Origin of the sequence: Prevotella sp. oral taxon 306 str. F0472 (genome assembly GCF_000257925.1) — a bacterium.
In the GTDB taxonomy this organism is placed as follows: Bacteria; Bacteroidota; Bacteroidia; order Bacteroidales; family Bacteroidaceae; genus Prevotella; species Prevotella vespertina.
In genome coordinates this window covers 57,672-115,342 of sequence record NZ_AJIN01000011.1, presented here as the reverse complement: position 1 = coordinate 115,342, position 57,671 = coordinate 57,672, and the positions used below count along the sequence as shown (strand labels likewise).

Annotated in this window: 46 protein-coding genes, 1 tRNA gene and 1 pseudogene (1 of these 48 only partly in view); 11 read left to right on the top strand and 37 right to left on the bottom strand. The window is 39.1% G+C overall.

Going from position 1 to position 57,671, the window contains the following annotated elements:
- Positions 1-352 carry the beginning of a Gfo/Idh/MocA family protein gene (locus HMPREF9969_RS01540; RefSeq protein ID WP_009434137.1) on the bottom strand. The gene continues 632 nt to the left of window position 1, outside the view, so 352 of the gene's 984 nt are visible here — the first part of the coding sequence; the start codon lies at positions 350-352; its stop codon lies beyond the left edge, outside the window.
- Positions 353-462: 110 nt separating this feature from the next.
- Here HMPREF9969_RS01540 and yihA point away from each other — a divergent pair, with 110 nt between their 5' ends.
- Positions 463-1,062, top strand: coding sequence for a ribosome biogenesis GTP-binding protein YihA/YsxC (yihA, locus tag HMPREF9969_RS01535; protein WP_009434207.1), 600 nt, complete (start codon positions 463-465; stop codon positions 1,060-1,062).
- 11 nt (positions 1,063-1,073) lie between these two features.
- On the top strand, positions 1,074-2,864 hold the full coding sequence (gene abc-f / locus HMPREF9969_RS01530) for a ribosomal protection-like ABC-F family protein (protein WP_036894598.1): 1,791 nt from the start codon (positions 1,074-1,076) through the stop codon (positions 2,862-2,864).
- Between the two features lie 342 nt (positions 2,865-3,206).
- Here abc-f and tsaA read toward each other — a convergent pair whose 3' ends face one another.
- Entirely contained in the window at positions 3,207-3,872 is a 666-nt protein-coding gene (tsaA, locus tag HMPREF9969_RS01525) for a tRNA (N6-threonylcarbamoyladenosine(37)-N6)-methyltransferase TrmO (RefSeq protein WP_036894651.1), read from the bottom strand.
- An 85-nt stretch (positions 3,873-3,957) separates the two neighbouring features.
- On the opposite strand from tsaA, the gene HMPREF9969_RS01520 reads away from it, so the two are divergent.
- A complete protein-coding gene (locus tag HMPREF9969_RS01520; protein ID WP_009434183.1) occupies positions 3,958-5,943 on the top strand; it encodes an OPT family oligopeptide transporter in 1,986 nt (661 codons plus the stop codon).
- A gap of 115 nt (positions 5,944-6,058) precedes the next feature.
- On the opposite strand, the gene HMPREF9969_RS01515 is transcribed toward HMPREF9969_RS01520, so the two are convergent.
- From HMPREF9969_RS01515 to gcvT, 10 genes are all read right to left on the bottom strand, one after another.
- A complete protein-coding gene (locus HMPREF9969_RS01515) occupies positions 6,059-6,793 on the bottom strand; it encodes a YebC/PmpR family DNA-binding transcriptional regulator (protein ID WP_009434046.1) in 735 nt (244 codons plus the stop codon).
- A gap of 12 nt (positions 6,794-6,805) precedes the next feature.
- Positions 6,806-9,274: a phenylalanine--tRNA ligase subunit beta gene (pheT, locus tag HMPREF9969_RS01510; protein ID WP_009434159.1), complete on the bottom strand. Its 2,469-nt coding sequence runs from the start codon at positions 9,272-9,274 to the stop codon at positions 6,806-6,808.
- A gap of 850 nt (positions 9,275-10,124) precedes the next feature.
- A complete protein-coding gene (locus HMPREF9969_RS01505; protein WP_009434182.1) occupies positions 10,125-10,835 on the bottom strand; it encodes a LytR/AlgR family response regulator transcription factor in 711 nt (236 codons plus the stop codon).
- Positions 10,810-11,889, bottom strand: coding sequence for a sensor histidine kinase (locus HMPREF9969_RS01500; protein ID WP_009434100.1), 1,080 nt, complete (start codon positions 11,887-11,889; stop codon positions 10,810-10,812). The genes HMPREF9969_RS01505 and HMPREF9969_RS01500 overlap by 26 nt, the downstream gene beginning before the upstream one ends.
- A 255-nt stretch (positions 11,890-12,144) precedes the next feature.
- Positions 12,145-12,747: a riboflavin synthase gene (locus tag HMPREF9969_RS01495; RefSeq protein ID WP_009434156.1), complete on the bottom strand. Its 603-nt coding sequence runs from the start codon at positions 12,745-12,747 to the stop codon at positions 12,145-12,147.
- 493 nt (positions 12,748-13,240) lie between these two features.
- Complete coding sequence (lpdA, locus tag HMPREF9969_RS01490; protein ID WP_009434066.1) at positions 13,241-14,608, bottom strand: dihydrolipoyl dehydrogenase; 1,368 nt, start codon at positions 14,606-14,608, stop codon at positions 13,241-13,243.
- Between the two features lie 57 nt (positions 14,609-14,665).
- The gene (gene gcvPB / locus HMPREF9969_RS01485) at positions 14,666-16,156 is read right to left on the bottom strand and encodes an aminomethyl-transferring glycine dehydrogenase subunit GcvPB (RefSeq protein ID WP_009434082.1); all 1,491 of its coding nucleotides are present in this window, start codon (positions 16,154-16,156) and stop codon (positions 14,666-14,668) included.
- Positions 16,157-16,184: 28 nt separating this feature from the next.
- Positions 16,185-17,495 carry an aminomethyl-transferring glycine dehydrogenase subunit GcvPA gene (gcvPA, locus tag HMPREF9969_RS01480; RefSeq protein WP_009434189.1) on the bottom strand — a complete coding sequence of 437 codons (1,311 nt, stop codon included), beginning with the start codon at positions 17,493-17,495 and terminating at the stop codon, positions 16,185-16,187.
- A gap of 97 nt (positions 17,496-17,592) precedes the next feature.
- Positions 17,593-17,976 carry a glycine cleavage system protein GcvH gene (gene gcvH / locus HMPREF9969_RS01475; RefSeq protein WP_009434089.1) on the bottom strand — a complete coding sequence of 128 codons (384 nt, stop codon included), beginning with the start codon at positions 17,974-17,976 and terminating at the stop codon, positions 17,593-17,595.
- A gap of 49 nt (positions 17,977-18,025) precedes the next feature.
- Positions 18,026-19,111 (bottom strand): glycine cleavage system aminomethyltransferase GcvT, encoded by a 1,086-nt coding sequence (gcvT, locus tag HMPREF9969_RS01470; RefSeq protein WP_009434135.1) that lies wholly within the window; start codon positions 19,109-19,111, stop codon positions 18,026-18,028.
- Positions 19,112-19,346: 235 nt separating this feature from the next.
- On the opposite strand from gcvT, the gene HMPREF9969_RS01465 reads away from it, so the two are divergent.
- On the top strand, positions 19,347-20,435 hold the full coding sequence (locus HMPREF9969_RS01465; protein ID WP_009434047.1) for a 4Fe-4S binding protein: 1,089 nt from the start codon (positions 19,347-19,349) through the stop codon (positions 20,433-20,435).
- Between the two features lie 631 nt (positions 20,436-21,066).
- Here HMPREF9969_RS01465 and thrA read toward each other — a convergent pair.
- Entirely contained in the window at positions 21,067-23,502 is a 2,436-nt protein-coding gene (gene thrA, locus HMPREF9969_RS01460; RefSeq protein ID WP_009434168.1) for a bifunctional aspartate kinase/homoserine dehydrogenase I, read from the bottom strand.
- A gap of 146 nt (positions 23,503-23,648) precedes the next feature.
- Between thrA and HMPREF9969_RS01455 the strand changes: the two genes are divergently transcribed.
- A complete protein-coding gene (locus HMPREF9969_RS01455; protein ID WP_009434203.1) occupies positions 23,649-25,223 on the top strand; it encodes an NAD(P)/FAD-dependent oxidoreductase in 1,575 nt (524 codons plus the stop codon).
- Between the two features lie 70 nt (positions 25,224-25,293).
- Here the strand turns inward: HMPREF9969_RS01455 and HMPREF9969_RS01450 are convergent.
- From HMPREF9969_RS01450 to dnaN, 7 genes are all read right to left on the bottom strand, one after another.
- Positions 25,294-25,368, bottom strand: a tRNA-Arg gene (locus HMPREF9969_RS01450).
- A gap of 58 nt (positions 25,369-25,426) precedes the next feature.
- Entirely contained in the window at positions 25,427-27,109 is a 1,683-nt protein-coding gene (locus HMPREF9969_RS01445) for a tetratricopeptide repeat protein (protein WP_009434058.1), read from the bottom strand.
- 26 nt (positions 27,110-27,135) lie between these two features.
- On the bottom strand, positions 27,136-28,803 hold the full coding sequence (gene recN / locus HMPREF9969_RS01440; protein ID WP_009434076.1) for a DNA repair protein RecN: 1,668 nt from the start codon (positions 28,801-28,803) through the stop codon (positions 27,136-27,138).
- 64 nt (positions 28,804-28,867) lie between these two features.
- Positions 28,868-29,794 carry a DUF4835 family protein gene (locus tag HMPREF9969_RS01435; RefSeq protein WP_232212630.1) on the bottom strand — a complete coding sequence of 309 codons (927 nt, stop codon included), beginning with the start codon at positions 29,792-29,794 and terminating at the stop codon, positions 28,868-28,870.
- Complete coding sequence (coaBC, locus tag HMPREF9969_RS01430; protein WP_009434191.1) at positions 29,730-30,950, bottom strand: bifunctional phosphopantothenoylcysteine decarboxylase/phosphopantothenate--cysteine ligase CoaBC; 1,221 nt, start codon at positions 30,948-30,950, stop codon at positions 29,730-29,732. The genes HMPREF9969_RS01435 and coaBC overlap by 65 nt, the downstream gene beginning before the upstream one ends.
- A 4-nt stretch (positions 30,951-30,954) precedes the next feature.
- Positions 30,955-31,806, bottom strand: a complete 852-nt coding sequence (locus HMPREF9969_RS01425; protein ID WP_009434166.1) for a 3'-5' exonuclease — start codon at positions 31,804-31,806, stop codon at positions 30,955-30,957.
- A gap of 98 nt (positions 31,807-31,904) precedes the next feature.
- A complete protein-coding gene (dnaN, locus tag HMPREF9969_RS01420; RefSeq protein WP_009434055.1) occupies positions 31,905-33,029 on the bottom strand; it encodes a DNA polymerase III subunit beta in 1,125 nt (374 codons plus the stop codon).
- 212 nt (positions 33,030-33,241) lie between these two features.
- Here dnaN and HMPREF9969_RS01415 point away from each other — a divergent pair, with 212 nt between their 5' ends.
- Positions 33,242-33,646, top strand: a complete 405-nt coding sequence (locus HMPREF9969_RS01415) for a DUF3127 domain-containing protein (protein ID WP_009434170.1) — start codon at positions 33,242-33,244, stop codon at positions 33,644-33,646.
- A gap of 94 nt (positions 33,647-33,740) precedes the next feature.
- Here the strand turns inward: HMPREF9969_RS01415 and HMPREF9969_RS01410 are convergent, their stop codons facing one another.
- From HMPREF9969_RS01410 to HMPREF9969_RS01345, 14 genes and pseudogenes are all read right to left on the bottom strand, one after another.
- Positions 33,741-34,214 (bottom strand): DNA-binding protein, encoded by a 474-nt coding sequence (locus tag HMPREF9969_RS01410; RefSeq protein ID WP_009434032.1) that lies wholly within the window; start codon positions 34,212-34,214, stop codon positions 33,741-33,743.
- A 233-nt stretch (positions 34,215-34,447) separates the two neighbouring features.
- Positions 34,448-36,024, bottom strand: a pseudogene (locus HMPREF9969_RS01405) (hypothetical protein).
- Positions 36,025-36,055: 31 nt separating this feature from the next.
- Positions 36,056-36,268, bottom strand: coding sequence for a hypothetical protein (locus HMPREF9969_RS01400; protein ID WP_036894641.1), 213 nt, complete (start codon positions 36,266-36,268; stop codon positions 36,056-36,058).
- Between the two features lie 454 nt (positions 36,269-36,722).
- Positions 36,723-38,162: an NADH-quinone oxidoreductase subunit N gene (locus tag HMPREF9969_RS01395; protein ID WP_009434080.1), complete on the bottom strand. Its 1,440-nt coding sequence runs from the start codon at positions 38,160-38,162 to the stop codon at positions 36,723-36,725.
- 12 nt (positions 38,163-38,174) lie between these two features.
- The gene (locus HMPREF9969_RS01390) at positions 38,175-39,686 is read right to left on the bottom strand and encodes a NuoM family protein (protein WP_036894595.1); all 1,512 of its coding nucleotides are present in this window, start codon (positions 39,684-39,686) and stop codon (positions 38,175-38,177) included.
- Positions 39,687-39,690: 4 nt separating this feature from the next.
- Complete coding sequence (locus HMPREF9969_RS01385; RefSeq protein ID WP_009434134.1) at positions 39,691-41,745, bottom strand: NADH-quinone oxidoreductase subunit L; 2,055 nt, start codon at positions 41,743-41,745, stop codon at positions 39,691-39,693.
- Between the two features lie 12 nt (positions 41,746-41,757).
- A complete protein-coding gene (gene nuoK, locus HMPREF9969_RS01380; RefSeq protein ID WP_004360908.1) occupies positions 41,758-42,066 on the bottom strand; it encodes an NADH-quinone oxidoreductase subunit NuoK in 309 nt (102 codons plus the stop codon).
- Positions 42,063-42,602 (bottom strand): NADH-quinone oxidoreductase subunit J, encoded by a 540-nt coding sequence (locus tag HMPREF9969_RS01375; protein WP_009434127.1) that lies wholly within the window; start codon positions 42,600-42,602, stop codon positions 42,063-42,065. The genes nuoK and HMPREF9969_RS01375 overlap by 4 nt, the downstream gene beginning before the upstream one ends.
- 12 nt (positions 42,603-42,614) lie before the next feature.
- Positions 42,615-43,151: a NuoI/complex I 23 kDa subunit family protein gene (locus HMPREF9969_RS01370; protein ID WP_009434224.1), complete on the bottom strand. Its 537-nt coding sequence runs from the start codon at positions 43,149-43,151 to the stop codon at positions 42,615-42,617.
- A 5-nt stretch (positions 43,152-43,156) separates the two neighbouring features.
- Entirely contained in the window at positions 43,157-44,254 is a 1,098-nt protein-coding gene (nuoH, locus tag HMPREF9969_RS01365) for an NADH-quinone oxidoreductase subunit NuoH (RefSeq protein WP_009434167.1), read from the bottom strand.
- Between the two features lie 45 nt (positions 44,255-44,299).
- Positions 44,300-45,874, bottom strand: a complete 1,575-nt coding sequence (locus HMPREF9969_RS01360; RefSeq protein WP_009434062.1) for an NADH-quinone oxidoreductase subunit C — start codon at positions 45,872-45,874, stop codon at positions 44,300-44,302.
- An 18-nt stretch (positions 45,875-45,892) separates the two neighbouring features.
- On the bottom strand, positions 45,893-46,780 hold the full coding sequence (locus HMPREF9969_RS01355) for an NADH-quinone oxidoreductase subunit B (protein WP_009434199.1): 888 nt from the start codon (positions 46,778-46,780) through the stop codon (positions 45,893-45,895).
- The gene (locus tag HMPREF9969_RS01350; protein WP_008822630.1) at positions 46,771-47,121 is read right to left on the bottom strand and encodes an NADH-quinone oxidoreductase subunit A; all 351 of its coding nucleotides are present in this window, start codon (positions 47,119-47,121) and stop codon (positions 46,771-46,773) included. Before HMPREF9969_RS01350 ends, HMPREF9969_RS01355 begins: the two co-directional genes overlap by 10 nt.
- A 233-nt stretch (positions 47,122-47,354) precedes the next feature.
- Complete coding sequence (locus HMPREF9969_RS01345) at positions 47,355-48,242, bottom strand: ATPase (protein ID WP_009434154.1); 888 nt, start codon at positions 48,240-48,242, stop codon at positions 47,355-47,357.
- Positions 48,243-48,427: 185 nt separating this feature from the next.
- Here HMPREF9969_RS01345 and HMPREF9969_RS01340 point away from each other — a divergent pair, with 185 nt between their 5' ends.
- Together HMPREF9969_RS01340 and HMPREF9969_RS12965 are read left to right on the top strand one after the other, a co-directional pair.
- Complete coding sequence (locus HMPREF9969_RS01340) at positions 48,428-50,782, top strand: mechanosensitive ion channel family protein (protein ID WP_009434035.1); 2,355 nt, start codon at positions 48,428-48,430, stop codon at positions 50,780-50,782.
- Positions 50,779-50,937: a hypothetical protein gene (locus HMPREF9969_RS12965; protein WP_009434098.1), complete on the top strand. Its 159-nt coding sequence runs from the start codon at positions 50,779-50,781 to the stop codon at positions 50,935-50,937. Before HMPREF9969_RS01340 ends, HMPREF9969_RS12965 begins: the two co-directional genes overlap by 4 nt.
- 584 nt (positions 50,938-51,521) lie before the next feature.
- Here the strand turns inward: HMPREF9969_RS12965 and HMPREF9969_RS01335 are convergent.
- Positions 51,522-52,055, bottom strand: a complete 534-nt coding sequence (locus HMPREF9969_RS01335) for an outer membrane beta-barrel protein (protein ID WP_036894587.1) — start codon at positions 52,053-52,055, stop codon at positions 51,522-51,524.
- A gap of 264 nt (positions 52,056-52,319) precedes the next feature.
- Between HMPREF9969_RS01335 and kdsA the strand changes: the two genes are divergently transcribed.
- The 3 genes from kdsA to HMPREF9969_RS01320 are packed head-to-tail and all read left to right on the top strand — an operon-like array spanning position 52,320 to position 55,446.
- Positions 52,320-53,078, top strand: a complete 759-nt coding sequence (gene kdsA, locus HMPREF9969_RS01330; RefSeq protein WP_009434084.1) for a 3-deoxy-8-phosphooctulonate synthase — start codon at positions 52,320-52,322, stop codon at positions 53,076-53,078.
- Complete coding sequence (locus HMPREF9969_RS01325) at positions 53,075-54,046, top strand: SIS domain-containing protein (protein ID WP_009434097.1); 972 nt, start codon at positions 53,075-53,077, stop codon at positions 54,044-54,046. The genes kdsA and HMPREF9969_RS01325 overlap by 4 nt, the downstream gene beginning before the upstream one ends.
- Complete coding sequence (locus tag HMPREF9969_RS01320) at positions 54,034-55,446, top strand: phospholipase D-like domain-containing protein (protein ID WP_036894586.1); 1,413 nt, start codon at positions 54,034-54,036, stop codon at positions 55,444-55,446. The genes HMPREF9969_RS01325 and HMPREF9969_RS01320 overlap by 13 nt, the downstream gene beginning before the upstream one ends.
- 92 nt (positions 55,447-55,538) lie before the next feature.
- Here HMPREF9969_RS01320 and HMPREF9969_RS01315 read toward each other — a convergent pair whose 3' ends face one another.
- Together HMPREF9969_RS01315 and HMPREF9969_RS01310 are read right to left on the bottom strand one after the other, a co-directional pair.
- On the bottom strand, positions 55,539-56,153 hold the full coding sequence (locus HMPREF9969_RS01315) for a response regulator transcription factor (RefSeq protein WP_009434138.1): 615 nt from the start codon (positions 56,151-56,153) through the stop codon (positions 55,539-55,541).
- A gap of 76 nt (positions 56,154-56,229) precedes the next feature.
- Positions 56,230-57,186 carry a LuxR C-terminal-related transcriptional regulator gene (locus HMPREF9969_RS01310; protein ID WP_009434169.1) on the bottom strand — a complete coding sequence of 319 codons (957 nt, stop codon included), beginning with the start codon at positions 57,184-57,186 and terminating at the stop codon, positions 56,230-56,232.
- Between the last annotated feature and the right edge of the window lie 485 nt (positions 57,187-57,671).

Here is a 57,671-nt window from a genome sequence, read left to right as displayed (position 1 = left end):
CATTCGTCTGTTCTGATATGCGATTGATACGAACACAATCCTCGTAAGATGCAGCCAATGGCTTCTCTATGTAACAAGGCTTACCAGCACGCATTGCCATGATAGCGAATGTGGCATGGGCAGCAGGTGGCGTCGCAATATATACGGCATTCACATCAGGATCATCAACTAACTCCTGCGCATCTGTGTACCATTTTCTAATATTATGGCGTTCGGCATAAGAGCGTGCCTTCAGTTCGCTACGACTAAAAACAGCTACTACATGTGAGCCCATAACCTCATTAAACGCAGGTCCTGACTTCTTCTCTGTGACCTCCCCACAGCCTATAAAACCCCAATTAATTTGCTTCATTGCTCTTTGCTTTTCTGCAAAATTACTAAAAAACTATCAACTAACCAGACCTAGCTCTTAAGTTTTTAGTATCTTTGCAACATAGGGTACACAATTATACATAAATCGGAATGATAATTAAGAAATCAGAATTTACTATATCATCGCCTAGTTTATCAAAATGTCCTGATGATACTAAAGCAGAATATGCATTTATCGGACGCTCTAATGTTGGTAAATCAAGTCTTATTAATATGTTATGCAACCATAAAGGATTGGCTAAGACATCGGCTAAGCCCGGTAAGACTTTACTCATCAACCACTTCATTATTAATAATGAATGGTATTTGGTTGACCTCCCTGGTTATGGCTATGCTAAGAACTCTAAGACGGTACGTAACAAGCTGGAGCAGATGATAGCGCAATACATTCTACAGCGCAAACAACTGGTCAATGTGTTTGTTCTCATTGATATTCGACATGAGCAACAGAAGATAGATCGTGAGTTTGTCGATTGGTTGGGAGAGAGCAATGTTCCCTTCTCTATCATCTTCACTAAGGCTGACAAGCTATCTCCTGCAAAGGCTAAGTCTAACGCATTACTATGGATGAAGAAGTTACAAGACAGATGGGAAGTATTGCCTCCTTACTTCATCACCTCATCAGAAGACAAGACTGGGCGAGACGAAGTACTTGATTATATTGACCAGATAAACGCAACACTGGAATAACCCCTAAATACATAGCACAGATACCTTACCTTGATGTCCAAAACTTAACTAAGAGCTTTGGAGCACAGGTTCTTTTCAAAGATATTTCATTTTCGATAGCTGAAGGGCAACACATAGGATTAGTAGCACAGAATGGTACGGGTAAGTCTACCCTATTATCTATTCTAATTGGAAAAGAAAGCTATGATACTGGTTCTATTATCTATCGCAATGACTTACGTGTAGGACTTCTAGAACAGAGCCCGAAGTTTGATCCCGAAGAGAGTGTGCTAGACGCCTGCTTTAATCATGAGGGAAATCCAGAAAGATTATTGAAGGCAAAGCAAATTCTAACAATGCTAAAGCTCACTAATCTTGACCAACCAATGGGACAATTAAGTGGCGGACAGCAGAAGCGTGTAGCACTAGCGAATGTTCTTATCCTCGAGCCAGACTTTCTCATTCTTGACGAGCCGACGAACCATTTAGATTTAGAGATGATTGAATGGCTTGAAGGTTATCTATCACGTGGCAATAAAACAATTTTTATGGTTACACACGACCGCTATTTCCTTGACAATGTGTGTAACACGATACTTGAATTAGACAATAACACGATCTACACCTATCGAGGTAATTATTCTTATTACTTAGAGAAGAGACAAGAACGTATTGATAATACACGTGCCGAGATAGCACGTGCCAATAACCTTTATCGCACAGAGTTAGAATGGATGCGTCGTATGCCACAAGCACGTGGGCATAAAGCACGCTATCGAGAAGAGGCATTCTATGAGTTAGAAGCAAAAGCCAAACAACGCATAGAAGAACGACAAGTAAGACTAAAGTCCTCTAACGTTTATATAGGTAGTAAGATCTTCGAATGCCAATACGTATCGAAGAAGTTTGATGATAAGGTTATCCTCAACGACTTCTATTATAACTTTGCACGATTTGAGAAGATGGGTATCGTGGGAAATAATGGTACAGGCAAGTCAACTTTCATTAAGATGCTTCTTGGAAAGGTAGCTCCCGATAGCGGACGATTCGATATTGGAGAGACCGTGCGCTTTGGTTATTTCTCACAGGAAGGATTAAAGTTCCGTGACGATCAAAAAGTTATTGATATCATCACGGATATAGCCGATTACATCGATATGGGAGGCGGTAAACACATGACTGCTTCTCAATTCTTAAATTACTTCCTCTTCTCTCCTGAAGAGCAACATAATTATGTTTACAAACTATCTGGCGGAGAGAAACGTAAGCTATATCTCTGTACAGTACTCATGAAGAATCCTAACTTCCTCGTACTGGACGAGCCAACTAATGACTTAGATATTCAAACCTTACAGATTCTAGAAGAGTATTTGCAAGACTTCCCCGGCTGTGTTATAGTTGTTTCGCACGACCGCTATTTTATGGATAAAGTCGTTGATCATTTGCTCGTATTCAAAGGTGAAGGAGAAATACAAGACTTCCCTGGTAACTACACGCAATACAGAGATTATCAGAAGATGAAATCCAAAGAAGATAATCAAACAAAGCCAGTAAAGAATACGAAACAGGTTAATACAGAAGCTAAGAACAATTCTTCGATAAATGGGAAGCGCAAGATGACCTTCAAAGAGAAACGAGAATACGAACAAATATCAGAGAAGATCAATCAACTAGAAACAGAACAGAAACAACTAGAAGAAGAACTTTGCTCTGGTAATCTCTCGGTAGAAGAATTAACCGAAAAGAGTAAACGATTGCCAATATTAAAAGATGAACTCGATGAGTTAGAACTTAGATGGCTAGAACTTTCGGAGTTAATTTAACCCGTTTGAGGACAAGTAAAGTCCTTTTATCACACAGGTTATCATTAAATTATTGAAAGCTTTTTCTTACGAAAGAGCTTTCTTTTTTATATATCAGATAATCAGGTAGTTACATATTCACAATAGCTTCCTCCAAAAAGGTACTATCGTTTTCGAGAAAAAGTACTATCATTTTCATTGAGAAGTAGTATCGTTTTTAGGAAAAGATACTATCGCTTTATTCAAAACATATATACATTTCGATTGTACTTATTCTATTAGTATCTTCTTTCCTATATTTGAAGTCAGAATAATGTACTATCGGGACATCATTTTCACTACAATTTATGTACCCCTTTACCATTAAGAACGCACACGAATAACATTAAGTAAGCCTTCTGACACACGGAAAAATACTTCCTTTCCTCCAAAAGGCATTATATAAACACGCTCTGGATTGTGTTGATATTGTGGACGAGGATCTTGCGCAAGGACTTCCTTTAAGGCAGAAAGTTCCTCGACTCCAAACTTAGCTGCTATCTCATCAGGAATATAAACTGAAAGTTTCTGCCACTCCTTCTTGTCCGTAAAGCCACCTTTAGCCTCTGGATGACTATCGACATACGGAATATAAGGCTTTATGTCATATATGGGGGTACCATCCATAAGGTCGGCACCTATAACTTCAATTTCACTTTCGGTGATTTGCTTAATAAGAACAGAAGATAAACCAAGTCCGTTAGGGCGGAAAGGTGACCTAGTAGCAAAGACTCCCAAACGCTTATTCCCTCCTAATCGTGGTGGGCGAACAGTAAACTTGATTTCATTAGACGAAGGATTAGCCGAAAATCCCCATATCAACCACAAGTAATCGAAATCTTCTAAACCACGTAAGGCTTCTTCTCTTTGATATTTCTTTTCAAAGACAATACGCCCCACAAGATTATGGGCTAATCCGCTCTGTCTAGGTATCCCAAACTTTGAAGTTAAAGGAGAACGGAAGAAGGCTATAGGTTCTATTTCTTTCACAGTTGCAAAGTTAATATTTTGCTTTTTATTAGGCATTAAATAAACGATTTTATTTATCTTTGCAAACAAATAATACTATTAAACAATGGAAAATAAAACAGAACAAAGTATTGAAATTCCTGAGAATGCTTTCAGAGAATTGAAGGAAGGTGAGGAGTATCACCCTATCATGTCTCCTCAACAAACTTACAGAGAAGTAAGCCCATGGTCTATCACTTGGGGTATCCTAATGACAGTATTATTCTCCGCAGCCGCAGCTTACTTAGGTTTGAAAGTTGGACAAGTATTTGAGGCAGCTATACCAATCGCTATTATTGCTATTGGATTGTCCTCTGCCACTAAACGTAAGAATGCACTTGGCGAGAATGTTATCATCCAAAGTATTGGTGCTTGTTCAGGAGCCGTTGTTGCGGGTGGAATCTTTGTCATGCCAGCTATCTATATGTTAGACTTGCAAGCTGACTTCCTAAAGATTTTCATTGCAGCGGCACTGGGCGGTGTATTAGGAATCTTATTCTTAATTCCCTTTCGCAAGTACTTTGTTAAAGATCAACATGGCAAGTATCCTTTCCCTGAAGCAACAGCTACAACACAAGTCCTTGTCAGTGGTGAGAAAGGTGGAAGCCAGGCAAAACCATTACTTCTTGCAGGACTCGTTGGTGGTTTATACGATTTCATTGTAGCAACATTCGGTTTCTGGAACGAAAACGTAACAAGCAGAATGATTGGTTTTGGTGAAACAATCGCAGAGAAAGCAAAACTAGTATTCAAAGTAAATACAGGAGCTGCAGTACTCGGACTTGGTTATATCATCGGACTAAAGTATGCTTTCATCATTTGTTTAGGTTCCCTGGCTGTATGGTGGCTTATTGTTCCTGGTATGGCTCTCCTATTCCATGACACTGTATTGAATCAGTGGGATCCAACCATTACAACAGCTGTTGGTCAGATGGCACCTGAAGTTATCTTCAAGTCTTACGCACGTTCTATTGGTATTGGTGGTATTGCTATGTCAGGTATCATTGGTATAGTGAAATCATGGGGAATTATCAAGAGTGCTGTTGGATTAGCAGCCAAAGAGATGAAAGGTAAAGGAGGCAATCAGTCAGAGGTTCTTCGCACACAAAGAGACATATCCTTCAAGATTATAGCCTTCGGAAGTATTGCAACGCTGATTATCACTTTCTTGTTCTTTTACTTCGGAGTAATGAACTTTAACCTGCTCCATGCTGTTGTTGGTATTATTCTTGTGACCATCATAGCTTTCCTCTTCACCACTGTTGCCGCTAATGCCATTGCTATTGTAGGAAGCAATCCTGTTTCTGGTATGACATTAATGACACTTATCTTAGCCTCAGTAGTCATGGTTGCTGTAGGTTTGAAAGGCAACGCTGGTATGTTAGCAGCACTTCTCATGGGTGGCGTTGTTTGTACAGCCTTATCAATGGCGGGATCTTTTATAACAGACTTAAAGATTGGTTATTGGCTAGGAACAACTCCAAAGAAACAAGAAACATGGAAGTTCCTCGGCACTATAATTTCTGCAGCAACCGTTGCTGGTGTGATGATTGTCTTAGATAAAACTTATGGTTTCAATTCGGGTAAGTTAGCTGCTCCACAAGCGAATGCTATGGCAGCCGTTATCAAACCATTGATGAGTGGTCAAGGTGCACCTTGGATTCTCTATGCTATTGGAGCTGTGATAGCTTTAGTCTTAGACCGCTGCAAGGTTCCTGCTCTAGCTTTTGCCTTGGGTATGTTCATTCCTCTTGAGCTGAACATTCCTTTGTTAGTTGGTGGTGCTATCAATTGGTATGTGACAACTCGCTCTAAGAGTGAAACCATCAACAAGGCTAGAGGTGAGAAGGGAACATTGATTGCTTCAGGATTCATTGCTGGTGGAGCATTGATGGGAGTCGTCTCTGCCTTACTGAAGTTTGGTGGTATTGAGTTCCAATACGGTACATGGTGGGAGAATCATCTATCAGAGCTCCTTTCACTCATCGCTTACATTGCACTCATTCTCTACTTTATCGCTGCAACGAAACTAAGTAAGAAGGAGTTAGAATAAATCCTAAGTCATACTGATTGTACATAAAGCCAATTACAATCAGTATGAAAACAAAAGAGGATATGTCTGAATGACATATCCTCTTTTATTATATACATATTATATAAGGTGAATCTTACTCCTCTTCTGCAGGCTTCATATTAGTGTACACATTCTGTACATCGTCAAACTCTTCAAGTCGTTCCACCATCTTATCTATAGTTTCACGCTGTTCAGGAGTAACATCTTTCAAGTCGTTTGGTATACGTGTAAACTCTGCAGAAGTTATCTCGAAACCATTATCCTCTAAATGTTTCTGAATGTCACCAAAGCTAGTTGGCTCACCATAGATGGTAATCTCATTCTCTTCTTCATCTTCATCAAACTCATCATCAACTCCATAGTCAATCAAGTCGAGAATCAATTCCTCCATATCTAAGCCGTCCTTCTTTTTGAATGAGAAGACTGCTTTGTGATCGAAGAGGAAGCTCAAAGAACCTTGAGTACCCAAGTTACCATTGAACTTATTGAATACGGAACGAACATCGGCAACGGTACGTGTGGTATTGTCTGTCAATGTGTCAACAAATACTGCAATACCATGAGGACCATAACCCTCATAAGGAACCTCCTTATAATCGCTTTGATCCTTACCCATTGCGTTCTTGATAGCTCGCTGGATATTATCCTTTGGCATATTCTCACGCTTACATGTAGCGATAATTGCACGAAGACGAGGATTGTTTTCAGGCTCTGGTCCACCTGCCTTTACAGCAATAGCGATTTCCTTACCTAACTTTGTAAATGTGCGAGCCATGTGGCCCCATCTCTTGAGCTTAGTAGCTTTGCGATATTCAAATGCTCTACCCATTGGATTTTCTTATTAACGGAGTTCTGCTCCTAGTTTATTTGTTAAATTCTTAATTAATTTCTGCATGATAGCATCGATAGCCTTATCGTTGAGCGTCTTTGTCTCATCCTGAAGAATGAAGTTAACGGCATAGCTCTTCTTTCCTTCTGGTAAGTTCTTACCCTGATAAACATCGAAGAGTTCCACACGCTTCAACTGTTTCTTATCTGTCTGACGTGCTATCTCTTCTATCTGAGCAAACTCTACATTATTATCAACCAATAATGCAAGGTCGCGACTTACTGCAGGGTACTTAGAAATCTCGTGGAACTGCAACTTATTCTTGCGAGTTGCTTTCATCAAGCCAGTCCAATCAAGCTCTGCATAATAAACCTTCTGCTCTATATCAAAACTCTTCAGAACCTTATGATTAACGATTCCCATTTCTACCAACGCCTTGCCTGCACGTGTCTTCAAGACAAGTGCCTTATCGAAAGCATTATTGTCCGAATTAGTACAAACCAACAAACCTTGTGGTACACCTATACGGCGAAGGATATTTTCAACGTATGCCTTCAACTCATAGAAAGAACTATCCTCGTCTGGGTGTGCCCATGATCCTTGAATATGTTTACCTGTTACCCATAAGGCAATGTGATGATCTTGTACATAAGCCTTTACTGGGCTTTCTTCTGACCATTTCTCCTTATCGTACTTATAGACATTGCCCACCTCAAAGAAGCGGAGGTTCTGTGCTTTACGATTAACGTTACGAACAATGCTCTCCAAACCACCAAAGAGTAAGGTCTGACGCATTACCCCCAAGTCAACTGATAGTGGATTCATCACCTTTACTGTTTCTTCCCAAGGATAAGCATTAAAACCAGTCTCCTCATAGTAAGAAGCCTTAGTTAAAGAGTTGTTCATAATCTCTAAGATGCCTTCACCTACAAGCTGCTCACCAATGATATTCTCCTTATGGTACTCTTTATCAGCATCCTCTGCTATCGTCAATGAAGACTTCAACGTTGTTGGAATCTCTACATTATTATATCCATAGATACGAAGTATATCCTCTACAACATCACAAGGACGCTGAACATCCACACGATAGGCTGGGACTAATAAATCTAAACCTTCAGCATCTTCCTTCACTACCTTCATCTCAAGGCTTTCGGCAATTCGCTTAATAACATCATTGCCAAGTTTCTTACCAATGAGGCGATCACAATACTCGTAATTTAAACGAACTGGGAAGTCGGACATCTTTGTAGGATACTCATCACGAATCTCCATACTGATCTTGCCTCCTGCCAATTCTTTACAAAGAATAGCTGCTTGCTTGAGTGCATAGATAACGCCATTTGGATCAATGCCACGCTCAAAACGGAAGCTAGCATCAGTAGATAACCCATGACGACGAGCACTCTTACGTATCCATGTTGGATGGAAGTAAGCACTCTCTAGAACCACGTTACGAGTGGTCTCATAAGTACCACTACCCTTTCCACCAAAGACACCAGCAATACACATCGGTTCGTCCTCATTACAAATGGCAAGGTCATGCTCACCTAGAATGTGCTCCTCACCATCGAGTGTAACGAACTTCTTTCCCTCGTTATTGTCTTTTACAATGATATGGTGACCCTTCACCATGTCTGCATCAAAGCTGTGCATTGGCTGACCATACGCCATCATGATATAATTAGTAATGTCTACGATGTTATTGATGGGGCGCAAACCAATGACATTCAACTTATCTTTCAACCATTGTGGGCTTTCTTTAACCTCGCAATCGGTAATACTCAAACAAGCATAGCGACGGCATGCCTCGGGATTATCGATAGTTACCTCGATTGGAAGATCATGATTATCAACTACAAAGGCATCACAATTAGGACGATGAAGCGATGTCTTATAGCCGTTCTGTGTGAGCCAAGCGTAAAGATCACGAGCCACTCCATAATGACTAAGAGCATCGGCACGGTTAGCAGTGATATCTATATCAATTAGCCAGTCGCTATCCAAATGATAATACTCTGCAGCAGGCTGACCTACTGGTGCATCTTCTGGTAAAACTATTATTCCATCGTGAGCTGTACCGACACCTATTTCGTCCTCCGCACAGATCATGCCAAGACTTTCAACGCCACGCAGTTTACTCTTCTTAATTGCAAATTCCTTGTCGCCATCATAGAGCACACAACCAAGATCAGCTACAATAACCTTCTGCCCTGCAGCTACATTGGGAGCACCACAAACAATTTGCTGTGGTTCCCCTTTGCCTAAGTCTACGGTTGTAACGTGAAGATGATCTGAATTAGGGTGCGCCTCACAAGTCAATACTTTACCAACAAAGAGACCCTTGAGTCCGCCACGTATCGTTTCAACCTCTTCCAATGCGTCAACTTCCAAACCAGTAGATGTCAACGCGTCCGCCGTCTCCTGTGGAGTAAGGTCAAAGTCAACGTATTCCTTTAGCCATTTGTATGAAATCTTCATTATCTAGATATATTGTTTATTCCAAAAATACATGCAAAATTACTAAAAAATTAAGATATGGCAAAGGGATGACTGAAAAAAGCCACCAAAGTAAGAGGATTCTACCTGTAAGCAACATCCATACCTAATAAGCAGAAGCATCCACACTATTCTATGAAGTGGGTAAGAACATAGTCTACTCTAAATGATTTTTTATTACAGCTAAAGATAATAAAAGTAACTTTCTTAACTATCAAAAGGATTACGAAAGTGCAACAGAATACATGATTAGGAGACAAAAGAACTTCAAAATAAAATACGTTCATATAGTAACATATTGTCCCCTATTTAATTATAACAGATACTTGAGAGAATCAATTATGATTTTATTCAATAATCAAATAAAGTTTAGTTGACTTCTAACTTTGAGTACTATTAACGTTTAACTTAAAGTACGAGGGACGTTTAACTTAAAGTATAATCAAGGTTTAACTTAAAGTACAAACGACCTCTAACTTAAAGTACAAACCAGTATGAGATATAACTTCAAAAGATATTAGATATAAATAGAACAAGAAAATTAATTTATCCTATCAATCAAGTATTTATAACCTATTTGTTTTACTTTTACTATAATAAAGAAATGATATTCATTTAGCACCTATTACTCCTCAACTTTACCCCTCGAAATGACACAACTTAGCCTGGAATATTAGTGATAGTTATAGAGTATCGTGTAATAAATAATGAACAGTTATCCCCTTAACTTGGAAGCGAATCATCCCCTAAATAAAGAGTTTATATAACGCTAATAACATAAAAAAAGGTAGTTAGGAAAAACCTAACTACCTTCTATATATTGGATGACAAATTACAAAGTATGTCCATCTAAGAAATCCTGTAACTTACTTTTATAACTATCAGATATTGGAAGAACAGCATTACCAATAACGACACGAAGACGATCGACTCCGTCAATATTCTTCATGTGAACAATGTAAGATCTATGAATACGCATGAATTCTGGTCGAGGCAGAGACTCCTCTATCTTCTTCATATTCATAAGGCTCATGATAGGCTCATGATTACCTGTGAGATATATCCTTACATAATCTTTCAAGCCTTCTATGTAAAGAATATCGTCAAACATGATCTTAACTAACTTATAATCACTCTTTACAAAGATGAAACGATCACCGAAAGCGTTCTCTGACTGATGAAGACTATTGAACCAATCTAACGCACGATTAGCTCCAGCCAAGAAATCATCATAGCTAATAGGCTTCATTAAATAGTCAACAGCATTAGCTTTGTAACCCTCTATGGCATATTGACTGAATGCTGTTGTAAATATTATTTTGGTTTCTTTTGGTAGAATCCGAGCAAACTCTAACCCACTTAGTTCGGGCATTTGAATGTCTAAGAAAATAAGGTCTACCTTATTTTCACGAATACATTTTATCCCTTCTACAGCACTATTAAATACTCCAACCAGATTTAAAAATAGAGTCTTCTTCGCATAGCTAGCTAATAAACCTGCTGCTAATGGCTCATCATCAATGATTATACAGTTTAGTGTCATAGATAATTATTTTAGACGAATATATGTTCATTTTACTATCGTATTTCTTTTTCCATTGATACTTACCTGGGTAAGCTAGCTCTAAACGACGTTCAACTTGCTTAAGCCCTATACCATGTCCACTTCTTTCTTCTTTAGTCTTCGGATGATGACTGTTCTCTATAGCAAAAACTATACGTTCGTCATTCGCATCCAATAAAATGTGAATAAAGTTCTTATGACTAGGACTGATCCCATGCTTAAACGCATTCTCAAGAAGTGATATAAATATCATTGGAGCAACTTGTATATTACAAGGCTCTGGAAGGTTGCACTCTCGTTTGATATCAACATTATCAGGTAAACGAATCATCATTAACTCAATATAGTTGTTCAAAAATTCTACCTCCTCCTTCAAACTTACGTAGGGTTGCTGATAATCATAAAGTATATGGCGCAACATCTTTGAAAGATCAATGATTGCTTTCTGCGCTTTCTCCGTATCAAAAGCTGTAAGCGCATAGATGTTATTCATTGTGTTAAGTAAGAAGTGTGGGTTCACCTGCTGTCGAAGATTAATTAGTTCAGCTTTTGTCATTGCAGTTTCAGCTTCTCTCTTCTCTTCTTCAGCCTTTGACCAGCGTTGCGCCATCAATACAGATGTTGCCGCACCTGCACATATACTAAGATTAAAGATATTGCGAGTAATAAAGAAAAGATGTGGGTTTATGTTTTCTTCCTCATTCTGTAATAACAATTGATAGGAGAATGATATAATATATCGTTCCGTACCTGTATAGTACAACCACTCATGTTGTGCTACGGACAAAAATAAGATGAGAATAACATTATAAATCCAGAATTCTCTCTCATCTCCTTTTAACAACTTTGGAGCAAAAACGAAATAATTGACATAAGCCACTATCATCATTGACAATGGGACTATATATTGATATAAGCTCTCTTGCCATGAAAATAAACCAAAAGGTGAGTATATGATAGGCACGAGGAACAATGGAAGCCAAAGTACTATCTGACTCCAAAACACCTTTGATGTATAAATTTGTTTCCTCATTATTACTACTTATTGATCGTATCTATCACAAATTCGCAAACAAAGATAATAAAACTTTCTGTAAAAAAAATGTATTATCTGAATATGTGAGTTTATTTTACATTAATCATCTTGAATGTCTATACTAAAAGCCTGTAATTAACTAATTTTTATATTATAAGATCTCATTCATACAAAAAACGCATGTCAAAAGACATGCGTTTTTAGACTAAATAACTTGTTTGTTATTTTGATAAATGATATTGTATGCGACTATCATTCATAGTGCTGAAGTCTTGCAATATATTTACCGATTATATCAAACTCAATATTAACGATTGAGCCAAGTTTTATATCCGCAAAGTTCGTATTTTCCTTTGTGTATGGTATAATCGCTACTTTAAAACTATTATCAGTAGGATTACAAACGGTGAGAGACACTCCATTTACTGTTATTGAACCTTTATCTACAGAGAAATAGCCTTTTTGAGCCATTTCACGATTAAGGGGATACTCAAAAGTATAGTATGTACTCCCATCAGCATCCTCCATGTTGATACATTTAGCAGTTTGATCTACATGACCTTGCACGATGTGACCATCTAAACGTCCATTCATCATCATTGAACGCTCAATATTAATCCTATCTCCTACTTTAAGTAAGCCCAGATTTGAACGCTCAAGTGTTTCTTTCATCGCTGTAACAGTATATGTTTCGTTTTCAAAACGAACTACTGTGAGACATACTCCATTATGAGCTATACTTTGGTCTATCTTTAATTCATTTGTAAATGAACAACGAAAAGTAAAATGGATATTTTCCTGTTCGTGTTCTATATGAACCAATTGAGCCATCTCTTCTACAATTCCTGAGAACATATAATTAATTCCTTTCTTTTCTCCTTTAGAGGATAGTAGTTAGTGCTTATGTCATCTGCCATATAATATAAGGACAACTATCTTTCACATGGAGCTTTTAAGATTTAGTTAATAAATTAGACACATATAAAAAGGTGAGACTCCTATGTAGGAATCTCACCTCAATTCCCTCATCTTATATAGTTGGGAAATGGAAGAGTCGTATCGATGATGTGATGAAAAGTCCGAGTATCAATGATAAGAGAGCTCCTCGTCTTTGTAATCCACTGACCTTGCGGCTTAGTCGCATAATGCGATTTATGTGGCCCGCCATTAACAAAAGAAGTCATCTCGGGTTTTCTAATTTATTTGATGACTATCCCAATCGAATCGATACGACTAAATCTGTATCCTTTCGGTGTGCAAAGTTAGTATAAAGTTCCTGATCATCCAAACAATTTGTAATTAAATTGTTTATATCTTTATAGGACTTACACTTAATAAACCTCTTATTTCAACCAATTAATGTATCTTGTAATATTTCACTAAGGGTTGGATGAATATGAATAATATCACATATTTCGTCTAATGTAGTATCACGATTCATTAGAGCAGAGAGCTCTTGTATGAGATCTGCAGAATGACTTCCATAAGCATGTCCACCAAGGATTAGACCATCTTCTCCTATCAGGATTTTAATCATACCTTCCGTTTCATTCATACTTAGCGCTTTACCATTTGATCGATAGAAACCTTTTCGTATTGTGTACTTAACCCCAGTTTCTTTACATTGCTCTTCCGTCTTACCCACACACGCAGCCTCTGGATAAGTGAAGATTGCAGAAGGCATAATCTCAAGACGAATATTATCCTGCTTACTTAAAATATGATTAACAGCACGGAATCCTTGGAAAGTAGCTGCATGCGCTAACATCTGACGAGCATTTACATCTCCAATAGCATAAACGCCCTTAATGTTGGTTTCCATGTTCTTATCAACAGGGATTCCTTTGAGAGAATATTCTATATTTGTTGAATCTAGCCCAATATCCATCACGTTAGGTTGTCTACCAGTAGCTACAAGGACTAGGTCTGCCTCTAATTTTATCTCTTTTTCTTTTTTATTAAAGACAACAATGGTATCCACATTATCCTCCTCTGTTGGAGGAATAACTTTTTCAACAGCACTTTGCATATAGAATGTTACTCCTCGCTTCTCTAGCATTTTCCTTAGACGTTTTGCAATATCACTATCTATCATAGGAAGACACTCCTTCATGTATTCTACAACAACCACCTGACATCCGAAAGCAGCAAATGCTGAAGCGAACTCCATACCAATAACTCCTGCACCTATAATAATAAGTCGTTTGGGGAGTTCGTCAATAGAAAGAAGTTCTGTAGAAGTGACAACCGAACGCTTAAGCGTAGGACTATTTAAATAATCTTCTCTATTAATAAAAGGTGGCAGCTTTGCTTGAGATCCAGTTGCTATAATAATATTCTTTGCTTCTATTTTCCTGTCACCAACTTCAACAATATAGTCAGAAACGAAATGTGCTTCCCCTTTTATTAAATTGATATTTGGCTGATTAAGTAATGTATTAATCCCCTCCCTTAACTGGCTAAGTACCCCATTCTTTCTTTCCATCACTTTCACAAAATCAAGTGAAGGAAAAGTGTCTAAAGAAGAAAGAGCTGCTATACGGACCTCTGCATCATGTGCAAGACATTTAGTAGGAATACATCCTGCGTTAAGACATGTTCCTCCTAGTTGATCTTTTTCGATAATAGTTACATGTAAACCATTCTTAGCTGCGTAAGAAGCGGTTCGGTAACCGCCAGGTCCCGAACCGATAATCAATAAATCTGTTTTATCCATATAGATCCTTATTAAATAGATTTATTATATTCAATATAGACTTTTCACAAACACAAATTAAGATTCTTCACCCTTATCATTAACTAGCTGTTGAAAGGTCAAGATAGGATGTTTTGCTGCAAGGACATCATCCACTCTTCCAATAGGAGTATTGTGCGGAGCCTCTTTCAAAAGTTCTGGACTCTCTATTGCTTCCTTAGCTATGATATGCATTGTCTTAATGAATCCATCTATGGTTTCTTTACTTTCATTCTCTGTTGGTTCAATCATCATGGCCTCATGGAATAAGAGAGGGAAGTAAATTGTAGGAGCATGATAACCATAATCCAAAAGACGTTTAGCAACATCCATCGTCGTTATTCCCGTACTCTTATCTTTTAATCCATCAAACACAAATTCATGTTTACAGAGCATATCTATAGGAAGCTCATAATCATCTTTCAGGCTTTCTTTTATGTAATTAGCATTTAATGTCGCCAATAAGCCTACTTCCTTTATATGATTCTTTCCTAAAGTAAGTATATATGTATAGGCACGAAGAATAACAAGGAAATTACCTAAATAACCTCCAATATGGATATTACCAAGAGATTCCTCTTCGTCCAACTTTGATTCTGCTATATAAAAACCCTCATCGCTTTTACATACGTGAGGCTTAGGAAGGAATGGTATTAACTTCTCACAAATACCGACAGGACCAGAGCCAGGACCACCACCACCATGAGGAGTCGAGAATGTTTTGTGAAGGTTAAGATGGATAACATCAAATCCCATATCGCCTGGACGCGCTATTCCTAACAATGGATTAAGGTTAGCACCATCATAATATAGTAATCCACCGCAATCATGAACTAAACGTGCTATTTCAGGAATATCCTTTTCAAATAAACCAAGAGTATTGGGATTCGTCATCATCATACCAGCAATATCATCCCCCAATAGTTTCTTAAGATCATCAAGATCGACGAGTCCATTCTCTGTACTTTTCACTTCAACGACTTCAAGACCACATACAGCTGCAGAAGCAGGGTTTGTTCCATGAGCAGAATCCGGTACTATAACTTTTTTGCGCTTAGTATCTCCACGCTGAAGATGATAGGAAGAAATGATCATCAATCCTGTTAATTCACCATGAGCACCTGCATAAGGGTTGAGCGTGACATCAGCCATACCTGTTATTGAAGCCAATGCACGCTGAATATTATATTCAATTTCCAAAGCACCTTGCACCGTTTCAATAGGTTGACGAGGATGAAGTCCTGTAAAGGAAGGCATTGCGGCAATTTCTTCATTAATCGTTGGATTATACTTCATTGTACAAGAACCAAGAGGATAGAACCCGTTATCCACTCCGAAGTTATTTCCACTATGATTTGTATAATGCCTAACTACTGTGAGTTCGTCACATTCTGGAAGTTCCGCATCCTTTTCTCGTTTACATGATGATGGCAAATTATAACTTCCAAAATTATTTTCAGGTAAACTATAAGCACGTCTACCGGGATGAGACAACTCAAATATTAGATTGCCATATAACTTATTATTCATTGCAACTTATGATTTAGACATTATATAACTAGAATAATTCAATAAAGGAATCGACCTCATCCTTTGTACGCTTCTCTGTTACAGCAATAAGGAGCTTATCTTTCCCAACTTTTATACCTGGGAGAAAACCTTTTTCTATTGCCTTATCAAAGAAAGCATCCCTATCTTGCATTTCAACGAGGAACTCATTAAAGAATTCTTTATTGTAAACTAACTTAGCTTTACCCGTACTAATAAGTTTTTCACAAAGATAATGAGCACCATCATAACTTAACTGAGCCGCCTCTTTCATACCTTCTTTCCCCATAAGACTCATATAAATTGTTGCATATAGAGCCATCAAACTTTGGTTCGAGCAGATATTTGATGTTGCTTTCTGGCGACGAATATGTTGTTCACGTGCTTGAAGTGTAAGAACAAACACACGTTGTCCACGATTATCACGCGTCTCACCAACAATACGTCCTGGGAGTTTACGCATTAACTTCTGAGTAGAACACATATAACCAGCATAAGGTCCACCAAAGCTCATTGGTAATCCAAGACTTTGAATATCACCAACAGCAAGATCTGCTCCCCATTCTCCAGGAGTCTTAAGCAATGCTAGATCAGAAGCAACACTATTGATGATAAACATAGCTTTATTCTCGTGACAAACATCAGAGAAACCAGTAAAATCTTCTATTATACCATAGCGATTAGGCTGTTGAACTATAACACCCGCAATACCTCCTACTGCCATTTGCTTTTTCAATTCATCAAGCGAGGTAGTACCTTCTGTCGTCTCAATAGCCTTGAGTTTAACTCCATGAAAGAACGCATAAGTCTTTAATACCGCTATAATATTCTCATTCAAAGCAGCAGAATAAAGGATAGTATCAGCTTTTTTACTATTATCGAAAGCCACCATCATGGCTTCAGCTGTAGCGGTAGTTCCTTCATACATTGAGGCGTTGGCAATATCCATACCTGTTAACTCCGCCATCATACTCTGAAATTCAAAGATATAATGAAGTGTTCCTTGAGAAATTTCGGCTTGATAAGGCGTATAAGAAGTGAGGAATTCTGAGCGACTCACAAGATTTGGAACAGCACTTGGGGTATAATGGTCATATACTCCCCCACCAGCAAAGCAAGTAAGCATATTGTTCTTTTTACCGAGTTTATCAAAAAAAGAACGTATCTCAAGTTCGCTCATAGCATTCGGAATATCGTATTCTCCCGTAAAGCGAATCTCTTCTGGTATTTCCGAATAGAGCATTTCAAGATCATTGAAGCCGATTCGCTCTAGCATTTGCCGAACCTCTTCATTTGTATGAGGAAAAAACTTATGGTTCATTTCGTATAGAGTTGTTTAGGTGTATGATATAGATAAAACCATTTATCTGATATTCTTCTTAATAAGAACGTAATTAGAAAATAATCCTTATCTATCTTTAATCTTCAGAACAGAACTCTTCGTAAGCTTTGGAATCCATAAGATCTTTCAATTCTGATGTATCAGAAAGTTCCACCTTTATAATCCAATTATCAAAAGCATCTTTGTTTAGCAAACCTGGTTCATCCTCTAAAGCCTCATTGATTTCTAAAACTTTACCAGAAACGGGAGCTTTAAGGTCGGATGCTGCTTTCACACTCTCTATTGCGCCGAAATCTTCATCAACTTCAATCTCATCATCTACTTCTGGCATATCGACATAAACAATATTACCTAACGCATGCTGTGCATAATCAGTGATACCGATATAACCAACATTACCTGCAACTTTAACGAACTCGTGTGACTCTGAATAATAGAGTCCTTCAACTACTTTAGTCATAATAATTTATTTTTTAGGTTTTTAATTCAAATCATATCTTATAAAAGCATTACTTCTTATAATGCTTATCGTAGAATTTCTTTTTAGCAACCACTCCAGAGAATGATTTCTTTCGGATTTGTATCTCTAGCTTGTCGCCCAACTGGATAGAACCATCAACCAAAGCTACAGCACAACTCTTTGGTGTGGATATTAAGCGATAGCCAGTTGTTACCACGCCTACCTCTTCTCCATCCTTCAGCACCTTATATCCATGACGAGGAATAGCGTTGGCATCTAGAACTATACCACGAAGACGCTGGCTTACTCCCTCTGTTTTCTGCTTTTGAAGTGCTTCTTTTCCTATGAACTCTTCTTTATCCAACTTAACAAACATAGATAAACCAGCCATTACAGGAGAGATTTTATCTGTTAATTCATTACCATACAAAGGGAGTCCTACCTCAAAACGCAATGTATCGCGACAGCCAAGCCCACAAGGTGTAACGCCAGCTGCTATGAGTTTATCCCATGCTTCATTGATATATTTTGGAGAACCATAGATTTCAAAACCATCTTCTCCTGTATAACCCGTGCGAGAAACAATAATAATTTCGTCACCTACCTTTACTTGTCTCACTTCATAGAACTTCAATTCTTTCGTACTAAGTCCTAAGACGCTCTCCATTTTCTCTTCTGCTTCTGAACCTTGCAAAGCTAATTGTCCGTAAGCCTCACTCTTATTTTCTAGAATAACATCATATCCTTTCGCATTTTCTTCAATCCATGCCACGTCCTTTTCTATATTTGACGCATTGATTGTCATGAGAAATACTTGATCATCTAGTTTGCAAATACAAGTATCATCTACTACTCCACCATCTGGATAACACATCATTCCGTATAACACCTTGCCTGCAGGTAGCCCCGTCACATCATTTGTGAAGATATGATTGATATATTTCTCTGCATCATGCCCAGTAACGAGCACTTCTCCCATGTGAGAAACATCAAAAACTCCACAGTGTTCTCTTACAGCGTTATGTTCTTCCGTAATGCCAGTATACTGAATTGGCATATCAAAACCAGCAAATGGTGTGATTAGTGCGCCCAATGTAACATGTTTGTCATATAGGCAAGTTCTTTTGTTATTCATATTTGTTTAGGTTTTAATTTGTACTTCTCAACGATAAATTATCGATTTAGGTATTCATCTTATGGATTGCGCAAATGTACAAAGAAATAAACTCACCAACAAGCTTAACCTGTTAAAACATCGTTAACAAAGTTAAACTATGAATAAGCAAACTTATATCTATATAATAATAAAAGGTGAGAAATTATTAATTTGTATTTTTGCAACGCAATTCTTAGATGTTTAGGATATATTTATGAAGAAGTTACAGCAAGTATTTATATTGATTACATGTATTTTGGTAATCGCAGTAGCAGCCGTACAACGAGATGGAAAGCTATGGGGAGATAGCTTATTTAATAAAGAAAAAACTGCAAAAACCAATAAAATTGATACGCTCCGAACATTAGATGATGGCACAATCATTATTAATACCACTTATCTTGCTAAGGACGTAAAGGGATTCGGCGGGGCTGTTCCACTGGAAATCTATATTAAGAAAGGTAAAATTGATAAGGTAAAAGCATTAAAAAACTCTGAGACGCCTGATTTCTTCCAAGAGGCTAGCGAGTTATTGACCCGTTGGAATGGCAAAACGCCGAAGCAAGCACTCGCAATGAAAGTAGACGGTGTGACAGGAGCTACCTATTCGTCTCGTGGAATCATAGGAAATATGAAGGCGGGACTACTATATGCTTCTAAAAACATGGAACGCCCTTCGCTCTTCGATAAGATGGATTTGCGGGCAAAGTCGCTTATCGGTTTGCTGGTCGTCCTAATGGCGGCTATCATTCCTCTGTTTGTAAAAAATAAACGCTATCGCATTTTCCAACTTTTATTAAATGTTGCCATCTTAGGACTATGGAGCGGAACCTTCATTTCATGGTCGGTTCTTGTCGGATTCATGTCTGGTGGTATCAATTTTTGGCTATCACTCATTCCCATCGTAATGCTCATTACCGCCTTTATCTACCCCCTATTTGGCAAAAAGAATTATTACTGTTCGAATGTTTGTCCCTATGGTGCAGCACAAGAATTAGTAGGAATGACGAATCATCATAAATGGAAAATGAGTAAACGACTGGTGCAAAACCTAGAACACTTCCGTAAAATTTTATTCTGGGTTCTAATGATTCTGATGTTAGCAGGCGTATGGTCGAAATGGATGGACTATGAATTGTTCGTTGCCTTCATCTTCCAATCAACAGGTTGGATTGTCATTCTCATTGCAATCCTATTCCTTGTATTGTCAATCTTCGTACCGCGTCCCTACTGCCGCTTTGTTTGTCCGATGGGAAGTCTATTTAAACTCTCTTCGACAACATCAGTAAAAAAACTGATTTGATTAATCCAACTCGACTGGCAAACGGCAGGAATTGTCAGTCGAGCCTCATCGAATAACCGCTTCTTAAGGGAGGATTTTTACAAAAGGATAGCTCTCGCACTTTGTAATAATATATTGCTAATTGCAACGCTGTATTTGCGTTTTTACTCAATCAACCTTTATTCTCGCCCAAATATACGATTTTTGAGAGGATTTCATTAGTCCTTTATAACAATCTGATATACAATATCTTACAAAAATCATACTTGCTTCTGAATAAAACGTACTATCGTTTTGGGCAAAAAGTAGTATCGTTTTAGGTAAAAAGTACTATCGTTTTATTAAAAACGGAGGTATGTTTTATTAAAAATGGAGGTACATTTCACTAAAAACGGAGGTACGTTTTACTAAAAATGGAGGTACGTTTCACTAAAAACGGAGGTACGTTTTACAAAAAGCCAATATATACGCCAGAAAAAACCTATAATTGCGTTACAAAAATGCTAGAATGGAAAAACTGAATGTAAAAGATATTTCAATCATATCCTGGATGAATTAAGGGCAGACGAAGTTGTCTGCCCTTGATTTTAATCGTTACTAATCGCTGTTTGGGAATGATGAAATTCTATTCATCTATCACGAATTACACCTTTTATATATTGGCGATACTCATAATGTTCGCAAAAACACCTGCAGCCGTCACTGAGGCTCCTGCACCATATCCCTGGATTTGCATGGGATACTCCTTATAACGTTCCGTCGTCAATAGGACGATATTATTTGAACCTTCTAGATTATAGAACGGATGATTAGCAGCTACCTCCTTTAACGCTACACTCGTCCGACCATTATCCATAGTCGCTACGAAACGCCATCGCTTACCTTCTTCGGAAAGTCTTTGTCGGCGTTGCTCAAAATCAGTATCAAGATTGGGCAAATTCTTCCAGAAATCCTCCAAAGAGCCCTTGAAAAACTCGTCAGGCACAAAGAGATTTTTCTCAACATCCTCTTGATTTACCTTGTAACCAGCCTCACGCGTAAGGATAACCAGCTTGCGAATGACGTCCTTTCCACTCAAATCTATGCGAGGATCAGGCTCACTATAGCCTTGTTCCTTTGCTCGTTTCACGGTTTCGGAGAAAGGAATATCCGCATTAATCTCATTAAAAATAAAATTAAGTGTGCCCGATAGGACTGCTTCGATCTTTAAAATCTTATCCCCCGAATTACGTAAATCGTTGATTGTACCAATGATTGGCAAACCAGCTCCAACGTTTGTCTCAAAACGGAATTTCACACCACGTTGTAAGGCGGTACGTTTCAGTAATTCATACTCCTCAAATGGTCCCGAAGCAGCTATCTTGTTAGCTGCAACGACGGATATATTATTCTCTAACAAAGATTGATACAAGTCGGCAACATCCTTTGAGGCAGTGCAATCCACGAATACAGAATTAAAAATATTCATCTGTAAAATCGAATCACGCAGCTTCTCTGGGTTCGAAGGTTCGCTCGCTTTTAGCTCTTCCGAATAATGATCAAGGTCTAAACCTTCACGATTAAAGATAGCATTACGGGACGAAGCAATGCCAACGACATTCAGTTTCAGATTAGAATGTAGTTTTAATTCTTCGTATTGTTTCTTTATTTGTTCGATAAGCTTACCACCAACAGTTCCAACACCACATATAAAAAGGTTGAGAACCTTGTATTCGGATAGGAAAAACGAATCATGTAATACGTTCAAAGATTTCCTCAAATCGGAGCCTTTCACTACAAAAGAGATGTTCATCTCTGATGCGCCTTGGGCAATGGCAATAATGCTTATACCCGAACGTCCTAGCGTTCCAAACAATTTCCCAGTTATGCCCGGCGAGTGCTTCATATTCTCTCCAACGATAGCAACCGTCGCTAAGCCGCTTTCGGCATACATCGGGAACATACGCCCATCCTCAATTTCGAGTTTAAATTCCTCATTTAAGACGTTAACGGCATTGACAGCATCCTCATCCTTCACACCAATTGACGTGTTATTCTCTGAGGCTGCTTGAGAAACTAAGAATACGCTGATTCCATTTGCAGCCAGCGAACTAAAGATACGACGGTTCACACCGACAACTCCCACCATTGAAAGTCCGGTGACCGTAATGACGGTTGTGGCTTTAATAGAGGAGATTCCTTTGATAGGCTTCTGATTATTCTCTATCTTCGATTTGATAATCGTTCCTTTTCCCGTAGGGTTGAAAGTGTTTTTCACCCTGATGGGGATGTTTTTTACGCATACGGGATAGATGGTTGGCGGGTAGATTACCTTTGCACCGAAGTTGCTTAACTCCATCGCCTCCGCATAAGAAAGTTCGTTGATGGTATAGGCTTCCTTGATAACACGTGGGTCGGCGGTCATAAAGCCATCCACATCTGTCCAAATCTCTAAGACTTCTGCATCGAGCGCAGCAGCAAGAATGGAAGCCGTATAGTCACTTCCGCCCCTTCCTAAGTTCGTTATATCTCCCGTATCACGATCTTCTGCAATAAATCCAGGGACAATCGAGATACGTGGTAGGCTTTTGAAAGTATCTTTTACTAATTGATTGGTGAGTTCTGTATCAATCCTTTGCCTTCCATGTTCCTTCTCAGTCTTAATAAACTTACGTGCATCCATCCATTTAGAACCACGGATAAGTGATGCCACAATATTAGAACTCAATCGTTCGCCATAACTTTCTATCGTATCTTGCGTTTTATGACTGAGATCATGTATGAGGAATACACCATAATATATAGACTGAAGTTGCTCAAAGAGGGTATCAACCTTATTGAATAACAGCTCTCGCTCGCTAGTATCAGTAATGATTGTGTCTATCATCTTATGATGACGATCGACCATCGCATCAAATTCTTTGCGCCAACTTTCGTCTCCTTCACGAGCTAGCAACGAGGTTTTAATCAACTGATCAGTTATTCCACCCAAAGCACTTACTACAACAATAATTGATTGGTGCTTTGCTTCTTTCTCAACTATCTGCTTTAAACTAAGAATACTTGATACGGAACCTACGGATGTTCCACCAAACTTTAATACTTTCATTACTGATTTATGTGTTGGTTATTATTTGGTATCCGCCTTACAATGGAGGAAATACAAAACTTATGGGCAAAAATAATAAGAAATATTGCAATAGCCAACGATTTTCTCGATATATTTACCTAATTTTGCGCTAAAAAGAAAGCAATATGACAGAGGAATTCCAGATACGAGTCTTACCACAAGTTGCATACAATGAGGCTAATTTAAAGGCATATCTTGCTCAAGAAAAAGGGTTTGATCCAGAAACTATTTATCGAGTAAGGGTTCTAAAGCGGTCGATTGATGCACGACATCGTGATATTTATGTGAATCTGAAGGTGCGTGTCTATGTAAATGAGTTCCCACAGGATGATGCTTACGTGAAGACTGAATATCAGGATGTCAGCAATAAACCCTCTGTTATAGTCGTTGGTGAGGGACCTGGTGGCTTGTTCGCATCTTTAAAACTCATCGAACTAGGTTTGCGCCCTGTGGTTTTGGAGCGAGGAAAGAATGTGCGCGATCGTAAGTTGGATATGGCTTTAATTACCAAAACGCAGGAAGTAGACCCCGAATCGAATTATTGCTTTGGTGAAGGCGGTGCAGGCGCATATTCTGATGGCAAATTATATACACGTAGCAAGAAACGCGGTCCCGTTGATAAAATTCTAAATGTATTTTGCCAACATGGAGCGTCTACCTCTATTCTTGCTGATGCTCATCCACATATTGGTACAGATAAGCTCCCACGTGTGATTGAGAATATGCGTAATACGATTCTCGATTGTGGTGGTGAGGTGCATTTCCAAACCAAAATGACATCTTTGATACTAGATGGCAACAAGGTTGTAGGTGTGAAGGCTATTGACAATCGCAATGCGATTAGCGTTACACGAGAGTTTTTTGGTCCTGTTATCCTAGCCACTGGACACTCCGCACGTGATGTTTATCGTTATCTTGCCGACGCTAATATCGAAATGGAGGCAAAAGGTATTGCTGTTGGCGTTCGTCTTGAACATCCTTCACATCTGATTGACCAAATTCAATACCATAATAAGAATGGTAAAGGTAAATATCTCCCTACAGCCGAATATTCTTTCGTCACACAAGCACAAGGGCGCGGGGTTTATTCTTTCTGTATGTGTCCCGGTGGCTTCGTCATTCCTTCGGCAACAGGTCCTGAACAAATAGTAACAAATGGTATGAGTCCTGCCAATCGTGGTACGCAATGGTCTAATTCTGGTATGGTTGTACAACTTAATCCAGAGGATGTTGAAGGCGACGACTTACTTAGAATCATGCATTATCAAGAGAAATTGGAACATGACACATGGTTACAAGGTAACCGCAAGCAGACTGCTCCAGCACAACGTATGGCTGATTTTGTGAATAACCGCCTATCTTATGATCTGCCTAAAGCAAGTTATGCGCCAGGTCTCATCTCTAGTCCACTCCACTTCTGGATGCCGTCATTCATTACCAAACGTCTTCAAGAGGCTTTTAAAACTTTCGGAAAGCAAGCACATGGCTTCTTAACAAATGAAGCGGTTATGATTGCGTCCGAGACACGAACAAGTTCGCCCGTCCGTATCCTACGTAATCATGAGAATCTCATGCACATTCGATTAGAAGGACTCTTCCCTTGTGCCGAGGGAGCGGGATATGCAGGTGGAATCGTAAGTGCAGGCATTGATGGTGAACGCTGTGCAGAAATGGCATCCGCCTATCTCGAACAAATATAGAGATACATTGCAGTCTAATAAAAAAGAAAAAGTGTCTAAAACAAATGTTTTAGACACTTTTTTCAATAGGTGATTCCGTTGGGGTTCGAACCCAAGACCCACAGCTTAGAAGGCTGTTGCTCTAATCCAACTGAGCTACGGAACCATCATTATGGGTGCAAAGGTACTGATTTAATTCCGTACAGCCAAATTATCAAATATATTTATTGATATTTCTTCAAGAAAGAGTCTGCCTGCGAATTACCTAATTCTTTTGCTTTCTGTATATTCTTGAGTCCCTCTTCTTTCTGCTTATTCTCACATTGGGCTATACCAAGAATCAAATAAGCATCAGCTTGTGAAGGGTCGAGTTGGATAGCTTGTTGAGCTGCACTGATAGCTGCATCCATTTTATTAAGTCGTAACAACAGACTACCAGCCTCAGTAGGATACAATGCTTCTTTGGGATCTAGGCGAGAGGCTATAAGAATATCTTGTAAGGCTTGCTGCCATAAACGCCCCTTTATCTCACATTGTTCACGCATATAATAGAAATCGGCTGATAGGCGTCCTTGATTGAAGTATTCATAAGTGTAATAATCTTGCATTGCTTTACGATACTCTCCCATTTTTTCAAGTTGCTGACCACGCATATAGAAATAAGGTGCAGAAGTTGCAACATAAGGAGTATCGCAAAGTTCTATACTCTTATTGAGCAAATCAAGGAGTTCTTTATCAGAGGCACCAAGATGTTGACGGCTCTGTGCCATTTCAAGATAGAGTTCTGGATTATTAAAATCAGTCTTCGTCAGTGCGTCAAACTCATTATAGGCATTTGCATAATCACCTTTTGCGAAAATAATTTGTGCTTGCAGATGACGATAAGCATTAAGAGGTTTGATAGCATAAGCCTTTTTAACCTGATCTAAAGCCTTATCAAGCGTCCAATCAACTCCCTTCATCTTGTCTTTATTTGCTGGATTTACAGCATTATAATAGATTGCTCTGGCATAATTATAATAAGCCTCATCCTTCATATTTGCTTTCGCAATAGCCATTTGTAGCACTTTATCAGCCTCTATGAAATTTGATTTCCCTATCAATACATTAGCTTGTGAATTGTAGCCATCAGCAACCTGTGGGAATTTAGAAATGAAATCATTGATAGTTTCCTCATGAATATTTGCCGACTTCTCTGAAGATAACATCAACGCAACAAGAGCATCCTCTAATTTACTTGGTAAACCGATTCGAAGATTACACTGATTCATTGTGGCATTATTTTGAGATAGTCCCGTCAATGTGAAGTCCTTTGCATAGTTGACATCCACTGCACTCTTATTTGAGCCAGAAGCATTGAAGAGTCCAATGACCTGCCCTTTTGTATTTACAACAGGGGCACCATTCAACTTATCCGTTGCAGAAGATGAAAGGATTGTATAATTATACTTATCTATGAACTTCTCAACACTTAACACGTTAGCCTTTTCTGGAGTTCCACTCTTTGTCATTGGCACTATCCAAGTGTCTTCACCAGTAGAAACAGTATTGGTAAGAGTAGCAGCGTTCGTCTTTCCACTAACGCAGAACTTCACAATATCATAGATTTCATTGGCACCAAGTAAACAAACAACATCATGTTTCTGTCCTTTGGCATCAATGATTACAGCTTTATCAGCACCTATAAAAGGTTTCCAAGGACTCACTGCAACACCATCAGCACTAATACAAACACCATTTGAGGTAGTCAAGATACTACCATCGGCTTTGAAGGTTGTTAATGTAAAAGCGGCATCAGCCACTTTCTTCACAGCTGAAGATTGTGCCACGACATTGAGAGAAACTCCCAACAGTAAGATAAGAGACAGTATGAAACTTCCCGTTCTCATGTTCATTCTTTCTTTCATTGCGTATGTTTAATTAAGGACTATATTTAGTTCTGATTAAGATTTAATAATTCACGAGCATTCTGAAGAGCAGCATCAGAGATATCTGCACCCGAAAGCATTTGTGCTATCTCACTGACACGTTCCTCTTGATTTAATTCTCGCATGTGACTGCGCGTTCCTTCTGCCGTCTCTTCCTTCTCAACCTTATAATGTGAGCTACCTAATGCAGCAATCTGTGGTAAATGAGTAATCGAAATAACCTGACGATTATTATTACCCATCTCTTGCATGATAAGTGCCATCTTCTGAGCAATCTTACCACTCACACCTGTATCAATTTCATCAAAGATAATCGTTGGGAGTTTTACAGTTCCACTAATCATTGCTTTCAAAGACAACATAACACGGGCTATCTCACCACCAGAGGCAACTTGTGCAACAGGTTCCATAGCTGTACTTGTGTTGGCAGAGAATAGGAATTGCACTTTATCTGCACCATCCAGCGACAAAGGTTTTGAGGTTATATCGACTTTGAAACGGACATTTGGAATACCAAGAGGTATCAATCGTTGACTCATTTCTTTCTCTACTACCTTACCAGCTTTAAGGCGTAATGCTGTTAACTTAGCAGCTTTCTCCGTACATAGCTTGAGTTCTTCATCTACTTTCTTTGTCAAGGATTCAAGTTCTTCATCGCTATTATCAATACTCTGTAATTGCTCTGCAATGTTATCACGAATCTCTATCAACTCCTCTTCTGTGGAAACATGATATTTCTGCTCAAGTGTGTTTAACTGATCAAGCTGCTGGTTGATACTATCCAAACGGGAAGGATCAAATTCTATATTCTCTACCTCACTACCAACTTCACTTGCGATATCTTTTAACTCTATATGAACAGACGATAGACGTTGTACCACATCCTTTGCTTTTGGATAGACATTCTCTATATTACTAAGACTATCTAGACTTTCGCCTAACTTATAAATAATGCCATTATCGTCATCATTTAATAAGTGGTCGGCTTCATAATAAGCAGTCTTAATATCTTCCGAATGAGATAGAGTCTCACTCTCCTGTTCTAGTTCCTGCTGTCTTCCTTCTACAAGTCCAGCACTCTCTAGTTCATTAAACTGAAAGCGCATAAACTCTTCATTCTCCTGTGCTTTTGCAATCTGTTCTTTTAGGTCGGACAAACGCTGTAAGGACTCCTTGTAATGTTGATAAGAAGAATGATAAGCTGAGAGAGCTGTACTATCCTGTGCTATAATATCAACAACATTCAATTGGAAATCATCCTTTTGCAAAAGTAAGTTCTGGTGCTGAGAATGGATATCTATCAATTGCTCCCCTAGTATGCGCATCATTTGTAAAGAGACAGGAGTATCATTAATAAAAGCACGTGATTTGCCACTAGCAGTTAATTCGCGACGTATAATTGTATCTTCTGGTTCGAAATCAATATCATTGTCTTCAAAGAAAGATTCAAAACCATAATGAGATAAATCAAAATGCGCTTCTATTGTACATTTCTTCTCACCTTGTTTAATCTGTTTACTATCTACCCTATTGCCCAGCAATAAACCTATAGCACCAAGGATAATACTCTTTCCTGCTCCAGTCTCACCTGTTATAACAGAGAAACCAGAGTGAAAGGCTATATCTAACTGATCTATTAAAGTGAAGTTCTTTATATATAGATGTTTCAGCATATACTTGCTAGTTATATTTAATACTTTAGATAATTGTTAAGTTCAGATATTGAAAGAGATAAACTTATTGCTTTATTTTGTCCCACGTTATATTCTGACTGGCATTAATTCCGAAGAGAATATCATAAACTTGTTCTTTCTCTTTCTGTGTACCTTTACCTTTATATATATTAGCTAACTCGTCCTTCTTATAGTCTGTCCATATTTGAGGAAGAATACTTATAGGACGGTTCTCATGTGCTTTCTTCAAATCGTTCTCTAATGCAGTCGTAATATTCGTTCTGCCACGTTCAGCATTATTTGCCATTTCGTCTAATCCTGTCCTATAGTAATCATATTGTAGTTGACGAAAAGGCTTCATAGCCCCATCTAAATAATCATTGATGAAAGCAAACCGGTTACGAGAACTATCAAAGGCCTTCCAACCAGTAAAGCTCAGATTCTGTGCATTATTCGTTAAATTCATACAACGAAGTAATACATCTTCTCCGCCCATTGGTGAGAAAGAATCAAGATCTAATCCTATAATGAGATAAGCATAATAAGCAATTAAAGCTGTTAGTTGGTTATCTATATTTTCCTCATTAAAGTCTAGCTGTTCATATTGAGCAAAGGTAAAATTGAAATCACCATCTTGATTATTATAAAGTGTAGAAGTATAGGCGGAATTATAAACAGGACGATTGGCTTGTATCAATGCTGTACAAGTAAACATATTACTGCTTACATCATATTTGCTTATTGTAATATTGAAGTTACAAGCAATACGCTCATTCTTTTGAAACTGATAATGAGTCCATTGCCTCGTATTGATAAACTGTTCCAGTGTCTGTTGAAGATTCTCAAAGACAGACGCATCAGTACCCTCAATTTGATTATGATTGATGGTTACTTTCGCTTGTAGTTCCTGTGCAGTAATATCCTTGCTAAAGCAAACTAACAAGCTCGTCAATAATATCACGAGCCACTTCTGCCTTTGGTTTCTTGTCATAAACCTTCTTTCTATCTTTACTAATTATTGTGATTTGATTATCATCCGATTGAAATGTTGTACCAGGAATCCTTGTTGAGTTCAACACAATAAAATCAGCCTTCTTCCTCTCTAACTTCTTGCGTGCATTATGCTCTTCTTCATTTGTTTCTAAGGCAAATACCACAAGGCGCTGCTTCTCGTTTTTCATCTTACCAATAGTAGCAGCAATATCTTGTGTCGGTATCAATGTGAGCGTTAAATTATCCCCTTCCCGTTTAATCTTATGATTTGCTATTTGCTGTGGACGGAAATCGGCAACTGCAGCACACAAGATAGCTGCATCACACTTAGGATATTCCCTAACCGTAGCATCATACATTTCATTACAGCTTTCAACATCTATTCGCTCTATAGCAGCAGAACAAGTCAAACTTACAGGACCAGCTATAAGGATAACCTTTGCACCACGCTGAAGACAATCTTCAGCTAAAGCAAATCCCATCTTACCCGAAGAATAATTGCCAATGAAGCGAACTGGATCAAGTCTCTCATAAGTTGGACCAGCCGTAATAAGGATTGTCTTACCTTGTAAATCCTTCCTTACAGTATATTTATTCGTAGAAGTAAGACCTTCAGAGAAGTATAGTTCCAAAGACTTCACTATATTCTCTGGCTCCTCCATTCTCCCCTTCCCTTCTAATCCACTCGCAAGAAAGCCATTAGCAGGCTCAATAATATAATTACCATAGCCACGTAATGTCTCAAGATTCTTCTGCGTTGAAGGATGTTTATACATATCCAAATCCATTGCAGGGGCTATGAATACTGGTGCTTTCATTGAAAGATAGGTTGTTATAAGCATATTATCAGCAACACCATTTGCCATCTTGCCTAATGATGCAGCTGTACATGGAGCTATTACCATTGCATCAGCCCATAAGCCTAAATCCACATGAGAGTTCCAAGTACCATCCTTCTGAGAGAAAAACTCACTAATGACGGGTTTATGCGTAAGTGCGGAGAGGGTTATAGGCGTTATAAACTCCTTTCCAGCAGGAGTAATAACGACCTGTACTTCGGCTCCTTTCTTTATTAGCTCACGTATAAGCAGACAACTCTTATATGCGGCTATAGAACCTGTTATACCTAAAACTATTTTCTTTCCTTCTAACATTACATTATCTGTTATTGAATTCACGTAAACGAATACGTGTCAACACCTGCTTTGTATTATAAGTAAAATCACTTGCCAACATCCAACTATAATAACCAGGATCTTTGTGTAATACTTCTGCAACATCCCATCCCTTATACTTACCAAAGTTGAATACTTCATGCTTACGAGCTTTACCAGTGGCATCAAGAAGTGTCTTACCATCTTTATCCTTCATATCTTCCCATGCGATACGCCCAGCAAAATCAACAAAGTCATTCATACGCGAAAACTCTGCTAACTCGTCCATATCATTATTGAGGACACGCTCTTCCTCTTGATTGCCTGGGGCATACATGGCAACTTCACCTTGTAACACACGCCAAGTAGCTTCTGTATCTTGATCTGCACGATGTGCTACGAAGTCTTCTTCCATCTTCCTCCCACAATAGAACTTATATGCGGCGGCAAGATTACGGCGTTCCATCTTATGATAGATATTCTGTGCATCAATCAATCTACACTTAGAGAAGTCGAAATCAATCCCAGCTCGCAAGAACTCCTCTGCGAGCATTGGCACATCAAATCGATTAGAGTTAAATCCTGCAAAGTCGCAACCTGCGAACTTATCGGCTAACTCCCTTGCCTTCTGCTTGAATGTTGGTGCGTCTGCAACATCCTCATCGGAGATACCTGTCAATTCTGTTACAATTGAGGGAATAGGTTTACCTGGATTAATAAAGAAATTCTCTCTTTCCTCTTTCCCTTCAGCATATACTTTAATATATGAGATCTGAATTATACGATCAGCTACCAAATCAAGCCCCGTCGTTTCCAGATCAAATACTATTAAAGGTTTCGTCAAATTCAATTTCATACGCTTGCTTATAAGCCCTACTACAATTAGAAAGGAGATGGCTATCTATTAGAGATATAGCCATCCCCCAGTAAGATGTATATTATTAGAATATCCTATTATTCGTTTAACAGCATTGGCATAATCAGCATGAGTATGTCTTCGTTCTCTGGTTGTACGCATGGAACAATGACTCCTGCTCGTGAAGGATCAGCCAACTGAATAACTACATCATCACTCTCAATGTTATTTAATATCTCAAGCATACTTGAGCCTTTGAAGCCTATACTCATTGCATTACCATCGTATTCACAAGTAACACTCTCCTTTGCACTTGTGGAGAAGTCTATGTCTTCAGCATTCAACTCTAATAAGCCAGTAGAAACGTGGAAACGAATGAGCTGTGACGAATCACTTGCAAATGGTAACACACGACGCAGAGCTCCAATTAGTGATTTGCGATCAATCGTAATTCTATTAGGATTGTCTTGTGGTATTACGCTATTGTAATTAGGATACTTACCTTCTATCAACCGACAAGACAAATTACCATCAGCAAAAGATATATCTGCGAAGCGCTCGTCGAAACGAATCACTACATCCCCACCATCCTTAGCAAGGACAGTCTTCAACAATGTTGCAGGTTTCTTTGGCAGGATAAAAGCAGATGGAGTCTCGCTTTTAATAGAGAAGTTCTTATTTCTAACGAGCTTATGACCATCACTTGCTACAATAGCCAGGCTATCACTTGTTAAATCAAAATAAATACCATTCATCACAGGGCGAAGCTCGTCTTGTGCTGTTGCAAAGATAGAACGATTAATACTATCCGAAAGTTTCGCTGCATCAATGGTAATAGAAGAAGCATTATCAGATATAGGCTGTACTCTTGGATATTCATCAGCCCCAAGGATTGGGAAATTATAAGAGCCATTCTGATAAGTAATATAAATCTTCATCTCGTCGAAATTAACATCAAGAGCAAGTGGCTGCTCTGGAAGTTCTTTCACAGCATCAAGGATGGTCTGATTGTTAACTGCGAAGTCTCCTTCCCCTTCACAACTATCAAGAATCAAAGTTCCACACATCACATTCTCACTATCAGAAGATGTAATCGTTAATTGTCCGTTATGTACCTCGAAGAGGAAACAATCAAGAATCGGAAGTGAATTCTTGCTATTAATTACTCGTGAGAGTGTCAACAATCGGCTGCTCAAAGCAGTGCTTGAAAGGTTAAACCTCATTGGTATCTTATTTTAGTTAATATTTCAATCTTTAATATCACGAAGGTAGAACCATTAACAAGTAATATCATAGGCTCTTCGCTTCAACGCACAAAAATACAAAAAAGGATGTGAAAAACAAAATTTAAGTATGAAAGTTTCCGTTTTTAGAACTATTTTATTAATTTCGCAAGCACATTTAAACAAATAAGAAACATATAACAAAGTAGACTATGGAGTTACAAGGAAAAATTATTGCAGTTCTTCCTGCCCGTGAAGGCACATCTGCTCGTGGACCATGGAAGTCACAAGAATATGTCATAGAAACACATGACCAGTACCCAAAGAAGATGGTCTTCAACATCTTCGGAGCCGATAGAATTGAGCAATTCGCTATTAAGACTGGTGAGGAGGTTATCGTAAGTTTTGATATTGATGCCCACGAATATAACGGTCGTTGGTTTAATAACATCCGTGCTTGGAACATTCAGCGTGTAGATGCTGCTGCTGTTATGGCTGGTGCGCCAGCAACGGCTGCCCCTGTCACACCACAACCTGCACAACCTGCTGCACAACAAGCTCCATTCCCTCCAACACAGGAGAGTGCTGGAAGCCCAGAGGATGATCTTCCTTTCTAAGATTAGAAATTAATGCACTATAACGATAAGAGACAGAGCTCAAACATAGAACTCTGTCTCTTTTTTAATTAAACCACTATTGGTGTTCAATAAGTTATCCAGCCACCGGTCCACCCTCTTCTTTATTCTCCTTTTCTTTCGGAGAAGGGTCGGGGCTTTCCGGCTTCTTTCCTTTCTTTCGTGCAGGATTATCCACATCCACCTGCAACTCCTTTAATGCCTTGCGCACAGGACTTTTCCAGGTCAATGTTAGCCTCGGAGCTTTAAGGCTCTTGGCGCATACATCCTTTTCGTTTTCCTCCATCTTTGAGGGCACGTTCACACGCAAAGAGAAGATGTCACCGAGATCTAAGCCTGTTCCCATACGCGCACAGTCCGAGATAATATTACGAAGCGTAATAATCACGTTTCGTGCATCACCCTCTGTTAATGAGGTTTCGCGAACAATGCGTTCCAACACCATTTCGGGCGAGATCTTCTGTTGACCTTTCGGTACGGCGATATACACCGTCTTACCCTTCATTTTTCCCATGGTCGCCTTACGAGGCGCAACTTTGAATTCAATCATTTTGATTTGGTTTTTAATTAAACATTAGATTAATATATCAACATCTTTTTGATGCCTTTTTTATGTGTTTTTATACCCAGCGGTTGGGTAGCACAATACCCAACTGCTGGGTAGCATCGTACCCATTCGCTGGGTAACCCCCTACCCATTCGCTGGGTACGATCGTACTTCTTCGCTGGGTACAACTCTACCCATTCGTTGGGTACAAAATAGTCTACGAACAATCGCGAGAACTACTGAAACGCCTCTGCCCTGTACCCGTCGCTGCGGAAGTTGTGGTTCACGATGACGTAACCACTGAGGAAGTACAGGAAGTACGCATAGTCGCTGTACCATGGGTAAGTACTTGACGACCAATAGTAGCCACGGCTGCCAACGTAGTTCAGCTGACCAGAGCTGTAGTAACCCAAGGCGGGCAGGTAGAAGTAATTGCCTGCATCGGCTGCGGAAGGGAGAGTCTGAGATACAGACCAGGTTTGATTTTTGTTGGTTGTTCGCCAATCGCTTCCGTCTACTGCGCTGTTAGGGTTGTATCCGCTTATGTTTGCTTTCTTCTTAAACCACATACCACCTTTATATAAATGACCCATTGTTGTCCATAGTTCGTCTGCGTCCCAACGGGGGTCGCCCTTGGCAGCGTACCAGGTCATTTCATTTACGTTAGGAAGACCTGCGCAACTCTGGGTAGCGTCGAAGCGACCTGAACCGCCGCCTTCGTGGTACCAACGAGACACATCACTGTTACTCTGCGCATAATTTGATGAACTGCTACCGTTTAGTGTTGGCTGACCTGTGTTTCCTGACAAGTGCTTTGTCCATTCGTAACCCTTCCAGTATTGTTCCTGTGCATCCCACATGTAATAATGGTCGCCGTCATAATTACGTACGTTAAGGTTAGCAGTCATGTCGTAGTAGGTGTTGGAAGCGTATGCAGTAGCAGGAAGAGTCTTCGTGATAGCACCCTCTACGTTGGTTGCTACGTCTTTTACCCAATAACGTACCTTTAAGGTATGAGTTCCTGGCTTGATGACCATGTAAGCACCGTTAGTAGTTACGCTGGCTGCGTTGTTGGTCAGTGGGAAACCGTTGCTATAGCTGCCGCTGCCAGTTGTGGTTAAGACAATTTTATCACACCTGTAACTGCTGAAGCATCTAAAGCACCTGTAGTTGTATTGACGGTGTAGGTCTCAGCAATATCGTTGTCGGAGCTTACCTCCACCTTTGTTAAGTAGCAGTCATGTAGGACAGTGTTGCTTATGTAAGGCTGGAAAACTAAGTAAGCTGGCTGATGCTCTAACTCAAATGCAAACTGATTTTTACCTGTTATCTTGTTTGCAGTTGCTGTACCATAATCGCCTGCTGTACCGAAGTGCTCGGTATTGTCTGGAGCTGTCTGGCTCTGGGCGGTGGAGATAGTTACAGAGCTGCCGCTGCTATTCTTACCCAAGTAATAAACTTCATAACTGCTATGGGCTGTAAACTTACCGGGAACTTTATACTTAAAAGCAGCCACCTTTTGCGTTGGGGCATTCGTGCTCTTTCGCAATACGCCATCGTCGTCCTTTACGTAGATATAATCGCCTGCCTCCCAAGAGAAGTCACTGCTATTGTAATCTAGTGATGTGCGGGTCTTTGCCTCATCACCTGCTACGAAAGTCGTTAGGTTCTTATCGTTATCATCCTTTGGGTTTGTCGGGTTCTGTGCTACATCCTCGTTAGCACAGGATGCAAAAGTCAAGGCTATGCCGAATACGAGTGCCAAGGACTTTAGCTGTGCGGTGAATGAATGTTGTTTCATTGTTTTCTTCATTTTCTTTGTTCTCTTTGTTAATAACTCTCTGTTAGTCTTCCCATGAAGATGCGCTCTCATCTTCTAAGTCTTCATCATTCCATAAGCCTGACTCTTTGGCAGGAGCTGATGGACCAGCAGCCTTGTGAGCCTTCTTATGCTGGGTAGTCGGAAAGGACGTGTCCATCAAATAAGTGGTTTCGCTTACCTGAATTATCATACACTCTGGTGCAGAATAACTCTTCTTTACTTGATTTTTTCTCATTACTTCATTGATTAAAATAGCTGTTATTTCGTTCTTATTTTGCTCTAAATCGAGTTCACAAAAGGGCATAAAAAAGCGAACAAAGGAAACTCTTGAAAGTCCTTTGTTTACAGGGGTTACGGCACGCTTCGCGCGCGCGTATGCGAGAAGAAAAAATGTGTTATTAGACGCTAGGTGCGCATATTGTGTGTGTGTGTGTGTGTGTGTGTTAGCAAATTATTTGGATTGACCAAAGATAAAGTGCAAAAAGATGCAAAGAATCGGATAATTCTTTGCAGTACTTCGTTCACTTGATATGTCATTGCTAACTGTTTCACGGCGGCAAAGGTAAGGCTTTCTTTTAATTCAGCCAAATAATCTTAATAAAAACTTTGTTTTATATCGGGATTCAAACCAAAATGCCCAAGACTATTAAAGTCCTGGGCATCTTATAATAAGATTCTAATTATATACTTTATGCAGCTGCAGCAATCCACTCATATACGAAGCTACAAACTCCGAAGAGAAGAATGCCTGCCATACAAACTGCCAAAGCGAACTTTGTATTGCAATCGCTCTTGAAGGTTGGCAATGGATTGTCTGTACGTACGATATACATTGCTTTCACAATCTTCAAATAGTAGTAGAGTGAGATAACTGTATTAATTAATGCGATGAAGACAACAGCGTATGACCAGGCTCCCATCGTGGTATTAATATCTGCACCATTAACGCCAGACATAAATACGAAGAACTTTGAGAACATACCTGCAAATGGAGGAATACCACCAAGTGAGAACATTGCTAAAGTCATCAAGAAGCTCAGACGTGGGTTAGTCTGATAGAAGCCATTATAGTCGTCAATGTTGGTCTTACCGCCATTATTCTGCTCTACAACAGAGATGATTGTGAAGACTGCCATATTAGCAACAACATAAATCAGAACGTAATAGCTCAATGCACTCACCGAGCTAGCCCAGTCGTTGCCGATAGCTGTCAACATGATATAACCTGCCTGAGAGATTGAACTGAACGCCATGAAGCGTTTCAACTCATTCTGACGCACGGCGAAGAGGTTAGCAATGGTGATAGAAAGTACAACGACTATCATCAACAATACGTGCCAATACTCAACGATTGCACCAAAGACATGGAACAGGATACTCAACAATGTAAAGGCAGCTGCACCTTTTGATATCACGCTCAAATAACCAGTAACGGTTGTTGGAGCACCTTGATAAGTATCGGCAGTCCAGAAGTGGAATGGAACGAGAGATATCTTGAAGCCAAGACCACTAAAGAAGAATACGAGTCCCATGATAGTTAGTGGGGTCGCATGCATCTTAGTTGCTATATCAGCAAAATAAAGCGTACCGAACTCACCATAAAGGAAGCTAATACCATAGAGCATTACGCCACTTGAGAAGGTAGCTGTCAAGATAAACTTAGCTGCAGCTTCCGCAGAGTCATTACGATACATATCGAAGGCAACTGCACATGCCAAAGGCACTGATGCCATCTCAAGCCCGAGGAAGAACATCAAGAAGTTACCTGCACTCATCATGGCAAACATACCGAGGAGTGTTGAAACTATCAGCATATAGAATTCACCCTCCTTACCGCTCTTCGCAGCCCATACACGACTCTGAAGGATAACAATGAATGTACCCATAGAAAGGATAGCCTTCATCACGTTTACAGCAGAAGAGGTAACATACATACCACCAAATGCTGTCTGTGCTTCCATAGGGAGCAAACAAACAAAAGTATTTATCAGAAGGAGCACCGAAGCCAGCGGATTGAACCACTTGCGCTCTTCAGTCTTTGCCGTTGCAAAGTCGGCAACGAACAAAACAATCAGGATGGCAACGAGACTGGCCTCCGGAATCATCTTAAAGAAATCACTATAATTCATTACGCTAGTTTATTAAAGATTACCTAATGTTGGTACATATGTTATGATGTGGTCAAATATAGGATGAACAGCATCAATAATCATATTCTCGAAGAAGAGTGGGCAGAGACCTAAGCCTACAACGCAGAAGATCAAGCAGCCAATAGCGAATCGCTCGTCCCATGTAGCATCGTGTAACTCATAGAACTTCTTGTTAGGTATGGTCTGGAATAGTATCTTACCAACAACACGAAGAATATAAACCGCTGTGATTACAATCGCTGTACAAGCAATGATTGTTGCTACGCGATGGAACATACCTGCATTCTCAAACGAACCCACGAAGATAGTCATCTCAGCTACGAATCCAGAGAAACCAGGAAGACCAAGGTTAGCAAGACCTGCTACTACATAAGAGACTGCAAGGAATGGAATAACCTTCATCAAACCACCAAGATAACGTACGTCACGGGTTCCAGCACGGTGATAAATCATACCAATACATGCGAAGAACAAGGCTGTCATCAAACCATGAGAAAGCATCTGGAGGATTGCACCTGTGATAGCTGTCTGTGTGGTCATAACCAAAGCGAAGAGTACCATACCACAGTGTGAAACTGAAGAGTATGCGTTGATATACTTCAAGTCGGTCTGTACACATGCAGAGAGCGCACCATAAACAACCGAGATAGTTGTCAGAACTAGGAAGATAGGAGCCCATGTCTGCAAAGCATCAGGCATCAAGAACATAGCAATACGCAAGCAACCATAGCCACCAAGTTTCATCAATACACCAGCATGGAGCATTGATACTGCTGTAGGCGCTGAAGCGTGACCATCAGGAGACCATGTGTGGAATGGGAATAAAGCTCCAAGAACACCAAAGCCAATGAATACGAATGGGAAGAAGATGTTCTGAATATTCTTAGGCATCGCATGCATACGTGCCAACTCTATTACATCCATCGTGGTAGCACCACTGAAGTAATAGATACCAAGAATACCCAATATCAAAAGAGCTGAACCACCCATCAACATCAAAGTAAGCTTCATTGCTGAATATTCCTTTGGACCTGTTCCCCATACACCGATGAGGAGGTACATAGGTATAAGGGCAACCTCATAGAACATGAACATGGTGAACATATCCGTTGAGATAAAGAAGCCAAATACACCTGAAGCCAAAAGTACAAACCAAAGGAAATACTCTTTCTTCATCGGCTCAAGTTGCCAGCTAGCAAAGGTTCCTGTAAAGACAATAATAGCTGAAAGCAAAATCATCACAACAGAGATACCATCAACACCCACCGAGAAGGCAATATGCATAGGCTTGAACCACATCACGGAGTTTGCCAGTAGCATTGCATCATGGTTACCAGCATTACGCTGCTGAACAAAATAGACAGTCAACCAGATAGCACCAATCAAAAGTGCCGTTGAGCCGGCTACCATCACACCACGTACCTGATTATCGTTCTTGGCTACCCATAAGCCACAGAGCATCAGGACGGGGATTATTACAAATACAGTTAATATCCAACTCATTTTATTATATCAAACAAAGTAAGATTAATGTTAATGCTACAGTTCCGGTAATAAACCATACGGCATATTGGCGTACATCGCCACTCTGCCAAGAACGGATTGACTCACCTGCCTCTTGTGTACCCCAAGCCATGAAGTTGAATGTACCATCGATAACATGACGATCGAACCATGCGATTGGAATAGAGAAGCAACGGAATACTATCTTATGTGTGAAGAATTGCCATGCGTTATCTATATAGAATCTATTAAGGGCTGCCTTGTGCAGACGTGGGAAGGTACGCTGTAAGGCATCAGCTACTGGCTGCTTCTTACCCATATACATCCAAGTAGCAAGGGCTATACCGATAACGGCTGCAATGATACTTGTTGTTGCAATGCTCCAATCTATATGAATATCATAGTTTAAGCCATTGGCACTTACGAAGTGACCAAATGGTATCCAACCAGCACATACAGAAATAGCAGCGAGGAATACCAATGGTCCCCACATTACGAAAGGTACTTCCTGTGGACGACGACGATTCTCTGGATCTTGCTCATAATAAGACTCACCCCAGAAGATTACGTAGTAGAGACGGAACATATAGAATGCTGTCATACCAGCTACAAGTGTCATAATCCACTTCAAAGCCTGTCCTTCTACACCAGGAAGTGCATTACATGCTGAGATAATCTCATCTTTTGAGAAGAAACCTGCAAATGGTGGAATACCAGCAATAGCTAAACAACCAATCAAGAAGCAGATGTTTGTAATTGGCATGTACTTGTGCAGCCCCCCCATATACTCCTTAAAGTTACTACCAATAATAACAATGATAGCACCAGAGCAAAGGAAGAGTAGAGCCTTGAACATTGCGTGAGTGAAGAGGTGGAACATTGCTGCCATATAGCCAAGACCACCATGATGGAGGAACTCTGGACTATTAAATGATCCTTCTTTACTATCATAGAAACAAACACCAAGTGCAACAAGCATGTAAGCAATCTGTGAGATGGTTGAGAATGCCAAACCACGCTTAATATCACGCTGAGCACAAGCTACTGCTGCTGCATAGAAGGCAGTAAATGCTGCTATCCAAGCAATCCAATGGAGCTGTTCCTGTGCGCCAAACTGAACATAGATAGGCAACAACGATGCTACTTGGAATACACCAGCAACAACCATCGTAGCTGCGTGAATCAATGCAGATACAGGTGTTGGTCCCTCCATTGCATCTGGCAACCAGATATGCAATGGGAACATTGCAGACTTACCAGCACCACCAATGAACATTAAGAATAGTGATGTTGGAAGTACCCAAGTCAATGCTGAATTTGAAGCTAATGCCGTCAACTTACCAACTAGCTCTGGATTTGTATGAAGGTCATAGTTGAAAGTTCCTACATAGAAGCTGAAGAACAAAATACCTATCAAGAAGAACAAATCAGCAAAACGTGTAACGATAAAAGCCTTCTTACTAGCATGTACTGCAGTATGCTTTGGATAATAGAAACCTATCAACAGATATGAACAAACACCTACCAACTCCCAGAAGAGATACATCTGAAAGATATTAGTTGCTACTACAAGGCCAAGCATTGACATCGTAAAGAGTGACAGGTAGGCATAGAAACGTTGGAAGCCATGCTCATACTCCTCAAACTTGTAGTTCTCATCACGTTCAGCCATATAACCGAATGAATAGATGTGAACCATAAAGCTGACAGTAGTAATAACGATTAACATCATCACACTGATTGGAGAAAGACGGAAACCAATATTAAAGGTCAAAAGCTCAGTAAACTTTAACCATGTTAGATTAAAGACGGTAACAGTTGGATAAGTACCATTAGCTAAACGACCGTCAGTAACATGGAAAGTCTCTCCCATTGCTGTATACTCTCCCGTATAAAAGAAATAGTGATAAGCTGTATAGAGACTGAGCACAAATAACGTTCCCAACACACAGGTGCCAATAATACCAGCAACCTTGCGTGGCATCTTCATTCCGAACAGACCAAGTACAATAGCACTTAGGAACGGGAGAAGAAGTATCAAAAATGCGTAATCAAACATATTTGTTTCTCTTTATAATTTCATATTTTCAATACTGTTCACCTGATCGCTGTGGAAATGACGGTAAACATTGATAATAATAGCGAGTGCAACAGCTGATTCTGCTGCGCTTACACCAATAGAAAAGAGCGTAAAGAACATACCCTCATATCCATCAGGGAAAAGCAGACGATTGAATGCTGCAAAATTGATATCAACGCTATTAAGAACTAACTCTACGGAGATTAGCATTGCAACAAGGTTACGACGAGTTACGAAACCAAATACTCCGATAAAGAATAAGAGTCCACTAAGGACAAAGAAATATCCAACAGGTATCATTTGCTTCCCTCCTTCTTTTTATTATTCAGAATAACTAGGCCACCAATAATACATGCCAAAAGGAATACAGAAATAAATTCAAAAGGAAGTACATATCCATATTTATCTGCACTCATCAAGTTCTGACCAATGGTATCCATCGTTACTTCTTTTGACAACGTATCACCATTAACAATAGTACTATTGATTAAAGCATTCTTTAGCAATACAACAACTACAGTTGCAAAACCTACTAATGCTATTGCTGCTGCAAGAAAAGTACGCTTACCTAACCATCGTTCAGAGAGTCCTTGCAATGTACGTTTGCTCACCAATTGGATTGCAAAGATATACATCATAGTAATACCACCAGCATAAATGCTTATCTGAGCAGCACCAAGGAATGTGTAATCGAGCAGGAAGTAGAGACCTGCAACACCAAAGAGTACAAACAGCAATGCTGTTGCTGCTCGCATGATACGTTTCGTCGACACGCAGAATATAGCTGAAGCCAATATTACAACGGCGAGAATCGCAAACATAATTAATCTTGCCATATCCCTTACTCCTTATTTCTTTTTAGTATTGAATGTTCCAACTTTCCAATCTGCTCCACCCTCAATAAGTTTTGGTAGCGAACCACCATTATATATTTCCTTATCAAGATGAAGAACTAGCTTAGAACGATCAAACACAGCATTTTCAAAATCATTTGTAAACTCAATTGCATCGAAGTTACAAGCATTCACACATAACTCACAAAACATACAATCGCCCAAATCATACTCATAATCGAGAAGTTGCTTCTTCTTCTTACCAGTTTCTGGATTAGTAACCATCTCTGAAGCAATCTTGATGGTTCCATTAGGACAAGCCTTCTCACACATAGTACAAGCTGTGCACTTGTAGTTTTCATTTTCGTCACGTTTAAAGACCAAACGACCACGATGACGTTTAGCAACGTGAAGGGTTGTCTTACGATTCTCTGGATACTGCTCGGTAGACTTTGGTGTGAAGTATTCCTTCATTGTCACCTTCATACCTGTAGCAAGAGTCTTGAGCGCAGAGCCAACCTCACCAAAATATGATTGTTTTTTCTCTTCCATTCTCTTTAACCATTAATAGTGAATGTCCAACCGAATGCTACACAAATAGTCATCAATACAAGGATGACAAGTGACAATGGCATAAGGTACTTCCACTCTAATTTCAGAATCTGATCAATGCGAAGACGTGGGAAAGTCCACTTAATCCACATCAACAAGAATACCACAACGAATGTCTTACCAAGGAACCATACAATACCAGGAATATAGTTCATAACGGCATCAAAGCCTTCAAGACCAATATTCAATGGAGCCCAGCCACCCAAGAAAACTGTGGTAGCAATTCCTGATACAACAAATAGGTTAAGGTATTCTGCAAGGTAATAGAAACCAAATCCCATACCACTATACTCGGTATGGTAACCCGCAGTCAACTCACTCTCAGCCTCAGCTAAGTCGAAAGGACCACGATTTGCTTCTGCATTACCGGCAATACAAAATACGAGGAAAGCCAATATTGCAGGGATATGCCCTTGTATAATCAGCCATTGCCAAGGACCTGTTTGTGCTTCCACAATACCTGAAATCTGCATTTTACCTGTGAGAATAACTGCAGAAATTAAACAGAGTCCTAAAGACAACTCATAAGAAATCATCTGTACCGCACCACGCATAGCAGAGAGAACAGAGTACTTATTATTACTTCCCCAACCTGCAAGGAAAATTCCAAGAACGCCAATTGAACTAATAGCCGTTACAAGGAATATACCCACATTAAAATCTAAGATATTAGCTCCATTATTCCATGGAAGGAAAGAGAAAGTTCCTACTGAAGCAATAATAACCAAAAATGGAGCAAGATAATAAAGCAATTTATCAGCCTTATCAACTGCAAAAATCTCTTTGATTAACATCTTCAATACATCAGCAAAGACCTGTAAGGTTCCCCACCAACCTACTCTAACAGGACCTATACGGCACTGGAAGTAAGCACAAACCTTACGCTCCATAAAGATAAGTACTATTGCAAGTAAAGCATAAGCAAGAAGTATTGCTAATCCCACCACAACGCACTCAATCAGAATGGTCCAGAAATTACTTAAGCCACAAGTGACACGTAGTAATTCGTCGAACCATGTTGTTACTATTCTAAAATCGAACATAGTATGATTTTAATTCTTAATTGATTACTTTTATGATAAACCTTGTTAACGGTCAATATCAGGGATTACGAAGTCAAGTGCAGCACCAGTAGTAACCAAATCGGCTATCTTCTGACCACGCAACATCTTATCCATAGCACCAACAAGTGTCAATCCCATTGGACGGAACTTCAAACGATAAGCAGTTTTATCACCTCTTGAATCTAAATAAGCACCAAATTCACCACTTGCACCCTCAACAGAGAAGTACCACTGACCTTCTGGAACTTTAATAATTGGCTTCTGCTTGATATAGAACTCACCCTCAGGAATATTATCAATCAATTGCTCTATAATATTGAGACTCTGATAGATTTCCTTAATATGACAGAAGTAACGATCCATAGAATCACCATTTGTCAATGTAATCTCTTCAAAGTTCACCTTATCATACATCGCATAAGGATGATTCTTACGAACGTCATTTTTCCAACCGCTAGCACGACCAGCAGGACCAGTCACACCATAGCTGATACAATCTTCTTCGTTCATAACACCAACACCTTCGAAACGCTGATGTGTAATTACGTTATCACCAAAGACATCAACATACTCCTGAATCATTGGACGAAGATACTTACAGAGTTGCTTTACATTTGACACAAAGTTTGGATCAATATCAGCCTGCAAACCACCTATTCTATAATAGTTCTGTATCAAACGACCACCTGTTGTCTCCTCCATTACATTGAGGACATGCTCACGGTCACGCATACCATAAAGGAATGCTGTAAGAGCACCTAAGTCCTGTGCACAACAAGCTGTATAAAGAAGGTGATTGTCTATACGCTGTAACTCATCCATAATAGTACGGATATAGAGAATACGCTCAGACAATTCAATTCCCATACCCTCTTCTATCACACCCACAAGTGCATGACGATGCATCATAGCTGACAGGTAATTCATACGATCAGTCAATGCCAATGTCTGAGGATAAGTAAACTGTTCACAAAGTTTCTCTATACCACGATGGATATAACCTAAGTGTGGATAGATATTAGTAACTGTCTCACCATCTAATACTGTTTGTAAACGAAGTACACCATGAGTAGAAGGGTGCTGCGGACCAATATTAACAACAAAGTTGTCATCAGTAAACAAAGCATGTTGTGTTCCTACAAGTTCACCATTCTTGTTTAAGTTCCACTCTGTTGTTGTATCAAGTTCAACATCGTCTTCCGTAGTATACATATTCTTTGCAGGATCCATATCGTAATCCTTACGAAGAGGATAACCCTTAAAGTCATTGCGTAAGAAGAGACGACGCATATCTGGATGACCAAGGAACTTAATTCCATAGAAGTCATAAACCTCACGTTCCAACAAGTCGGCATCAGCCCATAACTTAATAACAGAAGGAATTACATATTCCTCTCCTACCTTCTTTGCAAGCTGCTTTACAGAACAACGCTCATGTGTTTTTGTATTCTCAAGAATATAAATACATCCAAGCCCTTCTTCTGCACCAAAGTCTTCACCGACAACAGTTACAAGGTAATCGAAATGCTTCTCATTCTTCAACCTTGCCATCTCTGTAGCAAAGCTATCAAAACCGAATTCTTTATTTTCTAGTTTCATTCTCGCGTACCTTATATATTATATGTTAGTTGCACTTTCGTCAGCAGCCTTCTTTGCAGCATCTATCTGATCGATTTCCTTACCCAACTTCTCAACATCTTCTTTTGTTACAGGCTGGTTAACGACAATCGTTTCCTTCTTAGGTGCTGCCTCTACTGGAGCAGCAGAAACAGGCTTTGCTGCAGGTTTAGCTGCAGATCGAGCAGGCTTAGGAGTTGGCTTATGTGCTTCTTCCCATGCAGTTTCACGCTTCTCTTTAATTTCTTCAGGATCAATACCCAATTTCTCCTTAAATATCAGTTCGGCATTACTTTTACCCAACTCACGCTCTTCAGCTGTCTGCTTATGATTAACACCCCCAAAGAATTTCTCAACTTTAACCTTACGTTGAAGTTGCATCATTCCGTAAATAATAGCCTCTGGACGAGGAGGGCAACCTGGGATATATACATCCACAGGGATGATCTCATCAATACCACGCATAACATGATAGCTATCTTTGAAAGGACCACCTGAAATAGCGCATCCACCAACAGCTATAACATACTTAGGTTCTGCCATCTCATCATACAAACGTTTCAATGCTGGTGCCATTTTATTAGTAATAGTACCTGCACACATTATCAAGTCTGCCTGACGAGGAGAGTTACGTGTAACCTCAAATCCAAAACGAGAGAAGTCGTAACGTGCACAACCAACAGCCATAAACTCAATACCACAACAAGAAGTAGCGAAAGTCAATGACCACAGAGAATTACTACGCCCCCAATTTATAAGTTGATCCAAGTTACCAAGAACGAGGTTAGTACCACCATCGTTCAGTTCGCTTGCCATCTTACTGAGCGTATTATTGTCCTTCCATTCATCGTATGGAAGAGACTTGATTTTTGGCTTTCTTATTTCCATTCAAGCGCTCCTTTCCGCCATGCATAAGCAAGGCCAAATACTAATACCAACATAAAGAACCCAATGGTAGCTAGTGCTAAAGGTCCAAATGTCTTAACAACAACAGCCCATGGGTATAAGAAAACTGTTTCCACGTCAAACATCAGGAAGAGGATCGCAAAGAGATAGTATCCGATATGCACGGGTAACCAAGAGGTTCCATAAGTCGGAATACCACACTCGAAAGGCTCACCTTTCACCGGATTGTACGAACGCGGACCAATCAACTTAGCTATGGCATACGCTGCCACTACCAAGAATGCGGCCGTTATCAGAACGGTAACAAAAAGTGTGAAATACATAAACTTTATATAGCTATAATTTAAATATGCAATCTTGTTCTTGTGAAACTTGTTTTAAAACAAATGCAAAGATACAAAAATATTTGAAAAGCAAAGCAATTCTATTAAAAAACATACTCTTATTGCAAACTCCACTTTACAAATAATCTTCTAACGGCTCCTTATTACTCATTCATCTTTCTTATTTTTAGCCCACTTTATAGCTAAAGGTAAGAGAGGAAAGACAGAATAAATTAACGATGATAGTCTATCAGCCCTTCAATCGGAGAAGCAAGTACTTTATCAACACTATAACCGAATGATTTAGCGCATTTTCTCAACTGCGTTTCATAAGCAGCAGCAACGCCTCCTACAGCCGATATAGAATATACTGAGCCTTTAGAATATCTCATAATATTCTTTTCAAAGAAGTTAGCTAAATTAGACAATACGAGTTCTTCTAACTCTGTCTTCTCCAAATTAGCATGAATAAACTTTGAGATACTAGCTAAATAACGATTAGCTAAAGGTTGACGATAGACTTTACTGATTATATCTGAATAAGTTAAGCCTGACCATGACAAGTAAGCGTCACCAACTTCTTTGGACAAGCTCCCTTTAAAGATACCATTCAGGAACAGCTTTCCTAACACTGCTCCACTTCCTTCGTCACCGAGGATATAACCCAAAGGTGGAACATTCTCTACGATCTCTTTACCATTATATAGACAGCTATTAGCTCCCGTCCCTAAGATACAAACTATTCCTGCATGATGACCACAAGTAGCTCTTGCTGCACCTAATAAGTCGCTCTGTACCTCAACGTTAGCTAAGGGGAAGGATTTTGAAAGTGCTTTACACACTTTTATAGATAAATCAGCAGTACAACCAGCACCATAAAAGGCGACACTAGTAACCTCACTAATAAGATCAAAAGGCTCGCTGAGTTCCGCACCTCTTATGCTCTCTTTTAACGCAGGTTTCAGCTCCGTTTCTAATACGTTGAAAATTATATCCTCCGATTGATGAAAAGGATTTAAGCCCTGTGTACGAACTTTAAGGATAACATTAAAACCATCATTAGGTGTGCCCACTAATGCCCAATCCGTTTTCGAGCCACCACTATCAGCTATTAATATCATTGTATCTTTTTGTATGCAAACTTACACTTTTTTATTGATTTATAAGCATTATGGTAACAGAAATAAGTTTCATGACATATCTTTAGTATCATTTTACATAAACAGCAACTGCAAAATCATAAACTTTGCTTATCTTTGCATCAATTATTGTTTAAACAAACTGTTTATCACCACAACCCAGAAGTATGTATAAAAAGATACTCTTCATTACTATCTTGCTGTTTATCATTACACTCCCAGCAAGTGCCGTATTACAGGAAGATTCATTGAAGAACTCACTCTCCGTTCTCCGTCATGAGTTAATTGCACAACATCTTGAACAAACAAAGCAATTAAACAACTCTAAGTTTATTAGTGAGCAAGTGATGAATCAGCTAAAAGAGATTGGAGAACACTCTACCCAGGTGTCGCTCATGCTTTATTCTCAAAAGACGGATAACATCTTTGATTTAACTTATGCCTGCCAAGAGGCTACCGAACTATGGAAGGATTTTCAGAGTAAGTCGCGCCCCTTTCATGACCTTATCACCCAGAGTAAGGAGGAGATTGCTCGTTATGATTCTCTTATCAACGTGCTCAGTACAATGTACACCTTTGGCATGACAGACAAGATGAAGACTGACCGCAACGTTTGTTTAACGCTTGCCGTTAGCATACGTCGAATGTTGCAAGAGCGTAACGACTCTTATCAAGAATATATACAATATTACCAATACAACCAACAACAACTTCAATCGCTCGATACGTATGCACAAAAGAGATATGAAGAGATACAGACGAGCATCTTTACAAATAGCGGAGAAAATTACTTTAAATTCCTACGCAATGCTCCAACACTTATCTCTCAAATGAGTTCTAACCTTTCTGAGAAATACACGCCACAACGAGTCGTGCAATCTCAATGGGATGTAAGGTGGCTCATTACGCTCTTTTCCATGATACTCATCTATGGTTTAGTGGCAATACTCATCAATTATTTAAGCATTCGTTTCCTTGTTACGAAAGTAATGAAAACGAATCGGTTTGAGCAGAAAAGTAGTGCTTTTCTTGCCAAGCGAACATGTATTATTATGGTGACATCAATCATTACTTTTAGTATCATTCTCGTCATCATCAAGATTCTTTCGCCCTCCAACTTTGTTCACATGGCATGCAACCTTTTGCTTGAATACACATGGTTACTTACTGTTATCTTTGCCTCATTGTTATTCCGTGTTAGTGGTGCACAAACACACAACACCTATCGCATATATTACCCTCTTATTTTTGTTGGCTTTACCGTCATCACCTTCCGTATTGTGATGTTGCCAAGCTCCATAGTAACACTCGTATTCCCTCCCCTCTTATTGCTCAATGCTTTGTGGCAGGCAAGGATGATTTACAAGCACCGCTTGCAAATTCCTAAATACGACTTATACCTTGCTTACTTCTCACTCACGGTATTCGTCTTCTCGCTGATTAGCTCAATAATAGGCTATACCATGCTGGGCGTCCAAGTCTTTATTTGGTGGATGATGCAATTAGCATGTATATTAACGATAGCGTTCTTCCATGATTATCTTGATCAATATAGGGAGAGGTATCCTGAAAAGAAATTGTCAATCGTAAAGACTTGGATTATCAGATTTATATACAATGTATTCATACCATCATCATTGGTATTGTCTTTCATCATCTCAATTTATTGGGCAGCAGATGTCTTCAACCTTAGTGATATAACATGGAGGTTATTCCGTGCTAACTTCATTGATTCTGATAAGTTCAAGATCAGCATCTACTCTATAGCCATGGTTACAGTCCTTTGGTTCATCTTTAACTATCTCAATCACACGATCAGGGACGCTATAAAACAATTCTTAAAGAAGAGTGACCCTACAACAGCTGCAGCTAGAAGTACGATGTTTATCAACGTCTTACAAGTAGTTGTATGGGGCGCATGGTTATTGACGACTTTAAGTATATTCCAAATCAGCAACACATGGCTAGTTGTTGTAACTGGCGGCTTATCAACTGGTATTGGTTTCGCCATGAAAGATATTCTTGAGAACATCTACTATGGTATATCATTGATGACAGGACGAATCAAGATAGGCGATTATATTGTATGTGATGGCATACGTGGACGTGTAAGCTCTATCAGCTATACCTCAACAATGCTTGAAGCACTAGATGGATCAATCATTGCCTTCCAAAATTCACAGCTCTTTACGAAGAACTATAAGAACATGACAAAGAATCATGGATATGAGCTTGACATCCTAGAAGTAGGCGTAGCATACGGTAGTAATATCAATGAAGTTAAGAAAATGCTGATTGATGCCATCACCGCACTAGACATTACTTACAAGAAAAAGAAGGTAATGGTCTTACTAAAGAGTTTTGATGATAGCTGCATTACACTAAAAGTACTTGTATGGGTTAACGTTTTCACGCAAGGACTTGATGATAGCATTATCATGGAATGTATTTATGATACGCTCAATAAGAACGGTATTGAAATTCCATTCCCACAACGTGAGATTACAATTAAGAATCAATGAATGTTGAGAACTTTATTTGTCTATCCACCCCTATTGGACCTGCTCCTGGTCCCGGCGGTGGCGGACAAGCAAAGGCTAATTATTTCTTTGACGAAGAAGATGAATCTGCTTCTGATTTTTCGGAATCTGATTCGGAGGAATCAAAGGGGAATTAAGACGTATTTAAACGACTGATAAGAAACGCAGAAAATTGTTCGCGAAGAATTTGAAAAGAGTTCGCGAACTATTTTTTATGCCTCTTATTATGGTGCCAAATTCGTAAAGCACGGGTGTCGGACTCGTAGACTACGGGTGTCGGATCCGTGGGGCACGAGTCCGACACCCGTACCCCACGAAAGTACATTTCGTTGATGTTAACAGTTCCGACTTAAAAGTTAGAAAGAAACTCGTATGCTGTTGGAAGAAAATTTATATGCTGTTCCCCGTAAATTTCCAACGTGTTTGCGATTTACGGGGAACGTGTTAGAAGAAAATTTATATACTGTTCCCCATAAATTTATATACGGTTAGAAATTTACGGGGAAGCGATTAGAAATAAATTTATATCAAATAAAAATTTTCGGCTAACCGTATATAATTTGAACATTGACCTTTGAGTTTTGAGTTTCGACCTTTGAGCATTGAAAAATGTTACTGTGCTTTATGTCTTTTAAAACACAGAATAAAAGCCAAAAAGAAGAGGGATATATCACTTTAAATGATATATCCCTCTCTTTATCTTCTATCTAAGGGCGATTCCTTAGAAGTTGTAATAAGCACCGAAAGTAATATTATTACCATCAAGGTTTGCACCCCATGCGTGGCTGTCCTTAGATGCGCCCTTTACCTTAATTGACTGCCAACCAGCGAAACCTACGTGAGCAACGAAGCTAACCTTCTTGTTGAGGTTTACAGCGATACCTGGCTTCAAACCTGCTGACCATGCGTTAATCTTGCCATGATAGTGTGTATAACCCAAATTACCATCAACGAAAGCGTTAACGTACTTAGTGTGTACAAATGTGTAACGAACGTAAGGCTGTACGGTGATGTAGTTACGTAGGTTATCCTGCTCAATCTCTGTAGGAGCACCCTTACCCCAACCAATTACAGTACCGATAGCAACATCTTTGTTAACATTGTAACCGATTTCTGGCAATACCTTGTAAGTAGTTACTGCATCATGAGAACCTTCCTTTGAAGAACCAATACCTACACCACCACCAACATAAACCTGGGCGTTAGCAGCTATAGCAACAAAGGCTACAGCAAGTGTCATCAAAATCTTTTTCATCTTAAAAGCTTTAATTGTTAATACTAAATATAAAATCTTTCTACCTGTAATTATAACCCACATACGGGGTACATAATGAATTAAATCCGCTGCAAAGGTAAAGTGTTTTAATCGAAAACTCCAAATTTTATCAATAAGATTTGGTACATTTACGTAAACAAAGGTTAAAACCTTGTGCGTTAACCTTATTATATATAACTTTGCACAAACACTTACAAGGAGAAGTTCAATTAAGTTATGAAACAGGAGTAGTCCTACCGAATTATGAACAATAAACCCACTTTCATTGCAGGTCCCTGCGTAATTGAGAGCTCAGAGCTCCTCTGTTCTGTTGCAGAAGAGTTGGTTAGGCTTAACGAGAAATACAATATTAATATCATTTTTAAGGCTAGCTTTGATAAAGCTAACCGAACAAGTATAAACTCTTTCCGTGGTCCTGGATTGGAGAAAGGATTGAGTATGCTTTATGATATTAAGCAGAAGTTTGGTTTAAAACTACTTACTGATATTCATGAGAGCGATCAAGCAGAACCTGTAGGCGAAGTTGTTGATGTTATTCAGATTCCTGCCTTCCTTTGTAGACAAACAGATTTGTTAGTAGCTGCAGCAAAGACGGGCAAAATTGTGAATATCAAGAAGGCACAATTCTTAAGTGGACGAGACATGAAATATCCCGTGCAGAAATGCTTAGAAAGCGGTGCAAAAGAGATTTGGCTTACAGAACGAGGCAACTGCTTTGGTTACAACAATCTAGTTGTAGACTTCCGTAACATTGCAGATATGAAGGAGATTGTTCCGAATGTTATCATGGATTGCACGCATAGTGTACAACGTCCTAGCGCAGGAGATGGTAAGACAATCGGCGATCGGAAGTTTGTTCCTTCTATGGCATTAGCAGCTAAGGCTTTTGGTGCTACAGGTTATTTCTTTGAAGTACATCCAACACCAGACCAAGGCTTGTCTGATGCAGCCAACATGCTAGAGTTAAATAAGTTAGACGAATTAATTAGCAAGTTAATATGATTGGAGCAGAGGAAAGATTAACACATGTAAGAGACTACGCTATACAATGTATCAAAGAAGAAGCTGATGCGACAATCAATCTTATCAATCAACTTGATGAGAACTTTGAGAAAGCTGTCGACTTGATGTTTCATTGTACAGGGAAAGTCATTGTGACAGGAGTTGGTAAAAGTGGAAATATTGGAGCGAAGATAGCTGCAACACTTTCTTCTACAGGTACACCTGCTTTCTTCGTTAACCCATTGGATGTATATCATGGTGACTTAGGGGTAATGAAAGAAGATGATGTTGTACTGGCGTTGTCAAACTCTGGTCAGACTGATGAATTACTTCGCTTTATACCGATGGTTCTCCACATGAATATTCCAATCATAGGAATGAGTGCGAACCCCCATTCACTTCTAGCTAAATACTCCACAGCCCATCTCAAGGTTTGGGTTGAGAAAGAAGCGTGCCCGCTAAACCTAGCACCAACAAGTTCAACAACAGCTGCTTTGGTTATGGGCGATGCACTTGCAGTGGCTTTGATGCGTGTAAGAGACTTTAGACCACAGGATTTCGCTCAGTTCCATCCAGGAGGTGAGTTAGGTAAGCGCTTACTGACAACTGCACAAGATGTCATGATATCAGAGAACTTGCCTGTTATCCCTAAGGAGATGCACTTAGGCGAAGCAATTATCCATGTTAGCAAGGGGAAATTGGGCTTGGGTATAGCTTTATCTGGAAAGAAGATTGTAGGTCTGATTACAGATGGTGACATCCGACGGGCTATGGAAAGATGGCAAGCAGAGTTCTTTAACCATACAGTCAAAGATATTATGACAACAGAGCCTAAGATGGTTCTTCCCAACATTAAAATTACAGAAATACAACAGATTATGCATAGACATAAAGTACATACAGTCTTAGTATGTGATGAAGAAAAGAATCTTCTGGGAGTTGTCGACCATTATAGTTGTATGATTTAATACCTTATATTCTCATTGAGTTAATACCAAGAAAGGAGTATTCCTACAAGAAAATGGCAAAAAGGAAACAAGAAAGTTATAGAAAACTTATCATTACTTGCATTTGTACATTCATAGCCCTACTCTTCCCCTATCCTCTAACGGCTAAGACCTTTGAGTATAAGGGTAATGGTAAGGAATTAGCAAATAAGGATGGAAGAGCAGACTCAATGCTTGTATGCCAATTACGTCACAAAGGAATAAGCTTTTCACATAATAACTCGGTTACTCTTCTTTGTACTGGTCAGGAGAAGTTCGACGACTTGTTCAAAGCAATAGACCAAGCACGTTCGAGCATTCACTTAGAATACTTCAATTTTCGCAACGATTCAATCAACGACGAACTCATACGCCATTTAGAGAAGAAGGTGAGACAAGGTGTTGAAGTGAGAGCTATATTTGATGGATTTGGGAATGCCAGTAATAACCAACCCATGAAGAAGAGTACTTTGAGGGCAATTCGCAAGAAAGGAATAGAGATATATGAGTTTAAGCCTATAGAGTTCCCTTGGATACATGATATCTTCAATCGAGACCACCGAAAGATAGTTATCATTGATGGTAAGATAGCCTATACAGGTGGGATGAACGTGGCTGACTATTATATAAAAGGTACGAAAGTCGTTGGCTCATGGCACGATATGCACTGCAGGATAGAAGGTGATGAGGTAAACACTTTACAGAACATCTTTCTAAGAATGTGGTATCTTGTTTCTACGAAGCAGGTGCATGGAGCAAAATATTATCGCGGTATATCGAACGCTGACTATATCAAAGGATTAAAACCAGATACTTGTAAAAGTGCTGGTAAAAAGATGGTTGGTATCATCAATCGAGAGCCACAAGTCAGCAAAGATATTATCCGTTACTTCTATGTTAACGCCATCAATGATGCAAAGGATAGTATAAAGATCATCAATCCTTACTTCACGTTAAGTCCTACTTTAAAGAAGGCTTTGCGTAAGGCTGTAAAGAGGGGTGTGAAGGTTGAGATATTGTTGAGTGTAAGGAGCGATATACCTTTAACGCCAGATTGTGGGTTCTATAATGCTCATCAGCTGATGAAAGACGGATGTACGATATGGTTATACAAGGCAGGTTTTCATCATACAAAGATTATCACAGTGGACGGACAATTCTGTACTGTTGGGTCTGCAAACCTCAACTCACGAAGTCTAAGGTGGGACAGAGAGGAGAATGCAGTTATCGTTGATAAATGTACAACCCATGAATTGGATACTCTCTTTGAGAATCAGAAGAAAGATAGTTTCAAGCTAACAGAGGAGCTATGGAAACAATGGCGAACTCCATGGCAACGCTTTAGAGGATGGTTTGCACATCTTCTGTCACCTTTCTTATAAAGGGAGAGGAAAGCTGATTAGTATTAATAAGGTACAAAAAAGACAAGACTTAATGGAAAAGTCTTGTCCATAAACGATAAGAATTTATCATTCTATATCTTATTAATGTCAATGTAACCATGCATAACGGCATAGATAGTCAATGCAGATACGCTTTTCATACCTAACTTATCCATAATATTCTTTCGATGTGAAATGACCGTTGTCAAACTTATATTAAGTTTTTCGGCTATCTCTTTATTAATCATTCCTTGAACTATCAAAGATAAGACTTCTATCTCACGATTGCTCAATATCTTATTCTTCAACACTTGTGGAAGTTCAGGTAAGTTCTTTCCACCCGAATGTCCATACTGTTCTATCTTTAAAATTGCTTTAACAAGTTCCTCCTCAGGCACATTAATACAGAAACTATGAAAGCCTGATAATTGAGAATTAGGGTTCTTGGTAATTGTTAGTACAATAGTCTTATGTATGCGTTGAGAAAAGAACTGCCTATTTTCTAAGACTATTACTTGTGCTACAAAATAGTGATAGAATGAATCTGGTTGAGCCTCTTCAAACTCTTGGAATGAAGAAAAGGTCTCTACAGACATGATTGGTATCACATTCTGCAATATCTGTTTTAAGCCTAGGACTGCAAGTGTATTAGGGTCTACGATAGCCATCTTTGGGCGACCCATTTTCTTCATTTCTACATTCTCCATACACACTGACCAAGATATAAATTAATTTTAGAAAAGGATAGTAAGAAGAAACATCATATACCCTATCTATAGATAATTATAATTTCACACTACTTATATCCACCAAATTGTTGACAATAGCATAGATAGTCAAACCCGCAGGAGAATGTATCTGTAATTTCCTTGCTATATTCCGACGATGCGTAATGACAGTATTCGTTGATATACAGAGATGGTTGGCAATCTCTTTATTAGTCATTCCTTGAGCAACAGAAACGATAACATCTTTCTCACGATCGCTAAGAACTTCATTCGATTCTGGACTCTGTGTTATCATGTTAGAGATCTTTACACTAACATCATTTTGCTTACTCTTCTGTTCTAATCGCCTAATAACAGGAATAAAGATATCATCCTCAACTAAAGCATGCTGGTCGAGCCATTCCTCACAATTATATATATCATATAATGTGGCAGTGAGACGATTATTATGATGGGAGTCAGAAGGAAGATACTTTATGATAATACTCTTTAACTCACGCAACTTATCATCTGTCTGGCTATGATGCTTAGAGTAGGTTTCTACATCATAAGTATCATTAGTCTCACCTTTTAATAAAGAGTCAACATAAGGAAAAACATTCTTTTCCTCATATTGCATATGATTACGAATAGAATGAGCATACTCGTCATAAAGGCGAAGTATGAGTCGAGCAAGGTTATCATTCTCATCCAAGGCACCCGTCAATTCTCTTCGAATGAAAGGCAATTCGTAGTCAAGATAATAAGTGTGACTCGCTCTGAGATACTGCATAAGAGTGGGTATTGATAACCTATCAAGATCATCAAAGCCTTTATAACCATTAATAGTATAATTCACAACTGACAAGAACGTATATGTATCAACATTCTGGTCATTACAAACTTCTCTTACCGTTTTATCTCCAAAGCCTAAGCTAATGCCAAAACAACCTAAACTCTGTAATAGACTATAGTTGTCTTTGATAAGGTTGATCATCTTATCATCAGGCTCATACATCTTTTGATTCTTCATCTTGTCTTTCCGTAATGATATCGTATGCAAAATAACAAAAAAAAGTTCAATAACACAATAGGAATCATCAAGTATTTAATCTAATATCCTAATTTATTAGTACTAAAAGCAGAAACAACCTTCCCTAACACATGACTTGTATAGCTCAAAACGTACAACAAAGTACAAATATTTAGCGAAGTAATCTAATACTATATCTAGTTAAAACACAACATAATACGTTGGATCTCATGAAGAAAAGCCTTACAATAAACAAATACAACAAAATCATGAAATATTAAAGGTACTCTTTTACGTTAGAAAAGAGTACCTTCTAAAGGCAAAAAGAGCATCTCTTTGCCCTAAAAAGAGCATATATACGAAAGAATAACAATATTATCAATCCCAAAGTTTAAAATGGAACAAATACAACAATACCTATTAATTGTGACTCAACAAATGAGTTTTTCGGTCTAAAGTAATACTAAAATAGATAAAAATTCAAT

What these genes read in the sequence shown, in the direction of transcription:
- HMPREF9969_RS01315 (WP_009434138.1), bottom strand. Translation starts at nt 56,153, where the DNA reads ATGGAGAATGTAGAAATGAAGAAAATGGGTCGCCCAAAGATGGCTATC.
- gcvT (WP_009434135.1), bottom strand. Translation starts at nt 19,111, where the DNA reads ATGAATAACAAAAGAACTTGCCTATATGACAAACATGTTACATTGGGC.
- HMPREF9969_RS01385 (WP_009434134.1), bottom strand. Translation starts at nt 41,745, where the DNA reads ATGTTTGATTACGCATTTTTGATACTTCTTCTCCCGTTCCTAAGTGCT.
- HMPREF9969_RS01425 (WP_009434166.1), bottom strand. Translation starts at nt 31,806, where the DNA reads ATGAAATTGAATTTGACGAAACCTTTAATAGTATTTGATCTGGAAACG.
- HMPREF9969_RS01445 (WP_009434058.1), bottom strand. Translation starts at nt 27,109, where the DNA reads ATGAAAGAAAGAATGAACATGAGAACGGGAAGTTTCATACTGTCTCTT.
- HMPREF9969_RS01350 (WP_008822630.1), bottom strand. Translation starts at nt 47,121, where the DNA reads ATGTATTTCACACTTTTTGTTACCGTTCTGATAACGGCCGCATTCTTG.
- HMPREF9969_RS01325 (WP_009434097.1), top strand. Translation starts at nt 53,075, where the DNA reads ATGATTGGAGCAGAGGAAAGATTAACACATGTAAGAGACTACGCTATA.
- gcvPA (WP_009434189.1), bottom strand. Translation starts at nt 17,495, where the DNA reads ATGAACCATAAGTTTTTTCCTCATACAAATGAAGAGGTTCGGCAAATG.
- gcvPB (WP_009434082.1), bottom strand. Translation starts at nt 16,156, where the DNA reads ATGAATAATAAGTTATATGGCAATCTAATATTTGAGTTGTCTCATCCC.
- lpdA (WP_009434066.1), bottom strand. Translation starts at nt 14,608, where the DNA reads ATGGATAAAACAGATTTATTGATTATCGGTTCGGGACCTGGCGGTTAC.
- HMPREF9969_RS01390 (WP_036894595.1), bottom strand. Translation starts at nt 39,686, where the DNA reads ATGAGTTGGATATTAACTGTATTTGTAATAATCCCCGTCCTGATGCTC.
- HMPREF9969_RS01455 (WP_009434203.1), top strand. Translation starts at nt 23,649, where the DNA reads ATGACAGAGGAATTCCAGATACGAGTCTTACCACAAGTTGCATACAAT.
- HMPREF9969_RS01395 (WP_009434080.1), bottom strand. Translation starts at nt 38,162, where the DNA reads ATGAATTATAGTGATTTCTTTAAGATGATTCCGGAGGCCAGTCTCGTT.
- yihA (WP_009434207.1), top strand. Translation starts at nt 463, where the DNA reads ATGATAATTAAGAAATCAGAATTTACTATATCATCGCCTAGTTTATCA.
- HMPREF9969_RS01500 (WP_009434100.1), bottom strand. Translation starts at nt 11,889, where the DNA reads ATGAGGAAACAAATTTATACATCAAAGGTGTTTTGGAGTCAGATAGTA.
- HMPREF9969_RS01400 (WP_036894641.1), bottom strand. Translation starts at nt 36,268, where the DNA reads ATGAGAAAAAATCAAGTAAAGAAGAGTTATTCTGCACCAGAGTGTATG.
- gcvH (WP_009434089.1), bottom strand. Translation starts at nt 17,976, where the DNA reads ATGACTAAAGTAGTTGAAGGACTCTATTATTCAGAGTCACACGAGTTC.
- HMPREF9969_RS01465 (WP_009434047.1), top strand. Translation starts at nt 19,347, where the DNA reads ATGAAGAAGTTACAGCAAGTATTTATATTGATTACATGTATTTTGGTA.
- nuoK (WP_004360908.1), bottom strand. Translation starts at nt 42,066, where the DNA reads ATGATACCTGTTGGATATTTCTTTGTCCTTAGTGGACTCTTATTCTTT.
- coaBC (WP_009434191.1), bottom strand. Translation starts at nt 30,950, where the DNA reads ATGTTAGAAGGAAAGAAAATAGTTTTAGGTATAACAGGTTCTATAGCC.
- HMPREF9969_RS12965 (WP_009434098.1), top strand. Translation starts at nt 50,779, where the DNA reads ATGAATGTTGAGAACTTTATTTGTCTATCCACCCCTATTGGACCTGCT.
- HMPREF9969_RS01345 (WP_009434154.1), bottom strand. Translation starts at nt 48,242, where the DNA reads ATGATATTAATAGCTGATAGTGGTGGCTCGAAAACGGATTGGGCATTA.
- dnaN (WP_009434055.1), bottom strand. Translation starts at nt 33,029, where the DNA reads ATGAGGTTTAACCTTTCAAGCACTGCTTTGAGCAGCCGATTGTTGACA.
- kdsA (WP_009434084.1), top strand. Translation starts at nt 52,320, where the DNA reads ATGAACAATAAACCCACTTTCATTGCAGGTCCCTGCGTAATTGAGAGC.
- HMPREF9969_RS01360 (WP_009434062.1), bottom strand. Translation starts at nt 45,874, where the DNA reads ATGAAACTAGAAAATAAAGAATTCGGTTTTGATAGCTTTGCTACAGAG.
- HMPREF9969_RS01435 (WP_232212630.1), bottom strand. Translation starts at nt 29,794, where the DNA reads ATGACAAGAAACCAAAGGCAGAAGTGGCTCGTGATATTATTGACGAGC.
- HMPREF9969_RS01515 (WP_009434046.1), bottom strand. Translation starts at nt 6,793, where the DNA reads ATGGGTAGAGCATTTGAATATCGCAAAGCTACTAAGCTCAAGAGATGG.
- HMPREF9969_RS01410 (WP_009434032.1), bottom strand. Translation starts at nt 34,214, where the DNA reads ATGATTGAATTCAAAGTTGCGCCTCGTAAGGCGACCATGGGAAAAATG.
- HMPREF9969_RS01505 (WP_009434182.1), bottom strand. Translation starts at nt 10,835, where the DNA reads ATGACACTAAACTGTATAATCATTGATGATGAGCCATTAGCAGCAGGT.
- nuoH (WP_009434167.1), bottom strand. Translation starts at nt 44,254, where the DNA reads ATGTTCGATTTTAGAATAGTAACAACATGGTTCGACGAATTACTACGT.
- HMPREF9969_RS01335 (WP_036894587.1), bottom strand. Translation starts at nt 52,055, where the DNA reads ATGAAAAAGATTTTGATGACACTTGCTGTAGCCTTTGTTGCTATAGCT.
- HMPREF9969_RS01340 (WP_009434035.1), top strand. Translation starts at nt 48,428, where the DNA reads ATGTATAAAAAGATACTCTTCATTACTATCTTGCTGTTTATCATTACA.
- HMPREF9969_RS01355 (WP_009434199.1), bottom strand. Translation starts at nt 46,780, where the DNA reads ATGGAAATAAGAAAGCCAAAAATCAAGTCTCTTCCATACGATGAATGG.
- recN (WP_009434076.1), bottom strand. Translation starts at nt 28,803, where the DNA reads ATGCTGAAACATCTATATATAAAGAACTTCACTTTAATAGATCAGTTA.
- HMPREF9969_RS01310 (WP_009434169.1), bottom strand. Translation starts at nt 57,186, where the DNA reads ATGAAGAATCAAAAGATGTATGAGCCTGATGATAAGATGATCAACCTT.
- HMPREF9969_RS01375 (WP_009434127.1), bottom strand. Translation starts at nt 42,602, where the DNA reads ATGGCAAGATTAATTATGTTTGCGATTCTCGCCGTTGTAATATTGGCT.
- thrA (WP_009434168.1), bottom strand. Translation starts at nt 23,502, where the DNA reads ATGAAAGTATTAAAGTTTGGTGGAACATCCGTAGGTTCCGTATCAAGT.
- HMPREF9969_RS01370 (WP_009434224.1), bottom strand. Translation starts at nt 43,151, where the DNA reads ATGGAAGAGAAAAAACAATCATATTTTGGTGAGGTTGGCTCTGCGCTC.
- pheT (WP_009434159.1), bottom strand. Translation starts at nt 9,274, where the DNA reads ATGAAGATTTCATACAAATGGCTAAAGGAATACGTTGACTTTGACCTT.
- HMPREF9969_RS01415 (WP_009434170.1), top strand. Translation starts at nt 33,242, where the DNA reads ATGGAGTTACAAGGAAAAATTATTGCAGTTCTTCCTGCCCGTGAAGGC.
- HMPREF9969_RS01520 (WP_009434183.1), top strand. Translation starts at nt 3,958, where the DNA reads ATGGAAAATAAAACAGAACAAAGTATTGAAATTCCTGAGAATGCTTTC.
- HMPREF9969_RS01495 (WP_009434156.1), bottom strand. Translation starts at nt 12,747, where the DNA reads ATGTTCTCAGGAATTGTAGAAGAGATGGCTCAATTGGTTCATATAGAA.